Below are 55589 nucleotides of genomic sequence, written 5' to 3' on the forward strand. Positions count from 1 at the left end.
GTGGGGGGAGGAGTGTGCAGGGACGCCAAAAGCGGCCGCGCGGGCGGCCTTTTTTGGCATATGGATGTGCTTGGCTTGGGGGGGCGCGCTTGCGCGCTTGCGTGGGGCGCGGTGGATAAGGGTGTGGGTAAGTCGGTGGATTGGGGGTGGATAGGCGGTGGATAGGCGGTGGATAAGGTGGGATAACTTTTGGGGCCGCGTGGCCGCATAACCTTTGGTGACGCATGTGTCGGAGGGTGTCTCGGGTTTTCCCGTGGATTTCTAGTACCCTGCCCGGTTGCCCTGTGGTGCTGATGCGCGGGCGGCGACGGAGGCGTTTGAAGAACGCGTCCGCCCTTTCACTTTTTGCTGTTTGTAGCCATGACCCTGACGTTCAATGGGCGCGCGTTCGCCGCCCTGCTTGCCGTGACCGCGCTGTTGGCGCTGATTGCCCTGTATGGCGCGCCCTATCCGTTCTTGCGCGGATTCGTGGGGGATGTGGTGGCCGTGGGCTGGGTCTATCTGGTGTACCGGACGTTCATCCGGGCGCACGTCGGCGCGCTGGCGGTGGCGGCGTTGCTGACGGGGTATGCGGTGGAGTTCGGCCAGTATCTGGCGCGGCAGAACGGGTGGCAGATCGAGCAGCCGGTGCTGCGCGTGGTGTTCGGCAGCGTGCCGGACTGGTGGGACGTGCTGGCCTACACCGTGGGGTTTGCGGTGGTGCTGGTGCTGGCTTTGGCCAATGAGCACCGCCAGCGCAATGCCGCGTTGCGGGATGCCCGCGCGCGGGCGAGCTTGCGCGCCCGCCGTTAGCCGTTGGCGCTTAGCCCCCCTAGCCGCTAAGCGGCGGGCATGTCGGCCGGGGCGTCTTCCCCGGCCTCTTCCGATCATTCAAGCCTGGCAGACCGGTTCGTCGTCGTTGCGACGGACCGCGGGGGCGCTTGCGCGCAACGGTTGCAGGCGGGCGTTGCGGAACGGCGCGAACAGCTCGGCCCAGGACGACGGGAACAAGGGCGTGGCGTGGCGCACCGCGTCGCGGCGGGCGTAGTGCGTCAACAGCTGTTGACCGATCGGGGCGTCTCCCAGGGGATGGCGGGTATTCATGGTATTTCCGTATTGCATTGAAAGTGTATTCATTGTACTGGCAGCAGTGCGATGCGTCCACCGTCGCCCGTGGCGGCCTTGCGCCAGATCAAGTCATTGATTTGAAAGGGTCTGGCCCTTTTTATGCCGTGACTGGCCTGACATCTTCGGGATTGCCCTAGCAGTTCGAAACAGTAGACGGTATACAATGTTCAACATGGCCGGGCTAAACCAGCCTGGAATCCCTCCCCCTCTGGACTGGAGCGCGTCATGGCAGAACTGATGAACCGAGATGAATTCCGTACCGCGTTGGAAAACGCGATCAAGGGCAAGAGCGCCAACGCTTCGCCTTTTTCCATCGCCTGGGCCGAAGGCAAGCTCAGCCGCGAACACCTGTCGCGGTGGGCCGAGAACCACTACCACTACGTCGGTCCGTTCGCGGACTACCTGGGCTATCTGTATGCCCGCACGCCCGACACCTATACCGAGGCCAAGGACTTCCTGCTGGCCAACATGTATGAAGAGGAAATCGGCGGCGACCGCCATACGGATCTGCTGATCCGCTTTGCCGAAGCCTGCGGCACCACCCGCGAACGGGTGACCAATCCCGACAACATGTCGCCCACCACGCGCGCGCTGCAAAGCTGGTGTTACGCCGTGGCCATGCGCGAAGACCCCATCGTGGCGGTGGCGGGCCTGGTCGTGGGGCTGGAATCGCAGGTGCCGTCCATCTACCGCAAGCAGACCCCGACGCTGCGCGACAAGTACGGTTTCACCGATGAAGAGGTGGAATTCTTCGACCTGCACATCGTGTCGGACGAGATCCACGGCGAACGCGGCTATCAGATCGTGCTGGAGCACGCCAACACGGTCGAGCTGCAGCGGCGCTGCCTGAAGATCTGCGAAATCGGCGCCCAGATGCGGCTGCTGTACACCACGGCGCTCTACACCGACTACGTGCAGCACGAGATCAAGCTGCCCGAACTCGGCCTGGCCGCCTGACGCAGCGGCCCGCGAATCCGGCCTATCCGGCTGCGCCGCAGGAGCTGCGCGGCCGGCCCGCAGCTCCTGGACGACAGACCCATGCCTACCGTTGTATTCCATAAAGGCGGCCAGACCTTCACCGACGTGGTGAAGGACAACACCAACCTGGTGGTGCGGGCCGGCATCAAGCAGTTCCCGTATCCGCACCTGCGCTATGAATGCGGCATGGGCAAATGCGCCAAATGCGCGTGCCGCGTGCTGGCGGGCGCCGAGCATCTGCCGCCCGTGAACTGGAAAGAGAAAAAGCAGCTGGGCGACCGCATCGACCAGGGCTATCGGCTGGCGTGCCAGCTGTGGCTCAGCAGCGATGTCGAGCTGCTCCAGGACATGGAGGCATAGCGGCCATGGACTCCGTATACGTGATCCTGACGACCAAGCCGGGCGTGTTCCGCACCGAGGTCGGCGACGACGTCGACATCATCGAGACCTACGACTACGTGTTCTACGGGCGCGCGCTGGCGGTCTTCCGCATCGCCCGGCTGCATGGCGACACGCGGCTGGTCGTCACGGAAGAGGCGCCGCCCTATGTGGTGAACCGCGTGCCGTCCAAATTCCTGGAGAAGTTCGCCTCGGTCGAGGCCGCCCGCAAGGAACTGGCCCACCTGACGCGCTTCGGCAGCATGGAATCCACCTTGACGCTGCGGGCCGGTGCCACAGCGGCGGAGCATTGAACGACATGGTCCAGATCACTTTCATCTCGAACGGCGGCAAGGTGGCGACCGCGCCCGAGAACAGCAATCTGCTGCGCGTGTCGCTGAAGGAAAAAGGCGGCATCCCGTTCAAATGCGGGGGCGGCCTGTGCGGCACCTGCAAATGCCGCATCGAGGAAGGGCTTGAGCACACCGATGCGGTCAAGCCGAAAGAGCGCAAGCACCTGCGCCCCGAAGATTTCGAGGCCGGCTACCGCATGGCGTGCCAGACCTTCGTGAACGGCGACGTGAAAGTGTCGTGGGTGGTGCAGAACGGCAAGGGCGTGGTGGTGGGCGCGGCGTCCGATCCGGTCGAAGCCGCCACCTGAACGCGTGGGGCGCGCGCTGCCGCCCCGCCTTGCGGTCTCAGTCCGCCGATCCGAGCTGCTGCGTGTCGGTATAGGCCTTGGCCGCGTTGTGCACATGCTGGCTGGCCAGCAGCGCCGCCAGATCGCCGTTGCCGGCGATGACGGCGTTCAGGATCTGCGAGTGCTCGTCCCAGTTCGCCTTGGCGCGGTGCATGTTGCTGGGCGCGAACAGCAGCGCCGTGCGGTCGCGCAGCGAACGCATCAGATCGGTCAGCACCACGTTGCCGCCGATGGTGGCCAGCATTTCGTGGAACTGCGAATTCAGCGCCAGGAACTTGTCCAGCTGTTCGCTGCGCGCGGCTTCCGTGCCTTCGCGCAGGAAGGCCTGCAGGCGTTCGACGGTTTTCGCATCGCGCCGTTGCGCCGCCAGCTTGGCGTTCAGGCCTTCCAGCGTGGCGCGCACTTCCACCATGTCGTAGGCCACCGCATCGGACAATACCGAGACGGATGCGCCGCGGCGCGGTTCGATGGTGACGAGCCCCTCGGCCGCCAGGGCGCGCAGGGCTTCGCGCACCGGAATCCGCGACACCCCCATTTCTTCGGACAGACGGCCTTCCACCAGGCGGTCGCCGGGGGTGAACTCGCCACTGAGGATGCGTTCGCGCAACTTGTCGCGGATGACGGCGAACAACTGCGGATGCTGCTCGCCGATCTTCAGCGGAGCGGAAGACTGCGTCTCAACGGCTTGCGGGCTGACGGGCGAAGTGGTCATGGCGAGCATGTCTGGATTAATGGATACAGTCTCCATTGTATTACCGGGTGTAGCCAAGTGCCGTTGCCGCGGCGCCGCATCAGGCGCCCCAGAAGGCTTTAGCGAGCACGCCCGCCGCGCCCAGCGCGCACACCGCCAGCAGCACGCTGCGCATGGCCTGTGGCGGCAGCAAGGCCCGCAACCGGTTGGAGGCCGCGAAACCGGCCAGCAGGAAAGGCGCCAGGCTAAGGGCCAGCCCGGCGTGGTAACCCGTATACCGCTTGGCCAGCGCCAGCATGGCAAGCGAGAAGATCGATCCCAGGAACAGCACCACGCCCAGCGTCGCGCGCAGCCGCGGCGGCGCCGAATGCTGCAGCACGATGGCGATGGGGGGCGCGCCGACGGACGTCATCGTGCCCATGATGCCTGAGGCCACGCCGGCGCCCGACACGCGCCCCGGCGTGGCGGTGAAACGCAGGCCCGCCACGCTGAGCGCGACGGCGGCCAGGATCAGGCACGCGAACAGCACGCCCAACGCTTGCGGGGCGAAGCGCGCCATGGCGTAGATGGCGATCAGCGTGCCCACCACCCGCCCCGCCAGCGCGTAGGACACGGCGGACCAGTCGATGAACGCGCGTTCGCGCAGCGCGGTCAGGAGCGAGATGAAGCCGCCCAGCGTCAGCAGGGGGCCGGGCGCCAGTTGCGGGAAGAACATCGCCGCCACCGGCGCCGCGAACATCGCGAAGCCGATGCCCCCCACGCCTTGTGCCAGCGCGGCGCCGAACACCACCAGCGCCATGGCGGCGTAGTGCCAGACATCGGGGAACGGCAGGTCGGACAGCATGCGGATATGTCACCTTGTATGTATACGATAGTCAATCCGTGACAATCGACGGTTTCGGCAAGAATGAAAAAATCACGGGTAAACCCTTGATATTTGGCCGTAATTCATGAGTTTTTCAGAATTATCGGTTTCCCTAGGCGTTGCATATTTCGATTGGTATGGCTCCTAACGAAATATAGTATACCGATTGTGGCGACCTAACAGCCACGTCACAAGGGGAATCTCGCATGCAATCCGACGTCGTGCTCAACGCTGCCCATTGGATGTACCTGCTCAGCGTGGCCGCCATCATCCTGACGATGATCTTGCGGGCCAACGTGGTGGTGCCATCGGTGATCGGCACGTTCCTGGTGGTGCTGGCCATCACGGGCAACCCGATCAGCGCGCTGATCGGCATCTTTTCGGCCAGCTTCGTGGCCGCCAAGGAGCTGTTCAACATCTTCCTGGTCATCACCTTCATGACCGCGCTGCTCAACGCCTTGAAGACCTTGCAGGCGGACGTGCGCATGGTCCAGCCTTTCCGGCGGGTGATGCGCGGCGGGCATTCCTCGTTCGTCATCATCGCCCTCTGTACCTACGTGATCTCGCTGTTCTTCTGGCCCACGCCCGCCGTGCCGCTGGTGTCCGCCATCCTGCTGCCCGCGGCGATCGCGGCGGGGCTGCCGCCGTTGGCCGGCGCGATGGCGATCGCCATCGCCGGCCAGGGCATGGCGCTGTCGTCGGACTATGTGATCGGAGTGGCGCCCAGCATCAGCGCCAAGGCGGCGGGGGCGGCGGTCAGCGCGGCGGTGGTGGCCGACCGCGCGCTGGTGTTGTCGCTGATCACCGGCGCCGTGGCGCTGGTGGCGGCCTACCTGCTGATCCGCAAGCACATCGTGCCCGCAAGCCCCGCGTTGCTGGACGCCTGGCAGGCCCGCGCGCAAGACGGCAGCCTGGCGCGGATCGAGCAGTCGGGCTCGTTCGACAAGGCCGAACTGGCGCGCGGCACCATGGGCGGCGACCCGTCGCTGCCGCAGGGCTCCGCGCTGAACGACGAGGAGCGCCGTCGCGTGCGCTGGTCCAAAACCTTTGCCGTGGTGACGCCGCTGGCGTTCCTGGCCGTGATCGCCGTGATGGTGGTGCCGCGGCTGTTCCCGTCCATACCCGCCCTGCGCGGTGGCGACGCGGCGGCGCTGGTCGGCGGCGTGGCCTTCGTGGTGATGATGCTGGTGACGCTGGCCGCCGAAGGCCCGCGCAAGATGCTGGACGTGTGCCCCGAGCACGTGACGGACGGTTTCGTGTTCGCCTTCAAGGCGATGGGATCGGTGCTGCCGATCGCCGGGTTCTTCTTCGTGGGCGCCAACGAAACCGCCGCGCAGATCCTGGGTGTGCCGCTGGCGCAGGCGCCCGGCCTGCTGTTCGAAGTGATCTCGGCCGGCCAGCACCTGATTCCCGAAAATCATTTCCTGGTGGCGTTCGGCGTGCTGCTGGTGGGCATGATCACCGGCATCGACGGCTCGGGCTTCGCCGGCCTGCCGCTGACCGGCACGCTGTCCGGCGCGCTGGGCCCGGTCGTGGGCGTGGACCCGGCGACCCTGGCCGCCGTGGGCCAGATGGGCGCCGTCTGGACGGGCGGCGGCACCCTGATCGCGTGGTCGTCGCTGATCGCGGTGGCGGGGTTCGCGCGGGTCAACGTGCTGTCGCTGGTGCGCGCCCTGCTGCTGCCCGTGCTGCTGGCGCTGTTCGTCTCCACCATCTGCGCCGTATTGATCTGGAGTTGACCTTTCCCTGGCCCGGCCGGCGTTGCAAGGGGCCCTGGGGGCCCCTTTTTCACGGCTAAGCCTGGGGTTTCCACGTATCGCCGCAAAGTGATTAAAGTATACAATGTTCAGAAGCTATCTAAGACGACCGATTTCCGGCCACTCCCGTACAGGTAAAGGAAGCGCTTCCGTGGACGATCTCTCGCAGCAGGCATTCATGAACCACATCGACGGCGCCTGGGTGCCCAGCGCCACCGGTCGGACTGCCCCCAACCTCAATCCGGCCGACACGTCCGACATCGTGGGCCGTTTTCCGGTGTCCGACGCCGAAGACGCCCGGCGCGCGGTGGAGGCGGCCGATACCGCCTTCGCAGGCTGGCGCGACACGCCGATCTCCAAGCGGGCCGCCATCCTGTTCCGCGCCGCCCAGTACCTGGAGGACCACGCCGACGCCTTCGCGCGCGAACTGACTCGGGAAGAGGGCAAAAGCCTGAACCTGGCGAAAGACGAAGTGATGCGCTCGGCCCAGACGATCCGCTTCTATGCCGTGGAAGGGCAGAGCTTCACGGGCGAGACCTTCGCCAACGACGATCCCGACATGGTCGTCTACAGCCAGCGCGAACCGCTGGGCGTGGTCACCGTGATCTCGCCCTGGAACTTCCCCATTTCGATTCCGGCCCGCAAGATAGCGCCGGCGCTGATCACCGGCAACACCGTGGTGTTCAAGCCCTCGTCGGATGCGCCCTTGTCCGGCTACCGCCTGACCGAGGCTCTTGTGCAGGCGGGCTTGCCTGCGGGCGTGCTGAACCTGGTGATCGGCCCGGCCAGCGCGGTGGGCCCGGCCATCACCACCGCCCGCGCGGTGCGCGCGATCTCTTTCACCGGATCGACCGCCGCGGGCGAACAGATCCATCGGGGCGCGGGCCTGACCACCCGCACGCAGATGGAGCTGGGCGGCAAGAATCCGCTGATCGTGCTGGCCGACGCCGACCTGGACCGCGCAGTGGACCTGGCGGTGAAAGGCGGCTTTTCGCTAAGCGGCCAGGCCTGCACGGGCACCAGCCGCGTGCTGGTCGACGCCAAGGTGCGCCAGGCGTTCACCGACAAGCTGGTGGCGCGCATCCAGGCGCTGACCATCGGCAACGGGCTGGACGGCAACTTCGACCTGGGCCCGCTGGCCACCCGCAAGCAGCTGGACAACGTATTGAGCTACGTTGCGGTGGGCAAGGAAGAGGCGACGCACGTGTGCGGCGGCGACGCCCTGACCGGCCCCGGCTTCGACCGCGGCTACTACGTCACGCCCGCGCTGTTCACGGATGTGACGCAGCAGATGCGCATCGCGCGCGAAGAGATCTTCGGCCCGGTCATCGCGCTGATCGAGGTCGACGGCTATGAAGACGCCATCGCCAAGGCCAACGACACCGAGTACGGCTTGTCGGCCGCCATCGCCACCACCGATGCGCGCTACGCGCACCGCTTCGCCCGCGACATCCAGGCGGGCACGGTGAAGATCAACCGCACCACCACCGGCAACCTGATCAACGCGCCCTTCGGGGGGCTGAAGCACTCCAGCACGTCCACGTTCCGCGAATCCGGCCGCGTGGGCCTGGAGTTCTACACGCAGATCAAGACCGTCTACCGCGCCGGCTAAGGCGCGGACAACTGAAGAGGCTAGCCTTATGAAACAGATCTATCGCCTGGAACTGGAAGAAGCGCGCGTCATGGTGCGCGCGGCCATTGCGAAGTCAGAAGCGATCGGCGTGCTGGAATCCATCTGTATCGTGGACGACGGCGGCTATCCCATCGCGCTCGAGCGCATGGACGGCGCCCGCATCACCGGCCCGCAGATCGCCTGGAACAAGGCGTTCACCGCGGCCGGCCACAAGCGTTCGACGCATTTGTTCAACACCCCGCCCAACGGACCGGCGCTGCCCGGCAACGAGGCCTTCGGCATCCAGTGGAGCTTTGACGGCAAGTTCGCCGTGTTCGTGGGCGGCTTTCCCATTGTCGTGAACGACGAGGTGATCGGCGGCATCGGGCTTAGCGGCGGCAACGGCGAACAGGACACGCAGGCGGGGGTGGCCGCGTTGGCGGCGCTGGCCGAACTGCTGGAGCCGCGCGGCATGAAAGTGCTGGTGCAGGCCGACATCAAGAAATAAGCGAGGCCCGCCATGGCATACCGCGTGTTCATCCTGGAAACCGGCGCCTCTTTCGACGTGGACGCCGGCGAATCGGTGCTCGAGGCCGCCGGGCGCGCAGACGTCAAGCTGCCGCACGAGTGCACCTTCGGCGGCTGCGGCACGTGCCGCATCAAGCTGGCCGAAGGCACCGTGCGCTATGACGAATTCCCTATGGCGCTCACCCCGGAAGAAGCGGCCGAAGGCTACGCCCTGGCCTGCCAGGCGCGCCCGGAAAGCGATCTTTGCATCAGCGTGGCCAGCAGCCGTCAGGTGTTTCCCGAACCGCGCCGGCTGGCGGCCACGGTGCAGCGCATCGATGCCTATACCGACGACATCATCCATCTGACGCTGGCGCTGCCGGAATCGGGACTGGACTTCGTGCCGGGCCAGTACATGAACGTGTTGCTGCCTGAGGGCGAGACGCGCAGCTTTTCCATGGCGTCGGCGGCGGCCGGCCGGCAGGTGGACTTCCATGTGCGCCGCATTCCGGGCGGCCGCTACACCGACCATTGGCTGGGCCAGGCGCAACCCGGAGCGGCGCTGGATATCGAAGCGCCGCTGGGCGTGTTCAGCTATCACGAAGAAGACTGGCGCCCGCTTGTCATGATGGCGACGGGCACCGGCATCGCGCCCATCAAGGCGATCCTGGAGTCCCTGCTGGACAAGGACGATTGCCCGCCGGTCAGCCTGTATTGGGGCATGCGCACCGAGGCCGACCTGTACCTGCAAGACGAGATCGCCGGGTGGGCCGGCCGCTTGTATGAATTCAATTTCGTGCCGGTGCTGTCGCGCGCCGGCGCGGGCTGGAAAGGCCGCCGCGGCCATGTGCAGGACGCCGTCCTGGAAGACCACGGCGATCTGTCCGAACACGCCTTCTACCTGTGCGGTGCGCCCGCCATGATCCAGCAGGCCAAGCATCTGCTGGCTGTACGCGGCGCCAGCCTTGACCACATCTACGCCGACAGCTTCACCTTCCAGCACGCGCTGGCCGCCGCCGGCTGACGCGGCGGCGAGCATTCGGGGGCCGGGCCGCGCGGCGGCCGCTAGCGAAACACCAGCACGGGCAGGCGGGTCTTGGCCAGCACGCGCTGGGTTTCGCTGCCCAGCAGGAACCCCGTCATGCCGTGGCGTCCGTGCGAGCCCATGATGATCAAGTCGCACCCCTGGCTTTTCGCCGTCTCGACGATCGCCTCGTGCGGGTGGTCATTGACCATCACGACGATGTTGCAGGGCACCAGCGCATGGCGCGCTTCCATTTCCAGCCCGTCCAGATAGCCTTGCGCGTTCTTGCGCGCCTGGTCGGTGTGATGCGTTTGCGTGGTGCCCAGCATCTCGGCCTGATAGACCAGCAGATGGTCCTCCGGGATGGCGCGGATGAGGGTGATGGTGGCGCCCATTTCCTTGGCGAAAACGAGTGCGCGCTTGAAAGCCGATTCGGACAGCAGGGAGCCATCCACGGCGATGAGCAAGTGCCTGTACATGTTGCCTCTCCTTTAGGAAAAGGAATGTCGAGCAACGGCGAATCCAGTATAGGCCCGCCGTTGCCCGCAATCCAGTCCCGCATATGGAGGAGGCGGGCCAGGGTTTCCAGCCACCTGCCGGCATAACGTCATGCCGACTAAGTATTTTTCCGCGCCCGCCAGCGGTGACAGAATCGCCTCTCACCCAGCAGCCCGCATTCCGACGCGCGACCTTCGGCGAATCATCATGAGCATCATTGCATTGGCGGGCAGCCCGTCACCGCGTTCCCGTTCTTCCGCGCTGCTGCGCTACGCCATCCACGCGTTGCGTGCGCGCGGGCTGGGCGTCGTGGAGCTGGGCTTGCGCGACATTCCCGCCGAAGAACTGATCGAAGGCCACTATTCGGGCGCCGGGGCCAGCGCGCTGCGGGCGCGGGCGGCGGCGGCCGATGCGGTGCTGATCTCGACGCCGGTCTACAAGGCGTCGTTTTCGGGCGGCCTGAAGGCCGTGCTGGACCTGCTGGACGAAAAGGCGTTCGCGGGCAAGACGGTGCTGCCGATCGCCACGGGCGGCAGTCCCGCGCATCTGCTGGCGCTGGAGTACGGGCTGAAACCGGTGCTGTCCGCCTTGGGCGCCCGGCACATCCTGGCTGGCGTCTACGCCACCGACAAGCAGGTGCGGCTGGATGAGGATGGCCGCGCCCATATCGACGACGACGTGCGCGGCCGCTTGGAAGAATCGGTCGACCGGCTGGCCGAGCAGGTTCTGCCGCGCGGCGCCGTCGCCCATGAAGCCTACGACCTGGGCCGCCTGGCGCTTGCGGGCGGCTTCAGCGTCTGATCCCGCGCGGCCTTCGAACCCGCCCGGCGCCATGGCGGCGCCGCTTTTTTTCCTTTCAGGAGCAAGACCATGACCATTCAATCCATCAACGCCCGCAACCAGTTCCGCGGCAAGATCAAGGAAATCATCCTGGGCCCGGTGGTGTCCGAGGTGGACGTGGACACGCCCGCGGGCATCGTCACGTCGGTGATCACCACGCGTTCCGTCAAAGAGCTGGACCTGCAGGTGGGCACCGACGTGCTGGCCTTCGTGAAGGCGACCGAGGTGTCCGTCGCCAAACTGTGAACGCAGAGAGATCGGCGCCGGCGCTTTCCTTGCGCCGGCGTTAGGCATATATTGTCAGCGCGTCATCCGGCGGTTTCCTCCTGGCTTGTGGCTTCATGCGTTGCTTCACGGAGAACGGTTCATGCGTCGATTGCAAGGGTGGTTCATCGGCTGGTTGTGCCTGGGGCTGGCGGTTTGCCTGCCCGCCATGGCGCAGACCAAGCTGGACAATGGGCAGTTGGATCAGTTGATGGCGCCCGTGGCGCTATACCCTGATGCGTTACTGTCGCAGATACTCATGGGGTCGACCTACCCCGATGACATCGCCGCCGCGGCCAAGTGGTCGGCCGCGCACACGTCGGAATCCGGCGACAAGGCCGTCAAGGCGGTCGAAGGCGAAACCTGGGATCCCAGCGTCAAATCGCTGGTCGCGTTCCCGTCCGTCATGGACATGATGGGCCGACAGCCCGACTGGGTGAAATCCGTGGGCGACGCCTTCCTGGCGCAGCCGGACGGCGTGATGGATTCGGTCCAGCGGCTGCGCGTGCAGGCGGAAAAGGCCGGCAACCTGAAGAGCACGCCCCAGCAGAAGGTCACCTCCAGCACGACCGAAAACAAGACCGTGGTGGTGATCGAGCCCACCGACCCTCAAGTCGTCTACGTGCCCAGCTACAACCCGACCGTCGTCTACGGCGCCTGGGCCTATCCCACGTACCCCCCTTACTACTATCCGCCGCCGCCGGGCTCGGTCTTCGCGACCTCGCTGGTGGCCGGCATCGGTTTCGGCCTGGGTGTCGCCGCCGTGGATTCGATGTGGGGCGGATTCAACTGGGGACACAACGACGTCGACATCAACGTCAACCGGTACAACAACGTCAACGTCAATAACCGGATCAACAACGCCAGGAACAACAACGTCTCGTGGCAGCACAACCCGGCCAACCGCGGCAATACGCCTTATGCGGACCAGGCCAACCGCCAGCGCTTCGACAGCCAGCGCCAGGCGGGCCTGCAGAACCGGCAATCGGGGCAGCAGCGCGTAGGTCAGGGCCAGGGCGGCCGGTCGCCTGGCGCCGGCGGAGCGCCGAATTCGCGTGATGCGGCTCGTGACCGCGCGGCGCAGTCCTTCGAAGGGCGTACGGGGCAGAACATCCCGGGGCATGCTGAAGCGGGCGCCCGTCGCGGTGAAGGCGCGGCCGGCCGGAGTCAGGGCGCGGGTGCCGGACAAGGCGCGCGCGACCGGGCGCAGGGCGGCCAGACGCCTCGCGCGTCCGGCGCATCCGGCGCCGGCACCCATGACCGGCAGGCGGCGGCGCAACGCCAGCGTGCCGACGAATCGGCGGCACGCGACCGGGCCCGGGCGTCCAACAGCAGCAGCGCGCTGCACGACGCCGGCAACGGCGACCGCATGCGCCAACAAAGCCACCGCAGCGACATGAACCGGGGAGGCGGCGGAGGCGGCTTCCAGCGTGGCGGCGGTGGCGGTGGTGGCGGCGGGCATATGGGCGGCGGCGGCGGCGGCCATTTTGGCGGCCGGAGGTAAGCACCATGGACAAGGGAGCTTTCATGACGAATGCCTGGGTTCGGACCCGCGTGCTGGGCGCCGCGACATTGCTGGCGCTGGGGCTGGCCGCGCCAGTGGGGGCGCAAAGCGTGTATCCGACGTCGCAGGCCGCGGCGGACGCTTTCGCCGACGCGCTGGCCACCAGCGATCCGGTCGCCATCGCCCGCGTGCTGGGGCCTGATCACAAGCAGATCGTGCCCGGCGGCGTGGCGCAGGACGACATCTACCGTTTCCTGGCAGCGTGGGCGAAGAAGCACGAGATCATCGCCGACGGCGGCCGCTCGTGGCTGGCGGTCGGCGATTCCGGATGGACCATGCCGGTGCCCATCGTGCAGTCGGGCAAGGGCTGGCGGTTCGACCCGGCGGCGGGCAAAGCCGAGATCCAGCGCCGCGCGATCGGCCGCAACGAACTGACCGCGATCGACACCCTGCAACAGCTGCAGGCGGCGCAGACCCGCTATCAGCAAGGCGTGGGGCAGGGCCGCTATGCGAGCCGGCTGGTCAGCCGCCCTGGCACGATGGACGGCCTGTACTGGCCCGAGCTGCCCGGGGCGCCGCCGCAGGCCTTCGGGCCGGATGCGCTGGCGATGGGGCCGGAAGTGCCCGCGGCCGACGCCTTCGCCGGGTACCGCTACAAGGTGCTGCCGGGCGGACAAGACGCCGCCTACCGCATCGTCGCGTGGCCGGCGCACTACGGCAAGACCGGCATCGGCACCTTTGTCATCGGTCCGGAGGGCGGCGTGCTGGAAGCGGATCTGGGACCGTCGTCGGCGGCCCGGGCGGCGGCCTTGCGGGAACGCGATTTCGCCTCCGGCGCCTGGGTCGACGCCAACGCGCAACCCGTTGGCACCAAATGACTTTTTAGGATTTTTAGAGGATTTTCAGCCGGGGGTTGTTGCGGGGTCGCAACAGGCGTGTGCGTTTGTCGCCAAACCCCCGGCTGTTGCCCTTTTGAAAGGCGGCTGAGCCTAAAATGGCCGGCATTGGGATCGGTGCCCGATCCTTACTTGCCGGACCTTGAAATTGAACCCCTTGCATTTTGTCCGCTACGCCCTGGCCGGCGTAGGGATGGCGCTTAGCGCAGCGGCGGCATCCGCCCCGATTTTTGTCCTGAATTCCCTGGACGCCAATGTCAGCATCGTCGACCCCGTCTCCTACAAGGAACTGCGGCGCGTGCCCACCGGCAAAGAGCCACACCACCTGTATCTGACCCCGGACGAAAAGTCCCTGATGGTGGCCAACGCCACGGGCGATTCCATCACGTTGATGGATCCCAAGACCGGCGAGGTGCAACGCACTCTGACCGGCATCGTCGACCCCTACCAGCTGCAGTTCTCGCCCGACATGAAGTGGTTCGTCACGGCGGCCAACCGCCTGGACCATATCGACATCTACGCCTGGAAGCCGCTGGAAAAGGGCTTTGACCTGAAGCTGGTCAAGCGCATTCCCGCGGGCAAGACGCCCAGCCACATCATGATCGACAAGAAGAGCACGACGGCGTACGTGACCTTGCAGGACAGCGACCAATTGATCGCCATCGACCTGGCCACGCAGACGCCCAAGTGGACGGTGTCCGTTGGCAAGACGCCGGCCGACGTGTTCCTGACGCCCGACCAGAAGACGCTGCTGGTGGCCCTGACCGGCGACTCGTTCGTGGAAGCCTACGACGTCAGCAACGGCCCGGCCAAGCTGGTCAAGCGCATCCCGACGGCCGCCGGCGCCCATGCCTTTCGCGCGCAGGGCGACAAGCGCCACCTGTTCGTCAGCAACCGCACCGCCAACTCCATCAGCCGCATCGACATGTTGACGCTGGCCGTCACCGACACCTTCCCGGTGCCGGGCGGCCCCGACTGCATGGACGTCCTGGCCGACGGCAAGACGCTGCTGGTCACGTCGCGCTGGGCGCGCAAGCTGACCGTGGTGGACCTGGAGCAGAAGAAGGTCGTCAATCAGGTGACGGTGGGCAAGTCGCCCCACGGCGTCTGGACGCTGAACCATGCTCCTACGCGGTAGACGGAAGAGCCCCCACGCGGCACCCGCTGTCGCGGGCTTGCTGGCGGCTGTCTTGGCGTTTGCCGTTCCGACGGCGAATGCGGTTGCGCCGACGACGTGCGACAAGCCGGTGTACCTGACTTTCGACACGGGCCACATGGGCGTGGCGCCGCTGATCGCCGATGTGCTCAACCGGCATCACGTGAAGGTCACGTTCTTCCTGGCCAACGAGCGCACGAAGACCGACGGCTCCAGCCTGGACGACGTGTGGGCGCCGTGGTGGAAGGCGCGCGCGGCGGAAGGCCATGCCTTCGGTTCGCACACCTATGACCACGTCTATTGGCAGGGCGACCTGCCGGGCGGCAAGTTCCGCGTGAAGCCCAGCGCGGGTCCGGACACGGGCAAGACCGCCGAATGGACGGCCGACCAGTACTGCGCCGAGATCAAGCGGTCCGCCACCCGGTTCCATCAGATGACGGGCCAGAACATGCTGCCGCTGTATCGCGCGCCGGGCGGCAAGACGTCGCCCGCGCTGTTGAAAGCGGCCAAGGCCTGCGGCTTCGAGCACGTGGGCTGGGCGCCCGCCGGTTTCCTGGGCGACGAGCTGCCCAGCGATAAATTCCCCAATGCCAAGCTTCTGGACCAGGCGCTGCGCACCATCAAGCCCGGCGACATCCTGTTGGCGCACCTGGGCATCTGGTCACGCCAGGACCCCTGGGCCCCCGCCGTGCTCGAGCCCCTGATTGTGGGCCTGCAGCAGAAGGGCTATTGTTTTGCTACCTTGAATACGCATCCCGCCTACCGCGACTGGATCGCTACGCATCATTGATCATGGATACGCTCAGTCAATTGTTCGGGGAATGCCAGCAATGGCTTTTCGAGACCCTGATCCAGCCCGCGCTGTTTCACCTGGGGATGAGCAACTTCATCGAAGACGGCTACGACGCCACGATGTGGCTGCTGGTGGGCCTGGTGCAGGTCGCCGTGCTGGTGCTGGTGTTCGGCCCGCTGCAGCGCCTGCGGCCGGTTGAAGCGGTCACCGACCGCCGCCAGATCGGCATCGACGTGCTGTACACGCTGATCCACCGCCTGGGCGTGTTCCGCCTGGCGCTGTTCTTCACGATCGACCCGTTCTGGGACAGCGTCTTCGGGCAGCTGCACATCTGGGGCTTCGCGCCATTCCAGCTGGACCAGTACTGGCCGGGCGTGACGGACAAGGCCTGGGTCAGCCTGATCATCTACCTGCTGCTGTTCGATGCGGTGGACTACGTCTACCACCGGGCCCAGCACCGTTTCAGCTGGCTCTGGGCGCTGCACGCGGTGCATCACAGCCAGCGCCAGATGACTATCTGGAGCGACGACCGCAACCACTTGCTGGACGACATGCTGCGCGACGTGCTGGTCGTGTTCGTGTCGCAACTGGTGGGCGTGCCGCCCGCGCAATTCGTGATCGTGGTGGCCATCACCCAGCTGGCGCAGAGCTTCTCGCACGCCAACCTGCGCATGCATTTCGGTGCGCTGGGCGAGCGCCTGCTGGTCAGCCCGCGCTTTCACCGCCATCACCATTCCATTGCCTACGACGCGTCGTCGCCGGGGCCGGTGGGCGGCTACAACTTCGCCGCGCTGTTCCCGATCTGGGACGTGCTGTTCCGCACCGCCCGCTTCGGGGTGGGTTACGGTCCCACGGGCATCCATGACCAGCAGACGGAATTGGGCGGCCGCGACTACGGGCGCAGCTTCTGGTCGCAACAATGGCTGGGTGTCAAACGCATGGTGGGCCGCGACCGCGAACCCGCCTCCGCGCCGCCCAGTCCGCCGGGCGCCGCGGAACGCGCCTGACGGCGTCGGCCCGAACCCGACCTCGCCAAGAAAAAAACCGAGCCTGCATGGCTCGGTTTTTTTTCGCCGGACCGGTTCAGGGGCCCGGCGGCGCGTCGTGCGTGGTTTCGCGCTTGATCTCGTCGTGCCGGCGTTCCATTTCCTGGCGCAGTTCGCGGCGCAGGCGGGAGGCCTCGAAGCGCTGCTTTTCTTCCAGGTTGCGCGGCGCAAGCGGCGGCACGGCAGTCGGCGCGCCTTGGTCGTCCACCGCCACCATCGTGAAATAGCAGCTGTTGGTATGGCGCACCAGCTTCTTGCGGATGTCCTCGGTGACGACCTTGATGCCGATCTCCATCGAGGTGCGGCCGGTGTAGTTCACCGCCGCCAGGAAGGTCACCAGCTCGCCCACGTGGATGGGTTCACGGAACACGACCTGGTCCACGGAGAGCGTCACCACGTATTGGCCGGCGTACCGGCTGGCACAGGCGTAGGCCACCTGGTCCAGGTACTTGAGGATGGTTCCGCCGTGCACGTTTCCTGAAAAATTCGCCATGTCCGGCGTCATCAGGATGGTCATCGACAATTGGTGGCTAAAGGCGTCGTCCATGGCGGGCGCTCATCATTCATGAATAAAACGCCTATGGTAGCGGCAGGCGCCTGTCATGGCGCCGTCATGCACGCGGCCTCTAGGGTTTCTTCGCGGCCGACGTCGGAGCCGGGGGCGCGGCTTTGGCGGGGGCGGCGGGCGTCGCCTCGGCCACCGCCTCCGCCGCCGGTCCGCCTGCCGCCGGCGCGGCGTCCGCCACCGGCTGCGGCTCGTCGCGCACGAGCGGGGGCGGCATCCACAATCCGTCCAGCAGCGCCGGGCCCGGTTCGTAGGCGCGCAGCAGCACCGTCACGGGCCCTGAGGCCGGCACGGGCAGCCAATTGGCCTGGTCCTCGGGCGCGGGTGGCGCATGGCTCACGTGCACATCCAGCGATCCGTCGGCGTTGTAGCGCAAGGGCGCGCGGTCGCCCAGCGCATAGCGGTTCAGCAGGTTCGCCACCGGCATGCCCTGGCCGTCATAGGCCGCCAGCGACCACAGCGCGCCAGCGGGCGGCAATTGGCCGCTTGCAAAGTGCAGCCCGTAGCGGTGCGCGCCATCGATCGGCGCGCCCTGGCTGTCGGCCGCCAGCAGCAGCACCGCCAGGTCTTCGGGCAGGCCCGACCCGGGTTGCGCCTGGGCGGCCAGCGCGCGGCGCAGATAGGCGCTGCCGTACACGCCGACGCTGGCCGTTTCCTGCTGCCAGCCGTTCAAGGCGCGCAGCGTGCCGCCGGCTGCGGCTTCCATGCGCGCGCGTCCGGCGCGCATGCCCCGGCGCATGCCTTGCTTGGCCGGGTGGTCCAGGCGGTCGAACTCGAAGGTCCTGCCGGGGATCAGGCCGACCCGGCGCAACTGCGCCAGCACGGGCTGGTCGGTGGCATGCGGCGGGTGCTTGCGCAGCAGCTCGGCTGCGTAGGTGAAGAAGGCGTCGGTGGGCATGGATTCGACTTGCTCGCGCACCGGGATCTTCAGGTCCAGGTTCGGGTCGGACTTCACGCGCTGCGACTGCGCGGGCAGGTTCCATTGCGACAGCGGCGTCAGGGTGAAGCCGTCCTGCAAGGCGTTTACGGCGGGGTAGTCCGCCGGGCCGTCGGCCTGGATCAGGGCCTTCGCCCAGACGTGGGCCGTGGGGGCGTCGATGCGGGCCATGCCCGAGGGCAGCGTGCCGGTCCAGCCGGGCGGCACGATCACGGTGTTGCCCTTGGCCGTGCCGGTTGTGCGCTTGCCCAGCGTGGCGAACACGTCCGTCCACATGTCCAGCAGGGTCAGTGTGTACAGCCGCCCCTGCGTGTCCGGCACCGACAGCACCACGGGGCCGCCGGTCAGATCCAGCCAGCCGGTGCTGCGCAGCATGTCGGGGTTGGCCCAAGGCGTGGCCGCGCCCGGCTGGGGCAGGGTGCGGACATGCAGGAAGGTGTTGGACGGGGCGCCCTGGGCGCCCTGCGACGGATGCGTGAACTGGCGCCGGGTCAGGTCCATCGTGACCAGGGGATAGAAGTACAGGTAGCCGTCCATGGCCGCCTGATGGGCGGCTTCGGTGGCGGCCGCGGCCGGAGTCAGGGCGGCGCGCGCAGTGGCGGCGGGGGCAGGCGTACCGACGGCGGGCATCCCCGCCAGGACGGCGAGGGACAGGGCCAGGGGGGCAAAGCGGCGCATCGGCGCTCCAGCAGGTCAGGCGGGAAGTCAGGAAAAACACATCAGGAAAAACACATCGTGAAAAACGGCCGCTCCCGCCACGGCCGCCGGCAATGGTAGCAGCCGTGCGGCCCTCCAAAATCTGCGAACAACTCCCATTTCGCTGCCAAATCCCGGTTGAAAGCGGGTTTCACCCATGGCACGGCCACGCGGCTTCGGAATATACTCGTCGAAATATCCTTGGAAGTTGTAGGGCTTTTTCCTTCGGGCAAGCCTCCGGCTTTCGTCATTCACCAGGAGAGGAGTGCTTCATGGTCAACATGAATCGCCGCCAGTTCTTCAAGGTGACAGGTGCAACCCTGGCAGGCTCCAGCCTGGCATTGCTCGGGGTTGCTCCCGGCACAGCCATGGCTGAGGTGCGCCAGTACAAACTTGCGCGCATGACCGAAACGCGCAACACCTGTCCCTACTGTTCGGTCGCCTGCGGTTTGCTGATGTACGGTCTGGGCGACGGCGCCAAGAACGCGCGCGCCAGCATCATGCACATCGAAGGCGACCCCGATCACCCCGTCAACCGCGGCACGCTCTGTCCGAAGGGCGCGGCCCTGATCGACTTCATCCATAGCCCCAACCGCCTGAAGTTCCCGGAATACCGGGCGCCCGGATCGGACAAATGGGTGCGGATGTCGTGGGACGACGCTCTGACGCGCATCACCAAGCTCATGAAAGCCGACCGCGACGCGAACTTCGTCGAGAAGACCGCGGACGGCAAAACGGTAAACCGGTGGCTGACCACCGGCATGCTGGCCGCCTCGGCAAGCAGCAACGAGGTGGGCTACATCACGCACAAGACGGTGCGCAGCATGGGGATGCTGGCGTTCGACAACCAAGCCCGTGTCTGACATGGCCCGACGGTGGCAGGTCTTGCCCCGACGTTTGGCCGTGGAGCGATGACGAACCATTGGGTCGACATCAAGAACGCGGACGTAGTGTTGATCATGGGCGGCAATGCCGCCGAGGCCCACCCGTGCGGGTTCAAATGGGTCACGGAAGCGAAAGCCCATAACAAGGCGAAGCTGATCGTCGTGGATCCGCGCTTCACGCGCTCGGCATCCGTGGCGGACTTCTACGCGCCCATACGCACCGGCACCGACATCATCTTTCTGGGTGGCGTCATCAAGTACCTGTTGGATCAAGACAAGATCCAACACGAGTACGTGCGCAATTACACCGACTTCTCCTTCATTGTGCGCGAGGACTTCACGTTCGAGGCGGGCCTGTACTCGGGCTACAACGCTGAAAAACGCAGCTACGACAAGGCCAGCTGGGACTACGAGCGCGGCGACGACGGCTTCGTCAAGACGGACCCGACGCTGGCGCATCCGCGCACCGTCTACCAGCTGATGAAGAAGCACTATTCGCGCTACACCGAAGAGATGGTCGAACGCGTGTGCGGCACGCCCCGCGACAAGTTCCTGAAGGTGTGCGACATGCTGGCCTCCACGGCCACCACCGATCGCGCGGCTACCATCCTGTACGCGCTGGGCTGGACGCAGCACTCCATCGGGTCGCAGATCATCCGCACCGGCGCCATGGTGCAGCTGCTGCTGGGCAACATCGGCATCGCCGGCGGCGGCATGAACGCGCTGCGCGGGCACTCGAACATCCAGGGCCTGACTGACCTGGGCCTGATGTCGAACCTGCTGCCCGGCTACATGACGCTGCCCAACGAACCCGAGCAGGACTACGCCAAGTACATCGAGACGCGCACGCTCAAGCCCTTGCGGCCCAACCAGCTCAGCTACTGGCAGAACTACAGCAAGTTCCACGTGAGCCTGATGAAGGCCTGGTGGGGCAAGTCGGCCACTGCCGAGAACAACTGGGCGTTCGACTACCTGCCCAAGCTCGACAAGATGTACGACATGCTGCAGGTGTACGAGCTCATGGTCCAGGGCAAGATGAACGGCTATATCGCACAGGGTTTCAACCCCCTGGCTGCCGCGCCCAACAAGGGCAAGATGAACGACGGCTTCGCCAAGCTGAAGTACCTGGTCATCATGGACCCGCTTGTCACGGAGACCTCGGAGTTCTGGCGCAATGCGGGCGAGCACAACGATGTGGATTCGTCCAAGATCCAGACCGAAGTCTTCCGCCTGCCCACCACCTGTTTCGCCGAAGAAGACGGCGCGCTGGTGAACTCCGGGCGCTGGCTGCAATGGCACTGGAAGGGCGCCGAGCCTCCGGGCGAGGCCAAGAGCGACATCGAAATCATGTCGCTGATCTTCACGCGTCTGCGCAAGCTGTACCAGGATGACGGCGGCAAGTACCCCGACCCCATCGTCAACCTGTCCTGGCCCTACGCCAATCCGCAAAACCCGACTGCGGAAGAGCTGGCCAAGGAGTATTCCGGCAAGGCGCTCACGGACGTTGTTGATCCCAAAGATCCGACCAAGCTGGTTCGCAAGGGCGGCGAGCAAGTGGCGGGATTCGCGGAATTGCGCGACGACGGTTCCACGTCCAGCGGCTGTTGGATCTTCGCCGGCGCCTGGGGCCCCGGCGGCAACCTGATGGCGCGCCGCGACAACAGCGATCCGACCGGCATCGGCCAGACGCTGAACTGGGCCTGGGCGTGGCCGGCCAACCGCCGCATCCTGTATAACCGCGCGTCCTGTGATGTGTCCGGCAAGCCATTCAACCCGCGCCGCAACCTGATCTCTTGGAACGGCAAGGTCTGGACGGGAGCCGACATCCCCGACTTCAAGGGCGACGAGAACCCCGACGGCGGCATGGGCCCGTTCATCATGAACCCGGAAGGCGTGGCGCGCTTCTTCGCGCGCGCCGGCATGGCCGAAGGGCCGTTCCCCGAGCACTACGAACCCTTCGAGACGCCGCTGGGCTACAACCCGCTGTATCCGAAGGCCAAGGGCGTCACCAGCAATCCGGCCGCGCGCGTCTTCAAGGACGACCTGGCTGCGATGGGCACCGTGGACAAGTTCCCGTACGTGGCCACCACCTACCGGCTGACCGAGCACTTCCACTACTGGACCAAGAACGTCCGCATCAACGCGATTCTTCAGCCCGAGCAGTTCGTGGAGATCGGCGAGGCGCTGGCCAAGGAATTGGGCATCGCCAACGGGTCGCGGGTGAAAGTGTCATCCAACCGCGGGTACATCAAGGCGGTGGCGCTGGTCACCAAGCGCTTGCGGGCGCTGACCATCGAGGGCAAGACCGTGCACCACGTGGGCATCCCCATCCACTGGGGCTTCGTGGGCCTGGCCAAACCCGGCTTCATCGCCAACACGCTGACGCCTGTCGTGGGCGACGGTAATTCGCAGACACCGGAATTCAAGTCGTTCCTGGTGCAGGTCGAAAAGGCTTAGGAGAACCGTCATGTCCCTGCAATCCCTAGACATCAAACGGCGCTCCGCCACGACCCCGCCGCCGCCGGGCATCCGCGAGCCCATCACGGGTTCGGTCGCCAAACTGATCGACGTCTCCAAGTGCATCGGGTGCAAGGCTTGCCAAAGCGCCTGTATGGAATGGAACGACCTGCGCGACGAGATCGGCACCAACGTGGGCGTCTACGACAACCCGGCCGACCTGACCGAGCATTCCTGGACCGTCATGCGCTTCTCGGAATACGAGAATCCCGCCGGCGACCTGGAATGGCTGATCCGCAAGGACGGCTGCATGCATTGCGAGGACCCCGGCTGCCTGAAGGCCTGTCCCTCGCCGGGCGCCATCATCCAGTACACCAACGGCATCGTGGATTTCCACGAGGAAAGCTGCATCGGCTGCGGCTACTGCATCACCGGCTGCCCGTTCAACGTGCCGCGCATCGCGAAGAAGGACCACAAGGCGTACAAATGCACCTTGTGTTCCGACCGCGTGGCCGTCGGCCAGGAGCCGGCCTGCGTCAAGGCCTGTCCCACCGGTGCCATCGTGTTCGGCACCAAGGAAGACATGAAGCAGCACGCCGAGGAGCGGATCGTGGACTTGAAGTCCCGCGGTTTCGACCAGGCGGGCCTGTATGACCCGCAAGGCGTGGGCGGCACCCACGTCATGTATGTGCTGCATCACGCCGACCAGCCCGGGCTGTACCACGGCCTGCCCAAGGACCCGCATATCAGCCCCATGGTGTCGCTGTGGAAGGGGTTGGCCAAACCGCTGGGCGTGGCCGCGATGGCCCTGACCGCCCTGGCGGGCTTCTTCCACTACGCCCGCGTCGGGCGCAACGAGGTCTCGGAAGAAGACGAACGCCGTGCCGAAGAGGAGGTGCGCCATGACTGAAGACCACCATCACCGCCGGATCAAGCGCTATACGCCGGGCGAGCGCACCAACCACTGGATCATCGCGTTCACGTTCATCCTGTTGGCGCTTTCCGGCCTGGCGCTGTTCCATCCGTCGATGTTCTGGTTGACCAACCTGTTCGGCGGCGGGCCCTGGACGCGTATCCTGCATCCCTTCATCGGGCTGGTGATGTTCGTCTGCTTCGTCGTGTTCGCCGGCCACATGTGGCGGCACAACTTGATGACGAAGGCCGACCGCCAGTGGTTGAAGCAACTGAACGACGTGGTCGAAAACCGCGAAGAGAAGCTGCCCGAAGTCGGCAAGTACAACGCCGGCCAGAAGCTGCTGTTCTATGTGCTGGTGCTGTGCATGCTGGGGCTGTTCGCCAGCGGCATCGTGATCTGGCGTGAATTCTTCGCGTTCTATTTCCCGATCTGGGTCGTGCGGGTGGCATCCGTGGTGCACGCCGTGACGGCGCTGGTGCTGATCTGCTCGATCATCGTGCACATCTACGCGGCGATCTGGGTGAAGGGGTCGTTGACGGCGATGCTGCGCGGTTACGTTACCGCCGGCTGGGCCTGGAAACACCACCGCGCGTGGTTCCGCCAACAGATCAGAAAGTAGCGTGCAAGCGCACGCAGCGCGTGCGCTTCCACGTATGTACCGACGGCTGCTATCCTTCCTTGAAGGCCAGCAGCCGTGTTTGTTTTTCTGGAGACGCAATTGCAGCGAATTCTTCCGCGCGGTGAGATCGAAGCGCTAGACCACAACGTCATTCCCCGCGTCACCCTGCCCGACCGCAGTTCCGTGTTCGCCACGCGCGCCGCGCGTTTGCGCCAGTTGGCGGCGGACAGCCCGGTGGCCGACTATCTGCTGCTGATGGCGCAATTGGTCGACGCCCAGCAGCGCGCGCTGAAAGACTGCGCGGCGCCCGAAGCCTCCGAAGACCGCGTCGCGCTGGCGCAGGCCCATGGCATGCCTCCCCTGCAGGCGGTGGGCTGGCCGCGCGACCCGATGTGGCGCGGCATCCTGGCGCGGCTGGTGGATGACGTCTCCCGCGGCAAGAACGTGCCGGCCGAAGCCGTCGAAGTCTGCGCCGCGCTGCGCCGGGTAATCAATGAAGACCCCGAGTCGCTCGAAGATCTGGCTGAAGCGGTGCTGTCCGAACAGGACCAGGGCGTGGACGGGGCCGCGGCGCCGTTCGTGATGGCGGCCTTGCAGGTTTATTGGACCGATCTGGCCAGCCGCTTCGACGACCGGCAGTTGCCGGTGGTCAGCCCGTTCGGCGTCTGTCCCGTGTGCGCCAGCCTGCCGGTGGCAAGCGTGGTGCGCGTGGGCGGCCAGTACGAAGGCTACCGCTATCTGTGCTGCAGCCTGTGCGCCACGCAATGGCACATGGTGCGCGTGAAGTGCACGCACTGCGAAGACGTGGAATCGGTGGCGTACCAGTCCATCGACGGCCGTTCGCCCGCCATCAAGGCCGAAACCTGCGACCACTGCCACACCTATCGCAAGATCTTCTACCAGGACAAGGACCTGCATGTGGAGCCGGTGGCCGACGATCTGGCCAGCCTGATGCTGGACGTGCTGGTGGGGGAAGCGGGCTATTCGCGCGCCAGCGGCAACCCCCTGTTGTGGCATGGCGCCGAGCAATAACATGGCCGAGCTCCCGTCAGAAGGCGCTGTGGCCGCCATGGCCGCCGTCTCCGACATCCCGCCGCTGGACCGCCTGCTGAACGCCGACGCCTTGCGCGGCGCGTTGGATACGCATGGCCGCACCCAAGTGGTCGCGGCGCTGCGGCGCGATCTGGATGCGCAGCGCCAGCGCGCGCTGGCGGGGCAATTGCCGCGCGAAGCGTTGAATGCGCCCGCCGTCGCCGCCCGCGTGTCGACGGCGTTGGACCGAGCCGCCCAACCGCGCCTGCGCGCGGTCTACAACTTGACCGGCACCGTGCTGCACACCAATCTGGGCCGTGCGCTGCTGCCCGACGAGGCGGTCGCGTCCGTGCTGCGCGCGCTGACGACGCCGGCCAACCTGGAGTTCGATCTGGACACCGGCGGCCGCGGCGACCGCGACGACCTGATCGACGAGCTGCTCTGCGAACTGACCGGCGCCGAAGCCGCCACCGTGGTCAACAACAACGCCGCCGCCGTGCTGCTGATGCTGAACGCACTCGCCGACCGGCGAGAAGTCGTGGTGTCGCGCGGCGAGCTGGTCGAGATCGGGGGCGCGTTCCGAATTCCCGACATCATGAAGCGCGCCGGCGCGAAGCTGGTGGAGGTGGGCACCACCAACCGCACGCATGCGGCTGACTACGAAAACGCCATCGGCCCGCGCACCGCGATGCTGATGAAAGTGCATTGCAGCAACTATGCCGTCACCGGCTTCACCAAGAGCGTCGGCGTGGCCGAGGTGGCGGCGCTGGCCCATGCGAAAGGGCTGCCCGCCACGGTGGACCTGGGCAGCGGCACCCTCGTGGACCTGACCCAGTTCGGCCTGCCCAAGGAAGACACGGTGCGCGAGACGATCGCCGCCGGCGCCGACCTTGTGACCTTCAGCGGCGACAAGCTGCTGGGCGGTCCGCAGGCCGGCCTGCTCGTGGGCCGCGCCGACCTGATCCGCAAGATCAAGAAGAATCCGCTGAAGCGCGCCTTGCGCGTCGGCAAGCTGACGCTGGCCGCGCTGGAGCCCGTGCTGGGCCTGTACCGCGCGCCGGAATTCCTGGCCCAGCGCCTGACCACGCTGCGCTTGCTGACCCGTCCGCAGCGCGAGATCCAGCCGCAGGCCGAACGGCTGCGCGGCGTGCTGGCGCATGCGGCGGGCGCCCACTACGCGGTCGAGGCCGTGCCCATGTTCAGCCAGATCGGCAGCGGAGCGCTGCCGGTCGACCAGTTGCCCAGCTGGGGGCTGGCCGTGCGCTACACAGGCAGCGGCCGCCCGGGGCGGCACTTGGACAAGCTCGAAGCGCAATTGCGCCGCCTGCCCACGCCCGTCATCGGCCGCATCGCCGACGACGCCCTGTGGCTGGACCTGCGCTGCCTGGAAGCGCGCGACGAAGCGGCCTTCGCCGCGCAGCTGGCGGAGCCGTTGGCATGATCATCGGCACCGCCGGCCATATCGACCACGGCAAGACCACGCTGGTGCGCGCCCTGACGGGGGTCGACACCGACCGCCTCAAGGAAGAGAAAGCGCGCGGCATCTCCATCGAACTGGGCTACGCCTATACGCCGCTGGCCAACGGCGACGTGCTGGGCTTCATCGATGTGCCCGGCCACGAGAAACTGGTGCACACCATGGCGGCCGGCGCCAGCGGCATCGATTTCGGCCTGCTGGTGGTGGCGGCGGACGACGGTGTCATGCCGCAGACGCGCGAACATCTGGCCATCCTGTCGTTGCTGGGCGTGGCGCAGGGCGCCGTGGTGCTGACCAAGACCGACCGCGCGGATGCCGCCCAGCAAGCCGCCGTGCGCGCCGAGATCGCGGAACTGGCCGCGGGCACCTTCCTGGCAGGGGCGCCGGTGTTCGCCGTGCAGGCCTCGCAAGCCGGCGATGCGGGCACCGCGGAATTGAAATCGCATCTGCACGCGCAGGCCGAAGGTTTGCGCCAGCGCGACGACGCGGGCCTGTTCCGGCTGGCGGTGGACCGCGTGTTCACGCTGGCGGGGCATGGCACGGTAGTGACCGGCACCGCGCACGCGGGCCACGCCCGCGCGGGCGACGACACCGCTGATTTGCGCCTGATGCCGGCCGGCACGCGGGTGCGCGTGCGCAGCATCCACGCGCAGAACCAGCCCAGCGAAACCGGTGCGGCCGGCCAGCGCTGCGCGCTGAACCTGGCGGGCATCGACAAAGCCGCCATCTCGCGCGGCGACTGGATTGCGGACGCGCGCTGTTTCCTGCCCTCTCGCCATATCGACGTGGCGCTGACGCTGCTGGCTTCCGTCGACGCGCCCGTGCGCGCCTGGTCGCCGCTGCACGTTCATATCGGCGCCGCGCGCCATGTGGCGCATGCGGTGCCGCTTAGCGCGGAAACGCTGGCGCCGGGGCAGTCCGGCTGGGTGCAGCTGGTGTTCGACGAGCCGGTCTGCGCGATGCCGGGCGACCGCTATATCGTGCGCAATGCGCAGGCCACGCGCACCGTCGGCGGCGGCCGGGTGTTGGACCCGAACGCGCCGGACCGCAAGCGCCGGGCTGCCTCGCGGCTGCAAGGCCTGCAGGCGTTGACCGACATGCTGGACGGCGGGGGCCTGCCGCCGGTGCTGGCGCACGCGCCGCTTGGCCTGGACGAAGGCGCGTTGCAGCGCCTGACCGGCAAGCCCGTGCGCGGAATCGAGGCGCCGCATGGCGCCTTGTGGATCGAGACGCGCAATGCGCAAGCGCCGCGCACCCTGATCCTGGGCACGCACTGGGATGCCTTGCGCGAACGCGTCGAGCAGGCGCTGGCGGCCTTCCACCACAGCGCGCCGGACGAGCCGGGGCCGGACAGCGCGCGCTTGCGCCGAATGGCGATGCCGGTGGGCGCCGACACGTTGTGGACGGCGGTGCTGGACCATCTGCAGCGCGACGGCCGCGTGGCGCGCAATGGTCCGTGGCTGCACCTGCCCGCCCATACGTCCACGCTGGCCGACGCCGAATCGGCGCTGGCTGCGCGCCTGCTGCCGCTGTTGCAGCAAGGCGCGTTCGATCCTCCGTGGGTGCGGGACCTGGCCCGCGCTCAGAACGAACCCGAAGAGCGCGTGCGCCAGCTGCTGCGCAAGCTGCTGCGGCGCGGCGACGTGGCGCAGGTCGTGAAGGACTTGTTCTATCACCGCGACCAGGTGAGGGCGCTGGCGCGGCTGGCGGCAGGCCTGGCGGCGCAGCCGGCGGGCCTGAACGCGGCGGTGTTCCGCGACGCGACGGGGCTGGGCCGCAAGCGCGCCATCCAGATCCTGGAGTTCTTCGACCGGGTCGGCTACACGCGGCGGGTGCGCGACACGCATGTATTGCGGGCGGAAAGCGCATACGCGGCGATGCAGGCGGACGCGGAGCCGGTATCATAGGCGGTCCGCTCTGGAAGGCATTCGTGCCCGGCGGCACGGCTGGGCTTCAAACCCAGTTGGGGGCGTCAGACGTTCCCAGGTAGGTTCGACTCCTGCTGCCTTCCGCCATGCCTTCTCAACTGCGCAGCATCCTCGTCACGACACCCGTCACGCGGTCCGACTTCCAGTCCAGTTCCCCCAGATGCCAATATCGGATGGACCCGCCGCGGTCCACCAGGTAGTTCGCCGGCAGCCCGATCGCTTCCCATTTTTTCGATGCCGCGCTGTTGCGGTCATGCAGCACCGTGCCGGCCACGGGCCATTTCGCCAGGAACGTCGTGACCTTGCCCAGCGCCTCGCCGACGTTCACCGCCACCAGGCGCAGGCCCTCCTCGCGGTGGCGCTTGGCCATGGCGGACATCAAGGGGATCTCGTCGCGGCAGGGGTCGCACCACGTGGCCCAGAAACTGACAATGACGACGTTGCCGCGCCATGCGGCAAGCTTCTGTTCCCGGCCGGCAAGATCGGGCAGGACGAGGGCGGGCGTGGGCGCCGTCCACGGCGCCCAATCCGGGCCGGTGGCGGTCTTCAGCGCCGAGTCGCTGGCGGCCCGGGCCCAGCCGGGCAGGGCGGCCAGCGACAAGCCGGATTGCAGCAGACGGCGGCGGCTGATCAAGGCGGCTTCCTCCTCGGGCAGGGTCAGATGGCGATGGGTCTGGCGCTGAGCGTGTAGCGGAAACTGTCGGGGTCCAGGCTGTCCAGCCGTCCGGCGCTGGTTTCGCCATTGGGGTACATCAGGAACGGCACGGGGTCGTGCGCGGAGCCGGGCAGCACGACGTCGTGGCCGTGGTTGTACGCGACCCAGTTCATTTCCCATGCGCCGAACAGCATGACGCGGGCCGCGCGCACCTTGGCGTCGGTCAGCGGCAATTCGCCCGGCGGCTCTTCCAGCATGACCTTGCGCACATCGGCGGGATCGACCGGAATCCAGCCATAGCCGGCGGCGTAGAACTCCGCGCGGCAGTGCTGGGCCTTCGTGACGTCGCCGGCCTTGCCCAGGCTCTTGTAGCCCAGTTCGGAATTGGCCACGCGCAAGCCATACGCGTCGCGCGCGGGGATGCCGGCGGCGCGCGCCAGAGCCACGAACAGCGCGTTGATGTCGGCGCATTTTCCGTTCAGGTCGTTCGCCGCCAGCATGTAGCGCACGTCGCCCACGCCGCAGCCGCGCGTGGAAGCGGTTCTGCAGGTGTTCGCCACCACCCATTCGTAGATGGCGCGGGCGCGCGCCAGGTCGCCCTGATGGCCCCGTGTGATCTGGTCGGCAGTGGTCTTGACGATGCCGTCGGTGGGCAGCAATGCGGTGGGTTTCAGGTATTCCCGCAGGGCGGCGGGTGGTTCAAGCGCGGCATCCGCGGGCGGCGGCTGCGTCAGGTCGACGCGGCGGTTGCGGGTCTGGAAGCGGCTGGTGACGGTGACGTCGCGCGGCGCCTGGGCATCGGGCCACTGCACGGCCAGCATCTGCACGTCGTAGCCGGGCGCCCGCATCAGTTGGGCCGTGCCGCCGCCACTGACCTGCCAGGTGCTTTGCGCGCCGCGCTGGTAAGCGGTGTCGGTGGCGTATGGCACCGGCACCCAGATGCGCGTGTGCGCGCCGGGGTCCTTCACGCTGATGGTGGTGGTCAGTTCAAAGCCGCGCCAGCCGGTGCTGACGGGTGCTTGCTGGGCGCGTAGCGCCTGCGGCAAGGCGGTTGCGGCGGCGCACAATGCGCCGGAGAGTTGGAGAAAGTGTCGGCGATCCATGAAGCCCTCACGCACGGTGAAGATTGGCTATCGGTGCGCCCGTGGCCGGGCGGCCGTCCCTTGGGGTGTGCTCCTCTGCGTCCTGCCGGATCATCATAGAGCCAACCTCGGCGGCGGTGCTATCCTTTTTCCATTGACTCATGGAGATTGAAATGACCCAGGATGTTGCCACGGCGGCCGTGCCGCGTTTGACGTCGCTGTCCCACGGGGGCGGCTGTGGCTGCAAGATCGCGCCGGGCGTGCTGTCAGAACTGCTCAAGCGCTTCGGCCCCGCCGTCAGCTATCCGAACCTGATGGTGGGCACCGAGACCGCCGATGACGCGGCCGTCTACCGCTTGAACGACGAGCAGGCGCTGATCGCCACCACCGACTTCTTCATGCCCATCGTCGACGACCCGTTCGACTTCGGCCGCATCGCGGCGACGAACGCGCTGTCGGACGTGTATGCGATGGGCGGCACGCCCATCATGGCGCTGGCCATCGTCGGCATGCCCATCAACGTGCTGCCGCACAGCGTCATCGCCGGCATTCTGCGCGGCGGCGAATCGGTCTGCCAGGAAGCGGGCATTCCGGTCGCGGGCGGCCACAGCATCGATTCGGTCGAACCCATCTACGGCCTGGCCGCGATGGGCCTCGTGCACCCCGGGCGCCTCAAGCGCAACGCCGACGCGCAAGCCGGCGACGTGCTGATCCTGGGCAAGGGCCTGGGCGTGGGCATCTTGTCGGCCGCGCTGAAAAAGAACCGCCTGGACGACGCCGGCTACCGCGTGATGATCGACACGACGACGCGCCTGAACCGGCCCGGCCCGGCACTGGCCGCGTTGGACGGCGTGCACGCGATCACCGACGTGACGGGTTTCGGCCTGCTGGGCCATGCGCTGGAAATGGCGCGCGGCGCGAAGCTGACGGCGCGGCTGCATCTGGACGCCTTGCCGTGGTTGCCGGGCGTGCAGTCGTTTGCGGCGGAGGGCGTGATCACCGGCGCCTCGGGCCGCAACTGGGCGTCGTATGGCGGATCCGTGCGGTTGGGCGGCGCGGTGACCGATACGCAGCGCGCGCTGCTGACCGATCCGCAGACCTCGGGCGGCTTGCTGGTCGCGTGCGCGCCGGAGGCGGCGGCCGCCGTGCTGGACCTGTTCCGCAGCCAGGGCTTCGAACAGGCCGCCGTGGTCGGCGAGATGACCGCGGGCGATGCGCAGGTACGGGTGGAATAGCGCGTCAGGCGGCTCGGCCCGCAGGCGCTAGGGCCGCGGGTGCGGGTGTGGATGAGGTTGCGGCTGCGTCTGCACCTGGTAGTTGATCTGCCAGCGCAGCAGGTCGGGGTAGGCGGCCAGCCGCGCCTGCTCGGCCCGCTCTGCGGGCGACGCGTCCCGCTGGCTGGCCAGCGCCAGGCCCGAGGGTCCTGCCCACGGCAGGATCTTGCCGGGGTGGTTGCGGCGGTAGGCGCCGTCCTGCGTGATCGTCACGTCCGGATCGTTGATGCCGAAGCACCATGCGGGGTCCGGCCGCGCGGCCAGCAGGTCGCAGCCGGTGCGGAAAAACGGCGTGTCTGGCAGGCTCAACTGGTACAGCGTCGGCAGGATGTCCTTGTGGCTGCCCACGCGCGCCGGATCATAGTCGGCGCCCTCCCGGTAGGCCGGCGGCACGTACAGGTAGAACGGCACGGCGCGCGCCAGCGCCGCGTCCCGCTCGTCCTGGTAATCGATGCCCAGCAGGTTGTGGTCCCCCGTGACCGCGACGATGGTGCGCGCGCCGCTGGCCGAGGCCTTCACGCGGGTCAGGAAGCGGCCCAACTGGTCATTGGCATAGCGCAGCGTGTCGAAGGCGTTGTCCAGGCCATCCCAGGCCTTGAAGTACGGCTGTCGGGTCACGTCGTAGAGCGGCAGGCCGCCGCGCTGGCCGCCGTCGGGCACGAGGAACGGCGGGTGGTGCGTGGTGGACAACGCGACGATGAAGAGCGGGGCGCCCGCGGGGTCCGCATCCGCCAGACGGCTTTCGATGTAGCGGAACATGTATTCGTCGGGCACGCCCCACGTGCCGTCTTCCGCTTCGGGGTAGCGCGCCTTCAGCGTCTGCTGGTCGATGAACTCATGCGCGCCCAGATGCGTGGCGAACGTGCCCAGGTTGCGCCAGGTGGCCGCGCCTGACGTGACGAACAGCACGCGGTAGCCTCGCGCCAGATACGGCGTGAAGGCATTGCTGGCGAACTCGGCGTCGGCCGCCGAGGATTGGCCGATGGCGGGCACGGGGCTGCGCACCAGCAGGCGGGCCAGCGAATCGATGGTGCCGTTGCCTTCGGACACGAAGCGGTCGAAGCGCCAGTCCTGTTCCCAATGCGGCCGCAGCGCGCCCAGCAGGTCGCGTCCCGGCGCGTCATAGGCGTTCAGATGGTGCCCCATGCTTTCCATCACTTGCAGCACGACGTGCGGCGGCCGCGCGCGGGCGGCCGGGTTGGCGCCCGTGACGGACATGAAGGGTTGCAGACCCTGCGCGGGGCGGCCGAGGAAATGCTCGTATAGCGCCTCACCTTCCGCGGCCGTGACCGGTTGGAAGCGCTTGTCGTTGCCGCGGTCGGCCAATGCCCAGAAGAATGACGAAATGCCATTGGGCGCAATATCGTTCAAGAGCCGCACGCTGGAGATGTTGGTGTCGTCCTTGTTCAGCGGGAACCGGCCCAGCGATCCGCGGCATGCCAGTACGGTGATGGCGACGATCAGCAGCACGCGCAACGCGGCCGGCGCGAGCGCGCGCGGGCGTCGCGGGATGCGCAGCACGCTGCGTTGCCAGCGCGTGCCCACCCACCAGGTGCCGGCCAGCACCGCAGACAGCAGCAGCCCCGCCTGCGCAACAGGGTAGCCATGCCACAGCGTCATCGCGATGGCGTGGGTGTCGTCGTCGATCAGCCCGAAAACGAAGATGTCGATCGACCGGGAGAACGTGGCGTAGTAGCAAACGCTGATCACCGTGGAGGCGGCGAACAGCGCCGCCAGCCCGGCGCCGACGCCCGGCATCCAGCGCAGCCAGCGCGCATTCAGGTTGCGGCTGCACGCGGCCAGCATCGCCAGCAGCAGCAAGGCCGAAAAGACGATGCTGGCGACTTTGATGTCGAACAGCAGGCCGATCCCCAGCGACTTTCCCACGTCCTGTGGACGCGCCGCATAGGTGGCCGGGGGCGCATAGGTCACCAGCAGGTAGGTACGGCCCGCAAACTGCGCCAGCACGCTGACCAGCCAGGGCGCCAGGATAAGCAGGAACGCGCGTTGGACGTTGAGAAACCAGTCTTGCCACGCATACGCTGGAGGGAAGCGCTTCATCTGCACCGGGGAAAGGAGCTATCGGCGGGCACGCGGATAGCGGCAATAGGATGTCCGCGTGCCTGTCGGGCGAGGCCGGAGCGGGGAATGGCGCATGTAAGAGATTCCGGCCCCTTTCCTGGGAGGGCGCGAAGCCCGAGGGGTGGAACGGCAGCGAGCGATCAGGGCTTTTCGTGGTTGGGTTCAATGGGCCGTTCGCCATGCAGCGCGAAATGTACAGGAGGTTGGGCTCGAATGTACAAAGGTTTGTATAGCTTTGTGATGGGGGGTGTACCGGGCTTAACCGTCCGCCAGCATTGGCGCAATCAACGCCAGCCGGCCCAGTGCGATGCCACGCCCAGGTGCGCTTCCAAGGCATTCGTGAAACTCATGCGTATCAGGCGGAAATGTCGCTTGAGCAATGGTACGCCGGTGGCGTTCAATAACAGGCTGCGGCGGACGCCTTGGGGCCTCCGGCCGCGCCACCTTTCCCGCCGGAGTGTTGTGATGACCGCGCCTTTGCCTGATTCGCCCCGCATGCAGATGTGGTTCGATTTCGCCAGCCCCTACAGCTATCTGGCGATCGAGCGCCTGGACGCCCTGGCGCGCCAGGCTGGCGTGCAGGTCGACCTGCGCCCCTTCCTGCTGGGCCCGATCTTCCAGGCGCAGGGGTGGAACGACTCGCCCTTCCGGCTGTTTCCGGGCAAGGGCGCCTACATGATGCGCGACATCGTCCGCCTGGCCGACAAGTACGGCGTGGTCTACAACCGGCCGCGCCTGTTTCCGCGCATGAGCGTGCTGCCCGCCCGCATCGGGTTGCTGGGGCAGGACGAGCCCTGGGTCCGCGATTTCTGCCTGGCCGTGTTCCGCGCCAACTTCCAGCACGACCTGGACATCCAGGCCGAAGACGTCGTGCACGGGGTGTTGACCGGCCTGTCGCTGGACGCGGATGCCTTGATCGCCCGCGCCAAATCCGAAGCCGCCAAGGAAGCGCTGCGCCGGCAGGTGGACCGGGCACGCGATCTGGGTGTGTTCGGCGCGCCCACGTTCTTCGTGGACGGCGAGATGTTCTGGGGCAACGACCGCCTTGAGGACGCCCTTGCGTGGGCGCGGGTCAGCCCTTCGTAACCGGGGCCACCAGCGCCCATTCCTCGTCCGAATACAACCGGGAGCGCAGCAGGAAGCGTTTGCCTTCCGCGCTGTCCAGTGAAAAAGCCCCGCCGCGTCCGGGCACGGCGTCGATGATCAGTTGCGTATGCTCCCAGTACGCGAACTGGTCCTCGCCCATGTAGAACGGGCAGCCCTCCAGGTCGCCCAGCAGCACGTCCGAGCCGCCCACCATGAACTCGCCAAGCGCATAGCACATGGGGGAACTGCCGTCGCAGCATCCGCCCGACTGGTGGAACATCAGCGGGCCGTGCTTGGCCCGCAAGGTATCGATCAATTGGCGCGCCTCGTCGGTCGCGACCACGCGCGGCGTGTGTTCTGCCATGGCGTCATTCCTGTCCGGGGCGCCGGCATGCCCGGCCCGAAGGCCCGGCGTGCCCGGCCGCCAGTTGGCGATCAGAAGAAACCGAGCTTCTTCGGCGAATAGCTCACCAGCAGGTTCTTCGTCTGCTGATAGTGGTTGAGCATCATCTTGTGGTTCTCGCGCCCGATGCCCGACTGCTTATAGCCGCCGAACGCCGCATGCGCGGGATAGGCGTGATAGCAGTTGGTCCATACCCGGCCGGCCTTGATGGCGCGGCCCATCCGGTAGCATGTGTTGGCGTCGCGCGACCACACGCCGGCGCCCAGGCCGTACAGCGTGTCGTTGGCCAGCGCCAGTGCGTCGTCGGCGTCCTTGAACGTCGTCACCGCCACGACGGGCCCGAAGATCTCCTCCTGGAACACGCGCATCTTGTTGTGGCCCTTGAAGACCGTGGGTTGCACGTAGTAGCCGCCTTCCAGCGCGCCCTGCATCTGCGCGCGCGAGCCGCCGGCCAGCACGTCGGCGCCTTCCTGCTTGCCGATGTCCAGGTACGACAGGATCTTCTCCAGTTGTTCGGTGGAGGCTTGCGCGCCCAGCATCGTGTCGCCATCCAGCGGGTTGCCCTGCTTGATCTCGGCCACGCGCTTCAACGCGCGCTCCATGAACCTGTCGTAGAGCGATTCCTGGATCAGCGCGCGGCTGGGGCACGTGCACACTTCGCCCTGGTTCAGCGCGAACATGACGAAGCCTTCGACCGCCTTGTCCAGGAAGTCGTCGTCCTGGGCGGCCACGTCCGCGAAGAAGATGTTGGGCGACTTGCCGCCCAGTTCCAGCGTGACGGGGATGATGTTCTGCGACGCGTACTGCATGATCAGGCGGCCGGTGGTGGTTTCACCGGTGAAGGCGATCTTGGCGATGCGCTTGCTGGAGGCCAGCGGCTTGCCGGCTTCCAGGCCGAAGCCGGTCACCACGTTCAGCACGCCCGGGGGCAGGATGTCGCCGATCAGCTCCATCAGCAACAGGATGCCCAGCGGTGTCTGTTCAGCCGGCTTGAGCACCACGCAATTGCCGGCGGCCAGCGCCGGCGCGAGCTTCCACGCGGCCATCAGGATGGGGAAGTTCCACGGGATGATCTGGCCGACCACGCCCAGCGGTTCGTTGAAGTGGTAGGCCACCGTGTCGCTGTCGATTTCGGACAGGCCGCCTTCCTGGCTGCGGATGCACGAGGCGAAGTAGCGGAAGTGGTCGATCGCCAGCGGGATGTCGGCGGCGCGGGCTTCGCGGATGGGTTTGCCGTTGTCCCAGGTTTCGGCCGTGGCCAGGCGTTCCAGGTTGGCTTCCATCACGTCCGCGATCTGCATCAGCATGCGGGCGCGTTCGGCAGCCGGGGTCGCTCCCCATTTCGGCGCGGCGCGGTGGGCGGCGTCCAGGGCCAAGTCGATGTCGCGTTCCTTGGAGCGCGCGTTGCGGGTCAGCACCTGGCCGGTCACCGGGGTGACGTTGTCGAAATACTCGCCGTCCGCCGGCTTCTGCCACTTTCCATCAATGAAGTTGTCGTACTGCGTCTTCAAGTCCAGACGGGTGCCGTACGAGTCCGGGGTGATGCGGGTCGCGATGTCCATGCTTGTCTCCGATATTGTTGGGATAGCGGCAGTCGGCTGCCTATCCCTTCTCAAGCAAGGACCGTGCCAGGGGTGGGGCTTCCCCGCTGGACAGCCCGGGTCACGCATGCGACAGTAGATTTTTGCGACATTGTCGCGGAACAGGTGTCGCAGAACGCCTGTCCAAGGAGACACGCATGGCCACTCAGTCCCGTCAGCATGCGCTGACGCAAGCGCGCCTGCTGTTCAACCAGCAGGGCGCCGTGCCCGGCGGCATCGTCGCCGAGCCCATCCTGCGATCGTGGCGGCGCTGCGCCGATCTGGGCTTCGACATGCGCGGCGTGCGCCGCGCCGAACTCATGACCCAAGGCGAACTGCGCGAGGCCCAGCAGCGCAACGAAGCGCTGCGCCGCCTGTCGGAACCCGCCATGTCCTATCTGCGCCGCGAGGCCGGCGGCAGCGGCAATCTGGTGATCCTGTCCGACGCGCAAGGGCTGGTCCTGGACAGCGGCGGCGATACGGGCTTCGCCAGCCGCGCCTCCCGCGTGGCGTTGATGCCCGGGGCGCCCTGGGACGAGGCGGCAGCCGGCACCAACGCCATCGGCACCGCGCTGGTAGAAGGCCGGCCCATCGCCGTGCATGGCGCCGAACACTATTTCGAGCCCAACCGCATCCTGACCTGCGCCGCGGTGCCCATCACCGATAGCGAGGGCCGCACGCTGGGCGTGCTGGACTTGTCCAGCCAGGCGCGGGACATCCGGCCCGACGTGCTGGAACGGGTGCGCGCGGCGGTGGACCTGATCGAACATCGCCTGTTCGAACAAACCTATGAACACCATGCCGTGCTGCGGCTGCACACGGACCATTCCGGCTTGGGCGCGCCGGGCGAAGGCCTGCTGGCTTTCCAGGGCGACCTGCTGATCGGCGCCAACCGCCGCGCCTTGCAGGCATTGGGAATGGCGGCCACCGCCTTGGGCGTCTACCGCTACGCCGACGTGTTCGACGGCGACCTGGATCGCTGCCCGGACGCGGCCGGCCGGGTGCATGCGCGCACGGGCGCCAGCTATCACGCCAGGCTGCGCCTGCCGCGTACCCGCGCGCCGCAGCCCGTGGCGCCCGCCTTGCCGCCGGCGGGTTCCCCGCGGCCCGTCGCGCCCAGCTTCGACGCCGCGACCCTCGGGGCGCTGGCACGCGCCGTGCATCTGGCGGATGCGGGCGTGTCCATCTTGCTGCAAGGCGAAACGGGCGTGGGCAAGGAAGTGTTCGCGCGCCAGTTGCACGCGCGCAGCAAGCGCGCATCGGGCCCGTTCGTGGCGGTGAACTGCGCGGCCTTGCCGGAAAGCCTGATCGAATCCGAATTGTTCGGCTATGAAGACGGCGCATTCACCGGCGCGCGCCGGCAGGGCAGCAAGGGCCTGCTGCGCCAGGCGCATGGCGGCGTGCTGTTTCTGGACGAGATCGGCGATATGCCGCTGATGCTGCAGTCGCGGCTGCTGCGCGTGCTGCAGACGCGTGAAGTGTCTCCGTTGGGCGCGGCACGGCCGGTGGCGGTGGACTTCGCGCTGGTGTGCGCCACGCATCGCCCGTTGGCCCACGCGGGACCTGATGCGCCGGTGCGCCCCGACCTGTACTTCCGCATCGCCGAATACACCGTCACGCTCGAGCCGTTGCGCACGCGCGCCGACCGCTTGGAGCTGCTGCGGGCGCTATGGACGGCCCAAGGCCCGGGGCCGGTGCTGCCGCCTCAGATCGAGGCGCGGCTGGCCGCGTATCCGTGGCCCGGCAACTACCGGCAGCTGGCGGCGGTGCTGCGCACGCTGCACGTGTTGGCGGGGCCGTCGGGTGTGGTCGATGCGGACATGCTGCCTGCGGAGCTTGCATTGCCGGGCGGGCAGGGCCGTGTGGCCGACGCGCCGCCTTCAGGCGGCGGCACGGCGGATCTGCAGTCGATGGCGGATGCCGCGATCCGCGACGCGCTGGCCGCGCATGGCGGCAATGTCAGCCGCGCGGCGCGGATGCTGGGTGTGCACCGCAGCACCGTGTACCGGCGCGCGGCTGCCATGGGTTTGGTCCGGCAGCGGTGACCGTTTGCAGTAACCGCTTGCGCCAGCGGCTGCCGGGGGACAGGCGGTTCAGCCCACCAGGCGGGCGAGTTCCGCGCCCGGGTCCTTGGCGCGCATGAAGGCTTCGCCCACCAGGAAGGCGTTGACCTTGTGGTCGCGCATCAGTTTGACGTCTTCGGGCTTGAGGATGCCGCTTTCGGTCACCACGCGCTTGCCCGCCGGGATGTTGGGCAGCAGGTCCAGCGTGTTCTTCAGGCTGGTCTCGAAGGTGCGCAGGTTGCGGTTGTTGATGCCCAGCAGCGGCGTCTTCATGGTCAGCGCCACGTCCAGTTCCTGGGCGTCGTGCACTTCCACCAGCACGTCCATGCCGAGTTCCATCGCCAGCGTTTCGTAGTCGCGCAATTGCGACGGCGACAGCGCGGCCACGATCAGCAGCACGCAGTCCGCGCCCATCGCGCGGGCAGCGATGATCTGATAGGAATCGATCACGAAATCCTTGCGCAGCACGGGCAGCGAGCAGGCGGCGCGCGCCTGGCGCAGGTGGTCGTGCGAGCCCTGGAAGAACTGCACGTCCGTCAGCACCGACAGGCAGGCCGCGCCGTGCACGGCATAGGTCGAGGCAATGTCGGCGGGGGCGAAGGTTTCGCGCAGCACCCCCTTGGAGGGCGACGCTTTCTTGATTTCAGCGATGACGCCGGCTTTGCCCTGGGAAATCTTGTCTTCGATGGCTTGGGCGAAGCCACGCACGTCTTGCCGCGCCTGCGCTTCGCGCAGGACCTCGGCTTCGCTGCGCATCTGGCGAGCGGCGGCGACTTCCTCTACCTTGACGGCGAGGATCTTCGCAAGAATATCGTTCATTTCTGGAATTTCCGGGTATATGCGCAGAATTCTTCCAGCTTGGCTCGCGCCGCGCCGGTGGCAATCAATTCAAATGCTAGCGCTAAGGCTTCGGGAATGGAATCGGCTTTATTGCCGGCATAGATGGCAAGCCCCGCATTCAGCGCGACGATGTCGCGCGCGGTGCCCTCCACATTGTCCAGCGCCTCGATGACAAGTTCGCGCGACTGCTCGCGATTGGACACCTTGATGGTCCGGTTGGACATCATGGATAGCCCGTAGTCTTCGGGGTGGATTTCATATTCCCGTATTTGACCATCTTTCAGCTCGCCCACGAGCGTGGCGCCGCCCAAAGAGGCCTCGTCCATGCCGTCCTTGCCGTGCACGACCAGCACATGGCGCGAACCCAGGCGTTCCAGCACGCGCACCTGGATGCCCACCAGGTCGGGGTGGAACACGCCCATCAGCTGGTTGGCGGCGCCTGCGGGGTTGGTCAGCGGCCCGAGGATATTGAAAATGGTGCGCACGGCCAGTTCCTTGCGCACGGCGGCCACGTTCTTCATGGCGCCGTGGTGGGCGGGCGCGAACATGAAGCCGATGCCGGTGGCCTGGATGCACTCGGCGACGTCCTCGGGCGTCAGGACCAGGTTGGCGCCCAGGGCTTCCAGGACGTCGGCGCTGCCGCTGGAGGACGAAGCGCTGCGGTTGCCGTGCTTGGCGATCGGCACGCCGGCGGCGGCGGCCACGAACATGGCGGTGGTCGAAATGTTGAACGTGTGGCTGCCGTCGCCGCCGGTGCCGCACATGTCCAGCAGGTCCTGCGGGTTGGGCGTCACCACGGGCGTGGCGAATTCGCGCATGACCTGGGCGGCCGCGGTGATCTCGCCAATGGTTTCCTTCTTCACGCGCAGGCCCATCAGCAGGGCGCTGGCGATCTGCGGGGACATCTCGCCGCGCATGAGCATGCGCATCAGATGCAGCATCTCGTCGTGGAAAATTTCGCGGTGTTCAATGCAGCGCGTCAGCGCTTCGGTGGGGGAAATCGTCACGGTGCGTCCTTCTCAGGCGAGGTTCAGGAAATTGCGCAGCAGGGCGTGGCCATGTTCGCTGAGCACGGATTCGGGGTGGAACTGTACTCCGTACAGCGGCAGGGACTTGTGGCGCACGCCCATGATGTCGCCGTCCGGGGCGGTCGCCGTCACGGCCAGGCAGTCGGGCAGGGTGGCGGGGTCGATGGTCAGCGAGTTGTAACGAATCACGGTGTACGGGGTGGGCAGGCCGGTGAAGATGTCGGTGCCCGTGTGCGAGATCTTCACGGTCTTGCCGTGCATGATCTGCTGCGCGCGGACGATGTCGCCGCCGTAGGCCGCGCCGATGGCCTGATGGCCCAGGCACACGCCCAGGATGGGCTTCTTGCCGGCGAAGGCCTGGATCGCGGCCACCGAGATGCCGGCCTCGGCGGGCGAACACGGCCCGGGCGACACGCAGATGCGGTCCGGGTTCAGGGCGGCGATCTCTTCCAGCGTGATCTGGTCGTTGCGCGCCACGCGCACGTCTTCGCCCAGTTCACCGAAGTATTGGACCAGGTTGTAGGTAAAAGAGTCGTAGTTATCGATCATCAACAGCATTTTTTTCTCCGTGCGGACGGTATTCGGTTCGGGCGGGGCCGGGCTCAGATGGGTTCGTCCAGGCCGTGCTGCACCTGTTCGGCGGCGCGCAGCACCGCGCGGGCCTTGGCTTCGGTTTCGGCCCATTCGGCTTCGGGATTGGAGTCGGCCACGATGCCGGCGGCGGCCTGCACGTACAGCGTGCCGTCCTTGATGACGCCGGTGCGAATGGCGATGGCCACGTCCATTTCGCCGCCGTAGGACAGGTAGCCGGCCGCCCCGCCGTAGATGCCGCGGCGCACGGGCTCCAGCTCGTCGATGATCTTCATGGCCTCGACCTTGGGCGCGCCCGTCAGCGTGCCGGCGGGGAACGAGGCGCGCAGCACGTCCATACTGCTCATGCCGGGGTTCAGGTTGCCGGTCACGTTGGACACCAGGTGCATCACGTGCGAATAGCGTTCGATGACCATGGTGTCGCTGACCTTCACCGATCCCACTTCGGCGACGCGGCCCACGTCGTTGCGAGCCAGGTCGATCAGCATCACGTGTTCGGCCACTTCCTTGGGGTCCGCCTTCAGTTCGGCGGCCAGCGCCGCGTCTTCCTCGGGCGTGGCGCCGCGCTTGCGGGTGCCGGCCAGGGGGCGGATGGTGATCTGCGACTTCGGCACGCCGTTGTCCACCACGCGTTCCTGGCGCACCAGGATCTCGGGCGATGCGCCCACGACCTGGAAGTCGCCGAAGTTCCAGAAGTACATGTAGGGGGAGGGGTTCAATGACCGCAGGGCGCGGTAGAGAGACAGCGGAGAATCGCGGAAGGGCTTGGCGATGACCTGGCCGACCTGCACTTGCATCAGGTCGCCGGCGGCGATGTGTTCCTTGGCGCGGTGCACGGCCGCCAGATAGTCTTCCTTCTTGAAGTCGCGCCGCTCTTCGGTCTGCATGCTGGCGTGGCTGTACGGGATTTCCACCGGGCGTCGCAGGCGGGCGCGCAGGTCGTGCAGGCGCTGCTGGGCGCGGCTGTAGGATTCGGGCTGGCTGGGGTCGGCGTAGACCATCAGGTAGATGCGGCCGGCCAGGTTGTCCACGATGACCAGTTCGTCCACGTGCATCAGCATCAGGTCGGGCGTGCCGCCTTCCATGCCGGCCGGGAACGGTTTGACGGCCGGCCCCAGGCACGGCTCGATGTGGCGCACCGTGTCGTACCCGAAGTAGCCGGCCAGGCCGCCGCAGAAGCGCGGCATGCCCGGACGCAGGGCGACCTTGAAACGGCCTTGGTACTGCTCGATGAACGCCAGCGGATCGCCTTCATGCGTTTCCACGACCTGGCCGTCGTGCAGCACTTCCGTCAGGGTGCCGCTGGCGCGGATCACCGTGCGGGCGGGCAGGCCGATGAAGGAATAGCGGCCAAAGCGCTCGCCGCCCACCACCGACTCCATCAGGCAGGTCATGCGGCCGGCCAGCGGGCCCGCGTGCGCCAGCTTCAGGTAGATGCCCAGCGGCGTGTCCAGGTCGGCGTAGGTCTCGGCGACCAGCGGGATGCGGTTGTAGCCTTGCGCGGCGAGGGCCTTGAATTCGATTTCGGTCATGTCGGGGTCTCGTAAGCGATGGGGTGTTTGCTTTCAGACCGGGCGCACAACAAAAAAGCCCGGTCCAGGTTACTGGTTCCGGGCTTGGCTCTGTGTTTACACAGCTACGGCACTAGGCGGCATACGCGTCCAGGGCCGGGAGGGATCATCGCCACCCGGAAGACAAACGCCACCAGCGCCACGAGGCGCCGAGCATTTGGTTCTGGGGGTAAGCGTTCATTGATCCGGGGTAAGTCTTTGAGAATTCAGGGTTAGTCGGGTGGCGGGGGCTCCGTTTCAGGAGGCGGTTTTCGCGGCGTTCTGGTTTTGGTTCCAGAGCGCCACCCACTGTGCGGCGTCGACTAGCGTGTCCACTATACCATCGACATCCAGTTCGCGCACGTCACGGCCTTCGTTGTAACCGTAAGGCACGACCAGCACCTGTGTGCCGGCGGTGCGGCCGGCTTGCGCGTCGTTGATCGAGTCGCCGATGGTCACGGCTTCGGTCACGGCCACGCCCAGCAGTTCGCAGGCGTGCAGCACCTGGTCGGGGTCGGGCTTGCGGCGCGCGCAGGTGTCGCCGCAGACGACCGCGTCGAAAAAGCCCGCCAGGCCGGTGCGCTGCAAGAGCGGCAGCGTGAACTCCGTGGGCTTGTTGGTGACGACGGCCAGCTTCAGGCCCTGGTCGCGCATGTGCTTCAGGCCGTCGATGACGCCGGGGTAGACCTGGGCGCGTTCGCCGTTGACCAGGTGGTAATGGCGGTAGAAGGCCTCGCGGGCCCGGTCGAAGGCGTCGGCCGACGGGTCGGCCGCGTCCAGGCTGCCCGCCAGGCTGCGGCGGACCAGGTTGTCCACGCCCTTGCCCACGAAGGTGGCCACCACGTCTTCGCGCAGCGCGGTCATGCCGAGCTCCACGCGCATGGCGTTGGCCGCGAAGGCCAGGTCGGGGATGGAGTCCAGCAAGGTGCCGTCCAGGTCGAGCAGCGCAGCGCGGAAAGCGGTCATGTCGGTCCTTGCCCTTAGATGGCGGTGGTTTCGCCGATGGCGATCTGCTCGCGCATGGACGTGATGATGCCGGCGTAGTCGGGCTTGCCGAAAATGGCCGAACCGGCCACGAAGGTGTCCGCGCCCGCGCGGCGGATCTCGGCGATGTTGTCGATTTTGACGCCGCCGTCCACTTGCAGCACGATTTCCTGGCCGCCGGCCTGCATCCAGGCGTCGATCCTTGCGCGCGCTTCGCGCAGCTTGGTCAGCGCGCCGGGGATGAAGCTCTGGCCGCCGAAGCCCGGGTTCACCGACATGATCAGGATCAGGTCGATCTTGTCCATGACGTAGTCCAGATAGGTCAGCGGCGTGGCGGGGTTGAACACCAGACCGGCTTTACAGCCGTTTTCGCGGATCAGCGACAGCGTGCGGTCCACGTGGCGGCTGGCGTCCGGGTGGAAGCTGATGTAGTCGGCGCCGGCCTTGGCGAACATCGGCACCAGGTCGTCCACCGGTTCGACCATCAGGTGCACGTCGATCGGCACCTGGACGTGGGGGCGGATCGCCGCGCACACCATCGGGCCGATGGTCAGGTTGGGGACATAGTGGTTGTCCATCACGTCCACGTGGATCCAGTCGGCGCCGGCGGCGACGACGTTGCGGACTTCCTCGCCCAGGCGGGCGAAGTCAGCCGACAGGATGCTGGGGGTGATGCGGGTGGAGGCCGTGGAGGATGACATGATGTTCGGGGTCGGGAAGGGCATAATGTGCCATTATTGCAGTTTGAGGCGCGATATCGGGAACAGCCCGGTCCCGCGGGTCCGAAAACTGCGTCTTGCAAGCGTCCGGCGCCGTCACCCGGCCCCCGCGCCCAGCCACACAGGGAAGGACTGTGAAACCTTACGACCTGAGCGTCTCTGTCTCTCCGCGCTTCGTGCCAGAACAGTCCGATCCGGGCGAACAGCAATTCGTGTTCGCCTATACCGTGCGCATCACCAATACCGGCGAACATCCCGCCCAGGTGATCAGCCGCCACTGGGTCATCACCGATGGCAACCAGCGGGTGCAGGAAGTGCGCGGGCTGGGCATCGTGGGGCAGCAGCCCCTGCTGGCGCCCGGCGAGACCTTCGAATACACCAGCGGCTGTCCCCTGCCCACCCCCGTGGGCACGATGCGCGGCACCTACCACTGCGTCGGCGAGAACGGGATTCCGTTCGAAGTGCCGATCTCCGAATTCGTCCTGGCCATGCCGCGCACCCTGCACTGAATGGCCCGGCCCGTTGCCCCGTTTTTCTCCTCTGCTCATGAAGCGCATTCTTAGCCTGTCCGTGCTGTCGGTCCTGCTGGCGGCATGTTCCACGCCCTCGGACGTTCCCCCTGAATCCGGCGAATCGGGCAGCCTGCCCGGCACGCGCGTCCCCGCAGCTGACGGCCCCCTGGTGGTGCCTTCGCTGTCGGCGCTGCCGGATACCCCGCCGCGCGCCTTGGCGGGCAAGTTCAAACCCGGGACCTGGTCCGAGATGCCGGGCTGGTCCACCGACGACCTGACGCAGTTCTGGCCGCTGTTCCTGCGCAACTGCCGCGGTTTGATGCGGCCGACCAGCGGCAACCTGGCCGCGCCTGCGCGCGCCACGCCGCGTGCCTGGCAGCCGGTGTGCGCCGCCGCCGTCGACCCGTCCCGGGCGCCGGCCGCGGGCGACGGCGAAGCCGTGCGCCGCTTCCTGCAGACCTATCTGCAGCCGTGGCGCCTGAACGCGGCGGACGGCAAGCCAGCCGCCAATACCGTCACCGGCTACTACGAACCCCTGGTGCGCGGCTCGCGCCGCCAGGGCGGCAACTACCAGTGGCCGCTGTACGCGGTGCCCGCCGATCTGCTGACGATCGACCTCGGGTCGATCTATCCGGACCTGGCCGGCAAGCGCGTGCGCGGCAAGCTGGAAGGCAAGCGGGTCGTGCCCTACGACACCCGCGCCGCGATCGAGTCGTCCGGCCGCCGCCCGCCCGTGGTGGTGTGGGTGGACGACCCCGTCGACAACTTCTTCCTGCAGGTGCAGGGTTCGGGCCGCGTGCAGCTGACCGACGGCCCCGACACCGGCAAGACCATTCGCGTGGCCTACGCCGACCACAACGGCCAGCCCTACGTGTCCATCGGCCGCTGGCTGATCGACCGCGGCGAACTGACCGCCGACCAGGCGTCCATGCAGAACATCCGCGCCTGGGCCCAGCGCAATCCCAAGCGCGTGCAGGAAATGCTGAACGCCAATCCGGCGGTCGTCTTCTTCCGCGAAGAGCCGGTCATCGATCCCGAACAAGGGCCGAAGGGCGCTTACGCGATCCCGCTGGCGCCCAAGCGTTCGGTGGCGGTCGACGCCACCTTCGTGCCGCTGGGCACGCCGGTGTATCTGGCCACCACGTTCCCGGCCTCCGACCGCCCGCTGCAGCGGCTGGTGTTCGCCCAGGACACGGGCACGGCCATCCGCGGCGCCGCGCGGGCCGACTTCTACTGGGGTTACGGCGAAGAGGCCGGCCAGCAGGCGGGCCGCATGAAACAACGGGGCCAGATGTGGGTGCTGTGGCCCAAGCAAGCCGGGGAGCCTTCGGCAAGATGAGCCATCAAATCGTCGTTTGCGGGGCCGGCATCGTCGGCCTGTCCACGGCCCTGGCGCTGGCGCGCCGTGGCCAGCGCGTCGCCGTCCTGGCGCCGCGCACGGCAGTTGCTGCCGCCGATCCCAACCGCTACCACCCGCGGGTCTATGCCATTTCGCCCGCCAGCCAGCGTTTTCTGGCCGAGCTGGGCGTGTGGGACGCCATGCCCGCGTCCCGGCTGATGCCGGTCGAAGCCATGGAGATCCATGGCGACGCCGACGGGCAGGTCAACCTGAACGCCTGGCAGGCGGCGCTGCCGCAACTGGCCTGGATCGTCGAATCCGGCGAAATCGAGCGCGTGCTGATCCAGGCGGTGCGGATGTTCGGCATCCCCTGGCTGGAAGACCGCTGCACGGGCTACCAGGATGGCGCCGTCGATACCGAAAGCGGTGCGCGCATCCAGGCCGAACTGTTCGTGGGCGCGGACGGCGCGGCCTCGCCGCTGCGCACGGCGGCCGGCATGAAGCACGACGCCGTGTCCTATGACGACACGGGCCTCGTCGTGCATCTGGACGCCGAACGCGCCCATCAAGGCACGGCCATCCAATGGTTCCGCGACGACGGCGTGCTGGCGCTGCTGCCGTTGCCCGACACCGCGGATGGCCCGCAAGTCTCGATGGTCTGGTCCATGCGGACCGAGCCGGCGCAGGCCCTGCTGGCGCTGCCGCCCGAGGCGCAGGCCGCCAAGCTGGAAAGCCTGCTGGCCGAGGCCTCCGAGGGCCGCCTGGGCCGGTTGAAGGTCCGCAGCACGCTGCACGGTTTCCCGCTGACGCTGGAACGCGCCCAGATGGTGGCGCCCGGCATCGCGCTGGCCGGAGACGCGGCGCACCGCCTGCACCCGCTGGCGGGACAGGGCCTGAACCTGGGCCTGGGCGACGTCGAAGCGCTGGCCCGCACGGTGGCCGGCCGCGAACCCTACCGTGCGGCGGGCGACCTCCGGGTGCTGCACCGCTACCAGCGCGCGCGCGCCGAACCGGTGCTGGCCATGCGCCTGGCCACCGACGGCCTGCACAAGCTGTTCGCCTCGCGCGCCACGCCGCTGGTGTGGCTGCGCAACGCCGGCATGCTCTGGGTCGAAAAGGCGCCGCTGGTGAAGCGCCGCCTGATCGCCGGCGCATCGGCCAATTGAATCTGCTGGGCATGCCGTTGAACCTTGCCGGGTGGCGGCAGTCTGACACGCATACGCGTTGCGTTCGGACCCGTCCCCGCCGGCACCCCCGGGATGCGTTACGCTTGCTTCCAAAGAACACGATAAGTACAGGAGTACTGATGAACTTCCGCATCTCCGCCACCCTGGCGGCTTGTTTCCTGGCCGGTGGCCTGGGGTTGTCCGCCACGGCGCTGGCGCAAGCGCCCGCCAAGGGCGACAAGTCCGTGTCCACGGAGTCCGTCGGCCAGCCGGGCAAGGGCGAAAAAAGCGTGTCGACCACGCAGATCGACCCGGTGGCGGATGCCGTCAAAGAACGTTTCCAGCAGCGCTTCACCGGCATGGACGTGACGACCGTGCGCCGCACGCCCTATGGCCTGTTCGAAGTGCAGTTGGGCATGGACCTGATCTACACGGATGAAAAAGTCACCTGGGTCATGGAAGGGCCGTTGATCGACGCGATGACGCGCCGCGACGTCACCCGCGAATCCCAGGAAAAGCTCAGCGCCGTCTCGTTCGACCAGCTGCCGCTGGAGCTGGCCATCAAGCAGGTCAAGGGCGACGGCTCGCGCAAGGTCGCGATTTTCGAAGACCCCAATTGCGGCTATTGCAAGCAGTTGCGCAAGACGATGGAAGACCTGGACAACGTCACCGTCTACACCTTCATGTACCCGATCCTGTCGCCGGACTCCAAGGACAAGGTGCGTGACGTCTGGTGCGCCAAAGACCAGGGCCGCGCCTGGGACGACTGGATGGTGCGCGGCAAGAAGCCGGCTACCGCCAGCTGCGACGTGCCCGAAGACAAGCTGCTGGCCCTGGGCCACCAGTTGATGGTGCGCGGCACGCCTACGTTGTTCTTCGCCGACGGGTCGCGCGTCAGCGGCGCGATCCCGCTGGACCAACTCAAAGCCCGTTTGAACTGACCGGCGCCGCGCGCGCCGGCCGGGTTGGCTGGCGCGGCAAGCGCCACGCCACCCGGAGACAACACTTGAAAATCGCAATTCTCGACGATTACCACGACGTAGCCCGGCGCTATGCGGACTGGACCTCGCTGGGCGGCGACGCCGAGGTGCAGATCTTCAACAACTTCATCCCGGACGAACAGGTCGAGCCCACGCTTGAGCCTTTCGACGTGATCGTGGCCATGCGCGAGCGCACGCCGTTCCCCGCCGAACGCATTCGCGCGCTGCCCAAGCTGCGCCTGCTGGTCACGACCGGCATGCGCAACAACGCCATCGACATGCCGGCCTGCACCGCGCAGGGCATCGCTGTCTGCGGCGCGCCCGGCAGCGCGGACGCCAACACCGCCACGGCCGAACTGGCCTGGGCGCATATCCTGGGCCTGTTCAAGCATCTGCCCGCCGAAGACGCGGCCATGCGCCGCGGCATGTGGCAAACGGCCATGCCCGAGCCCCTGGCCGGCAAGCGCCTGGGCGTGCTGGGCCTGGGCAAGCTGGGCGCCGCCGTGGCCAAGGTGGGCCAGGCCTTCGGCATGGACGTGGTGGCCTGGAGCCCCAACCTGACGGACGAGCGCGCCGAGGCCGCCGGCGTCAAGCGGGTGGACAAGCACGAGCTCTTCGCGACCTCCGATGTCGTGAGCCTGCACCTGATCCTGTCGGACCGCAGCCGTCACGTGGTCGACGCCGCTGCGTTGGCCGCGATGAAGCCCTCCGCCTATCTGGTGAACACGTCGCGCGCGGGCCTGGTGGACCAGGACGCGCTGATGGACGCGCTGGTGAAGTTCCGCATCGCGGGCGCTGGCCTGGACGTGTACGCGGAAGAGCCGCTGTCGCCCACCGACACCGTGCGCGACCTGGACAACGTGATCCTGACCCCGCACCTGGGCTACGTCAGCCGCGAGAACTTCGAGGCGTTCTACCAGAACGCGCTGGAAGCCGTGAAGGCGTTCCAGGCGGGCAAGCCGATCCGGGTGCTGAACGCGTAGCGCGAATGGCCGAAAAAAAGGGGTTGCTCACGCAACCCCTTTTTTATTCGTCCCGCCCGGCGTCAACCGCGCGTGAACACCACTTTCTTTTCGACGATCGCGCCCGGCTCCAGCGCCTCCGGCGTATCGCCGCAAGCGTCGTCGCCGTCCTCGTCGGGGTCCACCGCGTCGAACGCCGTGTCGCCGTTGGCGTCCGGCACGCCGGTGGGCTTCAGGCCCACGAAGTCGAACAGGTCGCGGTCCATCAGATGCGACGGCACCACGCGCGACAGCGCGTTGAACACGTTCCACGAACGGCCCGGGTGCTGCTTGTCCCAATCCTTGAGCATCCGGCCCACTTCCTTGCGCTTCAGGTTTTCCTGCGAGCCGCACAGGTTGCACGGGATGATGGGGAATTGCTTGAGTTCGGCGTAGGCAATCAGGTCCGTCTCGGCCACATAGGCCAGCGGGCGGATCACCGTGTGGCGGCCGTCGTCGGACACCAGCTTGGGCGGCATGCCCTTGGCCTTGCCGCCGTAAAACAGGTTCAGGAAGAACGTGGCCAGGATGTCGTCGCGGTGGTGGCCCAGCGCGATCTTGGTGGCGCCCAGTTCGGAGGCGACGCGGTACAGGATGCCGCGGCGCAAGCGCGAACAGAGCGAGCACATCGTCTTGCCTTCTTCCAGCACGCGCGTGACGATGGAATACGTATCCTGCGTCTCGATGTGGAAGGGCACGCCCAGTTCTTTCAGGTATTGGGGCAGGATGTGGTCGGGGAAGTCAGGCTGCTTCTGGTCCAGGTTGACCGCGATCAGCTCGAACTTGAACGGCGCGCGCTTTTGCAGCTGGAGCAGGATGTCCAGCATCGCATAGGAGTCCTTGCCGCCCGACAGGCAGACCATGATGCGGTCGCCTTCGCCGATCATGTTGTAGTCGGACAGTGCGCGCGTGGTCTCGCGGGCCAGGCGCTTGGTCAGCTTGTTGCCTTCGTGGCGGGCCTTCTCCGCAGCAAGCGCATCTTTTGCGCGCGGCGTGGGGGCCGTCTCCCCGTCGGGCCGCCCCAAGGGGGGAGAGCCCCCTTGGGGGGCAGCAAGCGCATCTTGTGCGCGCAGCGTGGGGGCTACATTCTCTTCGGCTTCGGTACGGAAGCGGATAGGGGGAGCGATATCGTTCATGGTCAACGCGTGATCTGTATTTCCACGCCCACCGCCGCACAGTCGGAAAAGGCCATGGGCTTGCTGATGCGCAGGCGCAGCGAGCGGATTTCCTGGAAGTCGGCCAGCAGGCGCGCGGCGACTTGTTCGGACAGGGTTTCGATCAGGTTCACATGCGCCTGCGTGCATTCCTCGACGATGGCCTCGCGCAACCGGCGGTAATCCAGCACGCTGTGGATGTCGTGGTCGTCGACCGAACGCTGGATGTCCACGTCGAATTCGGCGTCGACGTGCAAAGGCTGGGTGGCGCGTCGCTCGTGTTCGAGGATGCCGATGCGGGCGTCGAGCGCAAGCCCGGAAAGGATGATGCGGCGTGTGGGCATGATGGAAACCTGGGTGGGACAGCCGGAATTGTAAGGCGACAGCGGGCCGGGGCCGGCGCGCTGGCTACAATTCGGCCATGTCCGGGCGTCGCGGACGATGCCGGCGCAGTCAATAAGGGGTGAAATGCAACAGTTGCACGATGCGGTCATTGTAGGCGGCGGCCCGGCCGGCGCTTCCTGCGCGTTGTGGCTGGCCAGGCTGGGTCTGTCCCCGCTATTGGTCGAAGCCGGCGCCCGCCTGGGCGGCCTGGGCAATGACAATCCGTTCGCCGACGATTGGATCGCGGTGCTGCCCGGGGTGACCGGCCAGCAGGTGGCGGCCAACATCGACGCCAGCGTGCGGGCGGCCGGCGTGCCGCTGCGCCTGGAAACCCGGGTGTCCGGCGTGCTGCCCTGCAAGGGCGGCATCCAGGCCACCCTGACCGGCCTGGACGGCAGCCAGACCCAGGTGCGCGGACGCACCCTGGTGATCGCTTCGGGTGTGCGCGCCAAGGGCCTGCCGGACCACCCGCCGGGCGCGTCGTGGCCCGGCGTGCTGATCGGCCCGGGCTCCCCCATCGTGGCGCAGGACTACTCGGGCCTGTCGGTGGCGGTGCTGGGCGGGGGCGACAACGCGTTCGAGAACTACGTCTATGTGCGCAACCGCGGCGCCCGCGCCGTGCACCTGTACGCCCGCAGCGTCCGCGCCCAGCAGCAATGGGTGACGCGCGCTGGCCGCGAAGGCGTGCGCATCGGGCCGTACCTGGTGGATCCCGCCCGGCGCAGCGTGGACGGCCAGCAGTACGACCTGATCCTGGTCTTCTACGGCTGGGAGCCGCAAGCCGCCTTCGCCGACGGGTTGCGGCTGGCCCGCGACGACCGCGGCTACATCCGCACGGATTTCGCCACGGCCGAAACCAGCGTGCCGGACATCTACGCCGTGGGCGAAGTGGCGCACCGCATGCATCCTTGCGTCGTCACGTCCATGGCGGATGGCGTGGTGGCGGCCAAGGCCATCCAGCGGCGCTGGGAACGGGCAGGGGAATAAGCCGTCGGCCCGTCGGCCGGACAGGCGGGTTCAATTTGGGTAATAATAATTATTCTCAAATAAAATCCGGGTCCGTCCATGCCTTCCCTGCGCGCCGCCGCCGAACACCACCGCGTTGACGCGGCATTCAGCCAGCCGGGCGGGATCGCCCTGCATGCGGGCGTGTTCCGCCGCAATGCGACCCGATGGCGCGACGAATCGCTGCATCGCGGCCTGAAGGTCATCATGCTTGACGGCCAGGTGCAGAGCCGGATCGAAGACCGCACCGCGTTGCGCCTGCAGGGCCCCTCCCTGCTCCTGGCGTGGAACACCGGGCCGGCGCAAGGCGCGGACGCCTTCGAGGCGGGGGTGGACCAGCAGTACGCGATGGTCAGCTTGCCGGAGACGGCGTTATGGTCGGAATTGGGACTGGAACCCGACTTCTTCAAGCAACTCGCGCCGGGGCAGCCGTCGGGCGAACCCGTCGTCTGGCATGGAACCGCCGGGCGCGATGCGCGCCGTATCGCCGACCAGGTGCGCGTTTGCGCCTTCGAGGGGGCGGCCCGCCGCCTGTATCTGGCGGCAAAGGGGCTGGAACTGGCCGCCATGGCGCTGGCGCAAGCCACGCGCAGCGGAGCCTTGCCTGCCGACCCCGCCAACGGCATGGCGCGAGAACTGGACGCGGCGCATGAAGCCCGCCGCCGCTTGCTGGCCAATTTGCGCCAACCGCCCGCAGCATCGGAACTGGCGCGCGATTTCGGCCTGCACACCCGCAAGCTTGAACAGGCCTTCAAGCGCGCATTCGGCCTGAGCATGGCGCGCTGCGTGCAAGAGGCGCGGCTGTTGCGCGGCCGCGACCTGATCCTGAACGGCGGCCTGAGCGTGTCCGAAGCCGCCTGGCACGTGGGTTATGCGCCCGCGCACTTTTCGGTGGCGTTCCGCCGCCGCTTCAACGCCAGCCCCAGCGCTTTGCGCTGATTGCGGCGCGGGCGCTTCAGCGAGGCAGCAGGAATCGCAGCACCGCGTCCATGAATGCCTCGGGCTGTTCGATGTTCGACAGGTGCACCGCCGGCAGCTCCAGCAGTCGCGCGCCCGGCACCGTGGCCGCGATGGCTGCGCCGTGGCTGGCGGCCGTCACCGTATCGTCGCGCCCCGAAATAACCAGGGTCGGCGCCGTGATCAGCGCGATGGTGCGCCGCAGGTCCGTGTCGCGCACTGCCGCGAACGCGCCCGCCAGGCCGTGTTTGTCGGTGGCCATCAGCGCGTCGCGGAACGCGTCGATGACGGGGCCCCCGGCTTGCAGCATGCGGGCGGGGAACCAGTTGCCCAGGAACATCTCCGTGGCGGCCGTCATGTCGGGCGCCAACAGCGTGGCCGCGATGCGTTCGTCCCATTGCGGCACGGGGCCCAGGTAGGCCGAGGTATTGGCCAGGATCAGGCGGTCGAGCCGTTCCGACGCATGCACGCCCAGCCATTGCCCAATGAATCCGCCCAGCGACAGGCCCAGGAAATGCGCGCGCGGGATGTCCAGGCCGTCCAGCAGCTCAATGACGTCGCGGCCCAGCCGGTCCATCGAGTACGCGCCCGCCGGCACGCCGGACGCGCCATGGCCGCGGGTGTCGTAGCGCAGCACGCGGAAGTGCCGCGACAGCGCGGGGATCTGGCCGTCCCACATATGCAGCGTGGTGCCGATGGAATTGGACAGCACCAGCACGGGCAGGCGGGCGTCGCCGTCGATGCGGTAGGCGATGCGCACGCCGTCGCCGGTGGTGAAGAATGAAAGGTCTTGCATGGCGGATCTGCCTGTTCGGGTGGGATGAGGCGAATCGTAGTTGCGCGCCGATCCGGAAGACATTACAAAGTTTGGACCTTCATTGTCAGAAAAACGAAACCTGGAGACCCGCGTGAGCGACTTCACCCTGCATGATCTGCAGTGCTTCGACGCCGTGGCGCGGGCCGGCGGCTTCCAGGCTGCCGCCACGGCGCTGCATCGTTCGCATCCCGCGGTGTTCGCGGCCGTGGCCAAGCTGGAGCGCCAATTGGACCTGGCCTTGCTGGACCGCAGCGGCTATCGCGTGCGGCTGACGCCTGCGGGGCAGTCCTTTCATCGGCGCGCCCAAGGCCTGCTGCGCGAACTGGAAGGCCTGCGCACCCATGCCGCGCAATTGGCGATGGGCGAGGAAAGCGACCTGCGCGTGGTGATCGGGGACCTGTGCCCGCGGCCGTGGATGCTTGCGGTGCTGAACCGCTTTTCGGCGCAATGCCCCGGCACGCGCCTGCATCTGCATTTCGAAGCCGTCGGCGGGCCGATGGAGCGCCTGCTGGATGGCGACGCGGACCTGATCCTGCACCGCGTGGACAAGCAGGATCCGCACATCGAATGGCTGGACCTGGCCAAGGTGCCCTTCGTGCCCGTGGCGGCGCCCGGGTTCCTGCCTGCCGCGCGCGGCCGCGCCGTCAGCTTGCGGCAATTGCGCGAGGCCACGCAATGCGTGATGCGCGACACGGCCCGCCATACCCCGCCGCGCGATTACTTCATGGTCGACGGCGCCCCGCAATGCACGGTGCCCGACCAGCTCATGAAGAAGGACGTCATCCTGCAAGGCATGGGCTGGGGCCATCTGCCGCGCTTCCTGATCGAAGACGAACTGCGCGACGGCCGGCTGGTGTCGATCGCCAGCCGCCATCTGCCCGGCAGCGTCGAGGAACTGGTGGCCGCCCGGCGCGGCGACCGTCCTCAGGGGCCGGTCGCGAACCGCTTGTGGGCGGCCTTGCAGGAGGCGTCCGCCGAAATTCGAAAGCCTTAGTCCGGAAATCGAAAGCCTTTCCGATTGCCCGCTTTTCTCTTGTTGAAGATGATTATCAGTCTTATTTGAAGACGGATCGTCGGAGGGAATTGTGGGTATCAAGACAGGTGGGGGCCGGCGGGCCCGGCAGGGCGGGGCGCGCATGGGCCGCGCGGTCTGGCTGGGACGCGGCGCCATGATGTTCGGCCTGGCCGCGGGGGCGGCCTCGGCGCAGACGGCGCCGGACGCCACCACGCTGGCGCCGGTGACGGTGCGGGGCGAGGAAGCCGGCGTGACCGAAAGCAGCGCGTCCTACACCGCGCCCAGCGTCACGATCGGCGGCAAACTGCCGCTGTCGCTGCGCGAGATCCCGCAATCGGTGTCGGTCATTACGCGGCAACGCATCGAAGACCAGAACATGACGTCGCTGGAAGACGCCATGGCGCAGACCCCCGGTATCACCACCGACCTGGCGGCCACGGCGGCCATTCCGCAGTTCTATTCGCGCGGCTTCCAGATCGAATACTTCCAGTACGACGGCGTGCCCATGCAGACGGGCGGCGCGTCCTGGGCGCAGCCCGACCTGTTCATGTTCGACCACGTGGAACTGCTGCGGGGTGCCGCCGGCTTGTTCAACGGCGCCGGCCAGCCGGGCGGTGTGATCAACCTGGTCCGCAAACGGCCCACGCGAGAATTCCAGTTCTCGGGGGCGGCCAGCGCCGGTTCCTGGGACAACTATCGCGGCGAAGCGGACGTGTCGTCGCCGCTGAACGCATCCGGCTCGGTGCGGGGGCGCGTGGCCGCGGCCTATGAAGACCGCAAGTATTTCTACGACGTCGCCAACTCGCAGAAGCAGGCCTACTACGGCATCCTGGAAGCCGACCTGACGCCGGACACGCTGTTGACGCTGGGCGGCAGCTATCAGCAGCGCGATTGGCTGCCGTTCATGATGCAGATGCCGCGCTATAAGGACGGCGGCGATCTTGGATTGACGCGCGGCACCTACCTGGGCGCCGATTGGAACCGCTGGGACTTCGAGAACACGCAGATCTTCGCGGAACTGGCGCACCGGTTTTCGTCGGACTGGACGGTCAAACTCAACGTCAACCAGGCCGAAGAGACCAGCAAGTTGAAGTACGCCTACGTGCGCGGCGCCGTGGACCGCGCAACCGGCATGGGCCCGCGCCTGTACGGCGGCGGCAACCAGTACCGCAACCGGCAGTTGGGCATCGACCTG

General features: G+C 67.2%; 54 protein-coding genes and 1 tRNA gene (1 of these 55 running past the window's edge). 35 read left to right on the forward strand and 20 right to left on the reverse strand.

All coding sequences use genetic code 11. The features are described 5' to 3' along the window. Positions 1–360 precede the first annotated feature (360 nt). Positions 361–792, forward strand: coding sequence for a DUF2809 domain-containing protein (locus A9973_RS25310; RefSeq protein ID WP_183016390.1), 432 nt, complete (start codon positions 361–363; stop codon positions 790–792). A 78-nt stretch (positions 793–870) separates the two neighbouring features. Here the strand turns inward: A9973_RS25310 and A9973_RS25315 are convergent, their stop codons facing one another. Then, positions 871–1083 (reverse strand): hypothetical protein, encoded by a 213-nt coding sequence (locus A9973_RS25315; protein WP_169273135.1) that lies wholly within the window; start codon positions 1081–1083, stop codon positions 871–873. Between the two features lie 249 nt (positions 1084–1332). Here A9973_RS25315 and A9973_RS25320 point away from each other — a divergent pair, with 249 nt between their 5' ends. The 4 genes from A9973_RS25320 (at position 1333) to A9973_RS25335 (ending at position 3124) form a co-directional block, all read left to right on the forward strand. Then, positions 1333–2064 carry a TenA family transcriptional regulator gene (locus tag A9973_RS25320; RefSeq protein ID WP_183016391.1) on the forward strand — a complete coding sequence of 244 codons (732 nt, stop codon included), beginning with the start codon at positions 1333–1335 and terminating at the stop codon, positions 2062–2064. Positions 2065–2145: 81 nt separating this feature from the next. Continuing rightward, on the forward strand, positions 2146–2445 hold the full coding sequence (locus A9973_RS25325; protein ID WP_183016392.1) for a 2Fe-2S iron-sulfur cluster-binding protein: 300 nt from the start codon (positions 2146–2148) through the stop codon (positions 2443–2445). A gap of 5 nt (positions 2446–2450) precedes the next feature. Further along, a complete protein-coding gene (locus tag A9973_RS25330) occupies positions 2451–2777 on the forward strand; it encodes a ferredoxin (protein ID WP_183016393.1) in 327 nt (108 codons plus the stop codon). Then, positions 2774–3124 carry a 2Fe-2S iron-sulfur cluster-binding protein gene (locus A9973_RS25335; RefSeq protein ID WP_183016394.1) on the forward strand — a complete coding sequence of 117 codons (351 nt, stop codon included), beginning with the start codon at positions 2774–2776 and terminating at the stop codon, positions 3122–3124. Before A9973_RS25330 ends, A9973_RS25335 begins: the two co-directional genes overlap by 4 nt. Before the next feature lie 37 nt (positions 3125–3161). Here the strand turns inward: A9973_RS25335 and A9973_RS25340 are convergent, their stop codons facing one another. Continuing rightward, entirely contained in the window at positions 3162–3875 is a 714-nt protein-coding gene (locus tag A9973_RS25340; protein WP_183016395.1) for a GntR family transcriptional regulator, read from the reverse strand. Between the two features lie 79 nt (positions 3876–3954). Next, positions 3955–4698 carry a sulfite exporter TauE/SafE family protein gene (locus A9973_RS25345; RefSeq protein WP_183016396.1) on the reverse strand — a complete coding sequence of 248 codons (744 nt, stop codon included), beginning with the start codon at positions 4696–4698 and terminating at the stop codon, positions 3955–3957. Positions 4699–4925: 227 nt separating this feature from the next. Here A9973_RS25345 and A9973_RS25350 point away from each other — a divergent pair, with 227 nt between their 5' ends. The 4 genes from A9973_RS25350 (at position 4926) to A9973_RS25365 (ending at position 9619) form a co-directional block, all read left to right on the forward strand. Beyond that, on the forward strand, positions 4926–6458 hold the full coding sequence (locus A9973_RS25350; protein WP_183016397.1) for a hypothetical protein: 1533 nt from the start codon (positions 4926–4928) through the stop codon (positions 6456–6458). Positions 6459–6654: 196 nt separating this feature from the next. Further along, a complete protein-coding gene (locus A9973_RS25355; protein WP_220805663.1) occupies positions 6655–8088 on the forward strand; it encodes an aldehyde dehydrogenase family protein in 1434 nt (477 codons plus the stop codon). Positions 8089–8116: 28 nt separating this feature from the next. Continuing rightward, positions 8117–8596, forward strand: coding sequence for a heme-binding protein (locus A9973_RS25360; protein ID WP_105559548.1), 480 nt, complete (start codon positions 8117–8119; stop codon positions 8594–8596). 12 nt (positions 8597–8608) lie between these two features. Further along, positions 8609–9619 carry a 2Fe-2S iron-sulfur cluster-binding protein gene (locus tag A9973_RS25365; protein ID WP_183016399.1) on the forward strand — a complete coding sequence of 337 codons (1011 nt, stop codon included), beginning with the start codon at positions 8609–8611 and terminating at the stop codon, positions 9617–9619. Positions 9620–9660: 41 nt separating this feature from the next. Here the strand turns inward: A9973_RS25365 and A9973_RS25370 are convergent, their stop codons facing one another. Beyond that, a complete protein-coding gene (locus A9973_RS25370; RefSeq protein WP_183016400.1) occupies positions 9661–10098 on the reverse strand; it encodes a universal stress protein in 438 nt (145 codons plus the stop codon). A gap of 226 nt (positions 10099–10324) precedes the next feature. On the opposite strand from A9973_RS25370, the gene ssuE reads away from it, so the two are divergent. The 7 genes from ssuE to A9973_RS25405 all read left to right on the forward strand — a co-directional run bounded on the left by ssuE (position 10325) and on the right by A9973_RS25405 (position 16577). Then, positions 10325–10918: an NADPH-dependent FMN reductase gene (gene ssuE, locus A9973_RS25375; RefSeq protein WP_183016401.1), complete on the forward strand. Its 594-nt coding sequence runs from the start codon at positions 10325–10327 to the stop codon at positions 10916–10918. A 69-nt stretch (positions 10919–10987) separates the two neighbouring features. Then, entirely contained in the window at positions 10988–11203 is a 216-nt protein-coding gene (locus A9973_RS25380) for a molybdopterin-binding protein (protein WP_183016402.1), read from the forward strand. Between the two features lie 121 nt (positions 11204–11324). Then, entirely contained in the window at positions 11325–12725 is a 1401-nt protein-coding gene (locus A9973_RS25385) for a DUF3300 domain-containing protein (protein ID WP_183016403.1), read from the forward strand. 23 nt (positions 12726–12748) lie between these two features. Continuing rightward, on the forward strand, positions 12749–13603 hold the full coding sequence (locus tag A9973_RS25390; RefSeq protein WP_255469285.1) for a DUF2950 family protein: 855 nt from the start codon (positions 12749–12751) through the stop codon (positions 13601–13603). A 211-nt stretch (positions 13604–13814) separates the two neighbouring features. Next, positions 13815–14759 (forward strand): YncE family protein, encoded by a 945-nt coding sequence (locus tag A9973_RS25395; protein WP_183016685.1) that lies wholly within the window; start codon positions 13815–13817, stop codon positions 14757–14759. Next, positions 14743–15567: a polysaccharide deacetylase family protein gene (locus tag A9973_RS25400; protein WP_183016405.1), complete on the forward strand. Its 825-nt coding sequence runs from the start codon at positions 14743–14745 to the stop codon at positions 15565–15567. The genes A9973_RS25395 and A9973_RS25400 overlap by 17 nt, the downstream gene beginning before the upstream one ends. 2 nt (positions 15568–15569) lie before the next feature. Continuing rightward, a complete protein-coding gene (locus tag A9973_RS25405; RefSeq protein ID WP_183016406.1) occupies positions 15570–16577 on the forward strand; it encodes a sterol desaturase family protein in 1008 nt (335 codons plus the stop codon). 76 nt (positions 16578–16653) lie between these two features. Here A9973_RS25405 and A9973_RS25410 read toward each other — a convergent pair whose 3' ends face one another. Continuing rightward, positions 16654–17163 carry an acyl-CoA thioesterase gene (locus A9973_RS25410; RefSeq protein ID WP_183016407.1) on the reverse strand — a complete coding sequence of 170 codons (510 nt, stop codon included), beginning with the start codon at positions 17161–17163 and terminating at the stop codon, positions 16654–16656. A 79-nt stretch (positions 17164–17242) separates the two neighbouring features. Next, positions 17243–18796 carry a DUF1254 domain-containing protein gene (locus A9973_RS25415; RefSeq protein ID WP_183016408.1) on the reverse strand — a complete coding sequence of 518 codons (1554 nt, stop codon included), beginning with the start codon at positions 18794–18796 and terminating at the stop codon, positions 17243–17245. A gap of 290 nt (positions 18797–19086) precedes the next feature. Here A9973_RS25415 and fdnG point away from each other — a divergent pair, with 290 nt between their 5' ends. The 7 genes from fdnG to A9973_RS25450 all read left to right on the forward strand — a co-directional run bounded on the left by fdnG (position 19087) and on the right by A9973_RS25450 (position 28214). Further along, a complete protein-coding gene (fdnG, locus tag A9973_RS25420; RefSeq protein ID WP_183016409.1) occupies positions 19087–22155 on the forward strand; it encodes a formate dehydrogenase-N subunit alpha in 3069 nt (1022 codons plus the stop codon). A 10-nt stretch (positions 22156–22165) separates the two neighbouring features. Next, the gene (gene fdxH / locus A9973_RS25425) at positions 22166–23065 is read left to right on the forward strand and encodes a formate dehydrogenase subunit beta (protein WP_183016410.1); all 900 of its coding nucleotides are present in this window, start codon (positions 22166–22168) and stop codon (positions 23063–23065) included. Further along, a complete protein-coding gene (locus A9973_RS25430) occupies positions 23058–23690 on the forward strand; it encodes a formate dehydrogenase subunit gamma (RefSeq protein ID WP_183016411.1) in 633 nt (210 codons plus the stop codon). The genes fdxH and A9973_RS25430 overlap by 8 nt, the downstream gene beginning before the upstream one ends. Before the next feature lie 99 nt (positions 23691–23789). After that, positions 23790–24722, forward strand: coding sequence for a formate dehydrogenase accessory protein FdhE (gene fdhE, locus A9973_RS25435; protein WP_183016412.1), 933 nt, complete (start codon positions 23790–23792; stop codon positions 24720–24722). A 37-nt stretch (positions 24723–24759) separates the two neighbouring features. Next, on the forward strand, positions 24760–26163 hold the full coding sequence (gene selA / locus A9973_RS25440) for an L-seryl-tRNA(Sec) selenium transferase (RefSeq protein WP_370539533.1): 1404 nt from the start codon (positions 24760–24762) through the stop codon (positions 26161–26163). Further along, the gene (gene selB / locus A9973_RS25445) at positions 26160–28106 is read left to right on the forward strand and encodes a selenocysteine-specific translation elongation factor (protein WP_183016414.1); all 1947 of its coding nucleotides are present in this window, start codon (positions 26160–26162) and stop codon (positions 28104–28106) included. Before selA ends, selB begins: the two co-directional genes overlap by 4 nt. A gap of 12 nt (positions 28107–28118) precedes the next feature. Then, a tRNA-Sec gene (locus tag A9973_RS25450) sits at positions 28119–28214 on the forward strand. Between the two features lie 7 nt (positions 28215–28221). Here the strand turns inward: A9973_RS25450 and A9973_RS25455 are convergent. Together A9973_RS25455 and A9973_RS25460 are read right to left on the reverse strand one after the other, a co-directional pair. Next, entirely contained in the window at positions 28222–28761 is a 540-nt protein-coding gene (locus A9973_RS25455) for a TlpA disulfide reductase family protein (RefSeq protein WP_183016415.1), read from the reverse strand. A gap of 23 nt (positions 28762–28784) precedes the next feature. After that, a complete protein-coding gene (locus A9973_RS25460; protein WP_183016416.1) occupies positions 28785–29885 on the reverse strand; it encodes a transglutaminase-like domain-containing protein in 1101 nt (366 codons plus the stop codon). A 152-nt stretch (positions 29886–30037) separates the two neighbouring features. On the opposite strand from A9973_RS25460, the gene selD reads away from it, so the two are divergent. Next, a complete protein-coding gene (gene selD, locus A9973_RS25465; protein ID WP_183016417.1) occupies positions 30038–31099 on the forward strand; it encodes a selenide, water dikinase SelD in 1062 nt (353 codons plus the stop codon). A gap of 27 nt (positions 31100–31126) precedes the next feature. On the opposite strand, the gene A9973_RS25470 is transcribed toward selD, so the two are convergent. After that, entirely contained in the window at positions 31127–33199 is a 2073-nt protein-coding gene (locus tag A9973_RS25470) for an LTA synthase family protein (protein ID WP_183016418.1), read from the reverse strand. A gap of 486 nt (positions 33200–33685) precedes the next feature. Between A9973_RS25470 and A9973_RS25475 the strand changes: the two genes are divergently transcribed. After that, the gene (locus A9973_RS25475) at positions 33686–34306 is read left to right on the forward strand and encodes a 2-hydroxychromene-2-carboxylate isomerase (RefSeq protein WP_183016419.1); all 621 of its coding nucleotides are present in this window, start codon (positions 33686–33688) and stop codon (positions 34304–34306) included. Here the strand turns inward: A9973_RS25475 and A9973_RS25480 are convergent. Beyond that, positions 34293–34670: a DUF779 domain-containing protein gene (locus A9973_RS25480; RefSeq protein ID WP_183016420.1), complete on the reverse strand. Its 378-nt coding sequence runs from the start codon at positions 34668–34670 to the stop codon at positions 34293–34295. The genes A9973_RS25475 and A9973_RS25480 overlap by 14 nt on opposite strands. Positions 34671–34741: 71 nt before the next feature. Beyond that, positions 34742–36271, reverse strand: a complete 1530-nt coding sequence (gene adh, locus A9973_RS25485) for an aldehyde dehydrogenase (protein WP_183016421.1) — start codon at positions 36269–36271, stop codon at positions 34742–34744. A gap of 176 nt (positions 36272–36447) precedes the next feature. Here adh and A9973_RS25490 point away from each other — a divergent pair, with 176 nt between their 5' ends. After that, positions 36448–38334, forward strand: a complete 1887-nt coding sequence (locus A9973_RS25490; RefSeq protein ID WP_183016422.1) for a sigma-54-dependent Fis family transcriptional regulator — start codon at positions 36448–36450, stop codon at positions 38332–38334. A gap of 48 nt (positions 38335–38382) precedes the next feature. Here the strand turns inward: A9973_RS25490 and trpC are convergent, their stop codons facing one another. From trpC to rpe, 6 genes are all read right to left on the reverse strand, one after another. Continuing rightward, positions 38383–39171: an indole-3-glycerol phosphate synthase TrpC gene (gene trpC / locus A9973_RS25495; RefSeq protein ID WP_183016423.1), complete on the reverse strand. Its 789-nt coding sequence runs from the start codon at positions 39169–39171 to the stop codon at positions 38383–38385. Further along, complete coding sequence (gene trpD, locus A9973_RS25500; RefSeq protein ID WP_183016424.1) at positions 39168–40199, reverse strand: anthranilate phosphoribosyltransferase; 1032 nt, start codon at positions 40197–40199, stop codon at positions 39168–39170. Before trpD ends, trpC begins: the two co-directional genes overlap by 4 nt. A gap of 12 nt (positions 40200–40211) precedes the next feature. Beyond that, the gene (locus A9973_RS25505) at positions 40212–40778 is read right to left on the reverse strand and encodes an aminodeoxychorismate/anthranilate synthase component II (RefSeq protein WP_183016425.1); all 567 of its coding nucleotides are present in this window, start codon (positions 40776–40778) and stop codon (positions 40212–40214) included. A 44-nt stretch (positions 40779–40822) separates the two neighbouring features. Then, the gene (gene trpE / locus A9973_RS25510; protein WP_169274160.1) at positions 40823–42343 is read right to left on the reverse strand and encodes an anthranilate synthase component I; all 1521 of its coding nucleotides are present in this window, start codon (positions 42341–42343) and stop codon (positions 40823–40825) included. 276 nt (positions 42344–42619) lie between these two features. Further along, positions 42620–43327 (reverse strand): phosphoglycolate phosphatase, encoded by a 708-nt coding sequence (locus A9973_RS25515; RefSeq protein ID WP_183016426.1) that lies wholly within the window; start codon positions 43325–43327, stop codon positions 42620–42622. 14 nt (positions 43328–43341) lie between these two features. Beyond that, entirely contained in the window at positions 43342–44070 is a 729-nt protein-coding gene (rpe, locus tag A9973_RS25520) for a ribulose-phosphate 3-epimerase (RefSeq protein WP_183016427.1), read from the reverse strand. A 128-nt stretch (positions 44071–44198) separates the two neighbouring features. On the opposite strand from rpe, the gene apaG reads away from it, so the two are divergent. From apaG to A9973_RS25545, 5 genes are all read left to right on the forward strand, one after another. After that, positions 44199–44573: a Co2+/Mg2+ efflux protein ApaG gene (apaG, locus tag A9973_RS25525; RefSeq protein WP_046805616.1), complete on the forward strand. Its 375-nt coding sequence runs from the start codon at positions 44199–44201 to the stop codon at positions 44571–44573. 37 nt (positions 44574–44610) lie between these two features. Beyond that, a complete protein-coding gene (locus A9973_RS25530) occupies positions 44611–45915 on the forward strand; it encodes a murein transglycosylase A (protein ID WP_183016428.1) in 1305 nt (434 codons plus the stop codon). After that, positions 45912–47081, forward strand: coding sequence for a UbiH/UbiF family hydroxylase (locus A9973_RS25535; RefSeq protein WP_183016429.1), 1170 nt, complete (start codon positions 45912–45914; stop codon positions 47079–47081). Before A9973_RS25530 ends, A9973_RS25535 begins: the two co-directional genes overlap by 4 nt. Positions 47082–47221: 140 nt before the next feature. Next, the gene (locus A9973_RS25540; RefSeq protein ID WP_183016430.1) at positions 47222–48022 is read left to right on the forward strand and encodes a DsbC family protein; all 801 of its coding nucleotides are present in this window, start codon (positions 47222–47224) and stop codon (positions 48020–48022) included. Between the two features lie 65 nt (positions 48023–48087). Then, complete coding sequence (locus tag A9973_RS25545; protein WP_183016431.1) at positions 48088–49044, forward strand: D-2-hydroxyacid dehydrogenase family protein; 957 nt, start codon at positions 48088–48090, stop codon at positions 49042–49044. Positions 49045–49106: 62 nt separating this feature from the next. Here A9973_RS25545 and ttcA read toward each other — a convergent pair whose 3' ends face one another. Further along, on the reverse strand, positions 49107–50198 hold the full coding sequence (ttcA, locus tag A9973_RS25550; RefSeq protein WP_255469286.1) for a tRNA 2-thiocytidine(32) synthetase TtcA: 1092 nt from the start codon (positions 50196–50198) through the stop codon (positions 49107–49109). A gap of 2 nt (positions 50199–50200) precedes the next feature. Further along, entirely contained in the window at positions 50201–50560 is a 360-nt protein-coding gene (gene folB / locus A9973_RS25555; RefSeq protein WP_006217044.1) for a dihydroneopterin aldolase, read from the reverse strand. A gap of 124 nt (positions 50561–50684) precedes the next feature. On the opposite strand from folB, the gene A9973_RS25560 reads away from it, so the two are divergent. Then, a complete protein-coding gene (locus tag A9973_RS25560; RefSeq protein WP_183016432.1) occupies positions 50685–51587 on the forward strand; it encodes an NAD(P)/FAD-dependent oxidoreductase in 903 nt (300 codons plus the stop codon). 78 nt (positions 51588–51665) lie between these two features. Further along, positions 51666–52544 (forward strand): helix-turn-helix domain-containing protein, encoded by an 879-nt coding sequence (locus A9973_RS25565; protein WP_183016433.1) that lies wholly within the window; start codon positions 51666–51668, stop codon positions 52542–52544. 16 nt (positions 52545–52560) lie between these two features. Here A9973_RS25565 and pcaD read toward each other — a convergent pair whose 3' ends face one another. Then, positions 52561–53358: a 3-oxoadipate enol-lactonase gene (pcaD, locus tag A9973_RS25570; RefSeq protein ID WP_183016434.1), complete on the reverse strand. Its 798-nt coding sequence runs from the start codon at positions 53356–53358 to the stop codon at positions 52561–52563. 112 nt (positions 53359–53470) lie between these two features. Between pcaD and A9973_RS25575 the strand changes: the two genes are divergently transcribed. Then, a complete protein-coding gene (locus A9973_RS25575) occupies positions 53471–54373 on the forward strand; it encodes a LysR family transcriptional regulator (RefSeq protein ID WP_183016435.1) in 903 nt (300 codons plus the stop codon). A 142-nt stretch (positions 54374–54515) separates the two neighbouring features. Next, on the forward strand, positions 54516–55589 hold the 5' portion of the coding sequence (locus tag A9973_RS25580; protein ID WP_220805658.1) for a TonB-dependent siderophore receptor. Its footprint extends 1104 nt past the window's final position; the window shows 1074 of its 2178 coding nt (coding positions 1–1074); its start codon is at positions 54516–54518; its stop codon lies off the right edge, out of view.

The organism is Achromobacter sp. UMC46, assembly GCF_014170335.1.
GTDB lineage: Bacteria > Pseudomonadota > Gammaproteobacteria > Burkholderiales > Burkholderiaceae_B > Achromobacter.

Excerpts from the sequence above, each read along its gene's own strand:
- selD (WP_183016417.1), top strand. The coding sequence starts at position 30,038 with ATGACCCAGGATGTTGCCACGGCGGCCGTGCCGCGTTTGACGTCGCTG.
- A9973_RS25505 (WP_183016425.1), bottom strand. The coding sequence starts at position 40,778 with ATGCTGTTGATGATCGATAACTACGACTCTTTTACCTACAACCTGGTC.
- A9973_RS25370 (WP_183016400.1), bottom strand. The coding sequence starts at position 10,098 with ATGTACAGGCACTTGCTCATCGCCGTGGATGGCTCCCTGCTGTCCGAA.
- A9973_RS25320 (WP_183016391.1), top strand. The coding sequence starts at position 1,333 with ATGGCAGAACTGATGAACCGAGATGAATTCCGTACCGCGTTGGAAAAC.
- trpC (WP_183016423.1), bottom strand. The coding sequence starts at position 39,171 with ATGAACGATATTCTTGCGAAGATCCTCGCCGTCAAGGTAGAGGAAGTC.
- fdxH (WP_183016410.1), top strand. The coding sequence starts at position 22,166 with ATGTCCCTGCAATCCCTAGACATCAAACGGCGCTCCGCCACGACCCCG.
- A9973_RS25360 (WP_105559548.1), top strand. The coding sequence starts at position 8,117 with ATGAAACAGATCTATCGCCTGGAACTGGAAGAAGCGCGCGTCATGGTG.
- adh (WP_183016421.1), bottom strand. The coding sequence starts at position 36,271 with ATGGACATCGCGACCCGCATCACCCCGGACTCGTACGGCACCCGTCTG.
- A9973_RS25395 (WP_183016685.1), top strand. The coding sequence starts at position 13,815 with ATGGCGCTTAGCGCAGCGGCGGCATCCGCCCCGATTTTTGTCCTGAAT.
- A9973_RS25470 (WP_183016418.1), bottom strand. The coding sequence starts at position 33,199 with ATGAAGCGCTTCCCTCCAGCGTATGCGTGGCAAGACTGGTTTCTCAAC.
- A9973_RS25350 (WP_183016397.1), top strand. The coding sequence starts at position 4,926 with ATGCAATCCGACGTCGTGCTCAACGCTGCCCATTGGATGTACCTGCTC.
- A9973_RS25530 (WP_183016428.1), top strand. The coding sequence starts at position 44,611 with ATGAAGCGCATTCTTAGCCTGTCCGTGCTGTCGGTCCTGCTGGCGGCA.
- A9973_RS25480 (WP_183016420.1), bottom strand. The coding sequence starts at position 34,670 with ATGGCAGAACACACGCCGCGCGTGGTCGCGACCGACGAGGCGCGCCAA.
- A9973_RS25330 (WP_183016393.1), top strand. The coding sequence starts at position 2,451 with ATGGACTCCGTATACGTGATCCTGACGACCAAGCCGGGCGTGTTCCGC.
- A9973_RS25405 (WP_183016406.1), top strand. The coding sequence starts at position 15,570 with ATGGATACGCTCAGTCAATTGTTCGGGGAATGCCAGCAATGGCTTTTC.
- A9973_RS25540 (WP_183016430.1), top strand. The coding sequence starts at position 47,222 with ATGAACTTCCGCATCTCCGCCACCCTGGCGGCTTGTTTCCTGGCCGGT.
- A9973_RS25400 (WP_183016405.1), top strand. The coding sequence starts at position 14,743 with ATGCTCCTACGCGGTAGACGGAAGAGCCCCCACGCGGCACCCGCTGTC.
- A9973_RS25380 (WP_183016402.1), top strand. The coding sequence starts at position 10,988 with ATGACCATTCAATCCATCAACGCCCGCAACCAGTTCCGCGGCAAGATC.
- selB (WP_183016414.1), top strand. The coding sequence starts at position 26,160 with ATGATCATCGGCACCGCCGGCCATATCGACCACGGCAAGACCACGCTG.
- selA (WP_370539533.1), top strand. The coding sequence starts at position 24,760 with ATGGCCGCCGTCTCCGACATCCCGCCGCTGGACCGCCTGCTGAACGCC.
- A9973_RS25560 (WP_183016432.1), top strand. The coding sequence starts at position 50,685 with ATGCAACAGTTGCACGATGCGGTCATTGTAGGCGGCGGCCCGGCCGGC.
- A9973_RS25430 (WP_183016411.1), top strand. The coding sequence starts at position 23,058 with ATGACTGAAGACCACCATCACCGCCGGATCAAGCGCTATACGCCGGGC.
- A9973_RS25355 (WP_220805663.1), top strand. The coding sequence starts at position 6,655 with ATGAACCACATCGACGGCGCCTGGGTGCCCAGCGCCACCGGTCGGACT.
- A9973_RS25385 (WP_183016403.1), top strand. The coding sequence starts at position 11,325 with ATGCGTCGATTGCAAGGGTGGTTCATCGGCTGGTTGTGCCTGGGGCTG.
- A9973_RS25340 (WP_183016395.1), bottom strand. The coding sequence starts at position 3,875 with ATGACCACTTCGCCCGTCAGCCCGCAAGCCGTTGAGACGCAGTCTTCC.
- A9973_RS25460 (WP_183016416.1), bottom strand. The coding sequence starts at position 29,885 with ATGGATCGCCGACACTTTCTCCAACTCTCCGGCGCATTGTGCGCCGCC.
- ssuE (WP_183016401.1), top strand. The coding sequence starts at position 10,325 with ATGAGCATCATTGCATTGGCGGGCAGCCCGTCACCGCGTTCCCGTTCT.
- A9973_RS25315 (WP_169273135.1), bottom strand. The coding sequence starts at position 1,083 with ATGAATACCCGCCATCCCCTGGGAGACGCCCCGATCGGTCAACAGCTG.
- A9973_RS25415 (WP_183016408.1), bottom strand. The coding sequence starts at position 18,796 with ATGCGCCGCTTTGCCCCCCTGGCCCTGTCCCTCGCCGTCCTGGCGGGG.
- rpe (WP_183016427.1), bottom strand. The coding sequence starts at position 44,070 with ATGCCCTTCCCGACCCCGAACATCATGTCATCCTCCACGGCCTCCACC.
- A9973_RS25410 (WP_183016407.1), bottom strand. The coding sequence starts at position 17,163 with ATGGACGACGCCTTTAGCCACCAATTGTCGATGACCATCCTGATGACG.
- A9973_RS25345 (WP_183016396.1), bottom strand. The coding sequence starts at position 4,698 with ATGCTGTCCGACCTGCCGTTCCCCGATGTCTGGCACTACGCCGCCATG.
- ttcA (WP_255469286.1), bottom strand. The coding sequence starts at position 50,198 with ATGAACGATATCGCTCCCCCTATCCGCTTCCGTACCGAAGCCGAAGAG.
- A9973_RS25365 (WP_183016399.1), top strand. The coding sequence starts at position 8,609 with ATGGCATACCGCGTGTTCATCCTGGAAACCGGCGCCTCTTTCGACGTG.
- A9973_RS25515 (WP_183016426.1), bottom strand. The coding sequence starts at position 43,327 with ATGACCGCTTTCCGCGCTGCGCTGCTCGACCTGGACGGCACCTTGCTG.
- A9973_RS25475 (WP_183016419.1), top strand. The coding sequence starts at position 33,686 with ATGACCGCGCCTTTGCCTGATTCGCCCCGCATGCAGATGTGGTTCGAT.
- A9973_RS25390 (WP_255469285.1), top strand. The coding sequence starts at position 12,749 with ATGACGAATGCCTGGGTTCGGACCCGCGTGCTGGGCGCCGCGACATTG.
- A9973_RS25325 (WP_183016392.1), top strand. The coding sequence starts at position 2,146 with ATGCCTACCGTTGTATTCCATAAAGGCGGCCAGACCTTCACCGACGTG.
- A9973_RS25490 (WP_183016422.1), top strand. The coding sequence starts at position 36,448 with ATGGCCACTCAGTCCCGTCAGCATGCGCTGACGCAAGCGCGCCTGCTG.
- trpE (WP_169274160.1), bottom strand. The coding sequence starts at position 42,343 with ATGACCGAAATCGAATTCAAGGCCCTCGCCGCGCAAGGCTACAACCGC.
- A9973_RS25565 (WP_183016433.1), top strand. The coding sequence starts at position 51,666 with ATGCCTTCCCTGCGCGCCGCCGCCGAACACCACCGCGTTGACGCGGCA.
- A9973_RS25310 (WP_183016390.1), top strand. The coding sequence starts at position 361 with ATGACCCTGACGTTCAATGGGCGCGCGTTCGCCGCCCTGCTTGCCGTG.
- A9973_RS25535 (WP_183016429.1), top strand. The coding sequence starts at position 45,912 with ATGAGCCATCAAATCGTCGTTTGCGGGGCCGGCATCGTCGGCCTGTCC.
- pcaD (WP_183016434.1), bottom strand. The coding sequence starts at position 53,358 with ATGCAAGACCTTTCATTCTTCACCACCGGCGACGGCGTGCGCATCGCC.
- folB (WP_006217044.1), bottom strand. The coding sequence starts at position 50,560 with ATGCCCACACGCCGCATCATCCTTTCCGGGCTTGCGCTCGACGCCCGC.